Source organism: Rubellimicrobium aerolatum, from assembly GCF_017872975.1.
Taxonomy (GTDB): domain Bacteria; phylum Pseudomonadota; class Alphaproteobacteria; order Rhodobacterales; family Rhodobacteraceae; genus Rubellimicrobium; species Rubellimicrobium aerolatum.
Genome location: NZ_JAGGJP010000010.1, coordinates 1 through 54,108, shown reverse-complemented (window position 1 = coordinate 54,108; position 54,108 = coordinate 1). Strand labels below are relative to the sequence as shown.

General features: G+C 71.5%; 54 protein-coding genes (1 of these 54 only partly in view). 23 read left to right on the top strand and 31 right to left on the bottom strand.

The window, feature by feature from the left end:
* Positions 1 to 619, top strand: partial view of a dual-specificity RNA methyltransferase RlmN gene (rlmN, locus tag J2Z33_RS12055; protein ID WP_209841349.1) — the 3' portion only. It extends 566 nt beyond the left edge of the window; only the last 619 of its 1,185 coding nucleotides appear in the window; its start codon lies off the left edge, out of view; the stop codon is at positions 617 to 619.
* A 59-nt stretch (positions 620 to 678) separates the two neighbouring features.
* On the top strand, positions 679 to 1,428 hold the full coding sequence (locus tag J2Z33_RS12050; protein WP_209841347.1) for a hypothetical protein: 750 nt from the start codon (positions 679 to 681) through the stop codon (positions 1,426 to 1,428).
* Between the two features lie 52 nt (positions 1,429 to 1,480).
* On the opposite strand, the gene J2Z33_RS12045 is transcribed toward J2Z33_RS12050, so the two are convergent.
* From J2Z33_RS12045 to J2Z33_RS12015, 7 genes are all read right to left on the bottom strand, one after another.
* Positions 1,481 to 2,611, bottom strand: a complete 1,131-nt coding sequence (locus tag J2Z33_RS12045) for a Gfo/Idh/MocA family protein (protein ID WP_209841344.1) — start codon at positions 2,609 to 2,611, stop codon at positions 1,481 to 1,483.
* 11 nt (positions 2,612 to 2,622) lie between these two features.
* Complete coding sequence (locus J2Z33_RS12040) at positions 2,623 to 3,360, bottom strand: sugar phosphate isomerase/epimerase family protein (protein WP_209841342.1); 738 nt, start codon at positions 3,358 to 3,360, stop codon at positions 2,623 to 2,625.
* A complete protein-coding gene (locus J2Z33_RS12035; RefSeq protein WP_342454174.1) occupies positions 3,360 to 5,798 on the bottom strand; it encodes a beta-mannosidase in 2,439 nt (812 codons plus the stop codon). Before J2Z33_RS12035 ends, J2Z33_RS12040 begins: the two co-directional genes overlap by 1 nt.
* Complete coding sequence (locus J2Z33_RS12030; protein ID WP_209841338.1) at positions 5,795 to 6,883, bottom strand: ABC transporter ATP-binding protein; 1,089 nt, start codon at positions 6,881 to 6,883, stop codon at positions 5,795 to 5,797. The genes J2Z33_RS12035 and J2Z33_RS12030 overlap by 4 nt, the downstream gene beginning before the upstream one ends.
* A gap of 3 nt (positions 6,884 to 6,886) precedes the next feature.
* Positions 6,887 to 7,768: a carbohydrate ABC transporter permease gene (locus tag J2Z33_RS12025; protein WP_209841528.1), complete on the bottom strand. Its 882-nt coding sequence runs from the start codon at positions 7,766 to 7,768 to the stop codon at positions 6,887 to 6,889.
* Positions 7,769 to 7,835: 67 nt separating this feature from the next.
* Positions 7,836 to 8,771, bottom strand: a complete 936-nt coding sequence (locus J2Z33_RS12020; RefSeq protein ID WP_209841336.1) for a carbohydrate ABC transporter permease — start codon at positions 8,769 to 8,771, stop codon at positions 7,836 to 7,838.
* A gap of 71 nt (positions 8,772 to 8,842) precedes the next feature.
* Positions 8,843 to 10,084: an ABC transporter substrate-binding protein gene (locus tag J2Z33_RS12015; protein WP_342454173.1), complete on the bottom strand. Its 1,242-nt coding sequence runs from the start codon at positions 10,082 to 10,084 to the stop codon at positions 8,843 to 8,845.
* Between the two features lie 115 nt (positions 10,085 to 10,199).
* On the opposite strand from J2Z33_RS12015, the gene J2Z33_RS12010 reads away from it, so the two are divergent.
* From J2Z33_RS12010 to J2Z33_RS12000, 3 genes are read left to right on the top strand one after another with little or no spacing between them, the layout of a single operon-like run.
* Positions 10,200 to 11,222 carry a LacI family transcriptional regulator gene (locus tag J2Z33_RS12010; RefSeq protein WP_209841333.1) on the top strand — a complete coding sequence of 341 codons (1,023 nt, stop codon included), beginning with the start codon at positions 10,200 to 10,202 and terminating at the stop codon, positions 11,220 to 11,222.
* A 10-nt stretch (positions 11,223 to 11,232) separates the two neighbouring features.
* The gene (locus J2Z33_RS12005) at positions 11,233 to 12,288 is read left to right on the top strand and encodes a sugar phosphate isomerase/epimerase family protein (protein ID WP_209841331.1); all 1,056 of its coding nucleotides are present in this window, start codon (positions 11,233 to 11,235) and stop codon (positions 12,286 to 12,288) included.
* Positions 12,289 to 12,302: 14 nt separating this feature from the next.
* On the top strand, positions 12,303 to 13,430 hold the full coding sequence (locus J2Z33_RS12000; protein WP_245218808.1) for a Gfo/Idh/MocA family protein: 1,128 nt from the start codon (positions 12,303 to 12,305) through the stop codon (positions 13,428 to 13,430).
* A 166-nt stretch (positions 13,431 to 13,596) separates the two neighbouring features.
* On the opposite strand, the gene J2Z33_RS11995 is transcribed toward J2Z33_RS12000, so the two are convergent.
* The gene (locus J2Z33_RS11995) at positions 13,597 to 14,505 is read right to left on the bottom strand and encodes an LOG family protein (protein WP_209841328.1); all 909 of its coding nucleotides are present in this window, start codon (positions 14,503 to 14,505) and stop codon (positions 13,597 to 13,599) included.
* A 142-nt stretch (positions 14,506 to 14,647) separates the two neighbouring features.
* On the opposite strand from J2Z33_RS11995, the gene dapD reads away from it, so the two are divergent.
* Positions 14,648 to 15,475: a 2,3,4,5-tetrahydropyridine-2,6-dicarboxylate N-succinyltransferase gene (gene dapD, locus J2Z33_RS11990; protein ID WP_209841326.1), complete on the top strand. Its 828-nt coding sequence runs from the start codon at positions 14,648 to 14,650 to the stop codon at positions 15,473 to 15,475.
* Here dapD and J2Z33_RS11985 read toward each other — a convergent pair whose 3' ends face one another.
* From J2Z33_RS11985 to pyrC, 3 genes are all read right to left on the bottom strand, one after another.
* Positions 15,476 to 15,862: a response regulator gene (locus J2Z33_RS11985; RefSeq protein ID WP_209841322.1), complete on the bottom strand. Its 387-nt coding sequence runs from the start codon at positions 15,860 to 15,862 to the stop codon at positions 15,476 to 15,478.
* Between the two features lie 106 nt (positions 15,863 to 15,968).
* Positions 15,969 to 16,574, bottom strand: coding sequence for a glycerol-3-phosphate 1-O-acyltransferase PlsY (gene plsY / locus J2Z33_RS11980; RefSeq protein WP_209841319.1), 606 nt, complete (start codon positions 16,572 to 16,574; stop codon positions 15,969 to 15,971).
* Positions 16,575 to 17,867 carry a dihydroorotase gene (pyrC, locus tag J2Z33_RS11975; RefSeq protein ID WP_209841316.1) on the bottom strand — a complete coding sequence of 431 codons (1,293 nt, stop codon included), beginning with the start codon at positions 17,865 to 17,867 and terminating at the stop codon, positions 16,575 to 16,577.
* 118 nt (positions 17,868 to 17,985) lie between these two features.
* On the opposite strand from pyrC, the gene J2Z33_RS11970 reads away from it, so the two are divergent.
* Positions 17,986 to 18,207 carry a DUF3072 domain-containing protein gene (locus J2Z33_RS11970; protein WP_209841313.1) on the top strand — a complete coding sequence of 74 codons (222 nt, stop codon included), beginning with the start codon at positions 17,986 to 17,988 and terminating at the stop codon, positions 18,205 to 18,207.
* A 547-nt stretch (positions 18,208 to 18,754) separates the two neighbouring features.
* Here the strand turns inward: J2Z33_RS11970 and J2Z33_RS11965 are convergent.
* The 4 genes from J2Z33_RS11965 to serB form a co-directional block, all read right to left on the bottom strand.
* Positions 18,755 to 19,432, bottom strand: coding sequence for a hypothetical protein (locus J2Z33_RS11965; protein WP_209841311.1), 678 nt, complete (start codon positions 19,430 to 19,432; stop codon positions 18,755 to 18,757).
* A gap of 110 nt (positions 19,433 to 19,542) precedes the next feature.
* Positions 19,543 to 20,502 carry an aspartate carbamoyltransferase catalytic subunit gene (locus J2Z33_RS11960; RefSeq protein ID WP_209841308.1) on the bottom strand — a complete coding sequence of 320 codons (960 nt, stop codon included), beginning with the start codon at positions 20,500 to 20,502 and terminating at the stop codon, positions 19,543 to 19,545.
* A 32-nt stretch (positions 20,503 to 20,534) separates the two neighbouring features.
* Positions 20,535 to 21,311: a TSUP family transporter gene (locus tag J2Z33_RS11955; protein WP_209841305.1), complete on the bottom strand. Its 777-nt coding sequence runs from the start codon at positions 21,309 to 21,311 to the stop codon at positions 20,535 to 20,537.
* Entirely contained in the window at positions 21,308 to 22,177 is an 870-nt protein-coding gene (gene serB, locus J2Z33_RS11950; protein ID WP_209841302.1) for a phosphoserine phosphatase SerB, read from the bottom strand. The genes J2Z33_RS11955 and serB overlap by 4 nt, the downstream gene beginning before the upstream one ends.
* 156 nt (positions 22,178 to 22,333) lie before the next feature.
* Here serB and J2Z33_RS11945 point away from each other — a divergent pair, with 156 nt between their 5' ends.
* Both J2Z33_RS11945 and serA read left to right on the top strand, forming a co-directional pair.
* Positions 22,334 to 23,488: a phosphoserine transaminase gene (locus J2Z33_RS11945; RefSeq protein WP_209841298.1), complete on the top strand. Its 1,155-nt coding sequence runs from the start codon at positions 22,334 to 22,336 to the stop codon at positions 23,486 to 23,488.
* Positions 23,489 to 23,580: 92 nt separating this feature from the next.
* Positions 23,581 to 25,176 carry a phosphoglycerate dehydrogenase gene (serA, locus tag J2Z33_RS11940; RefSeq protein ID WP_209841295.1) on the top strand — a complete coding sequence of 532 codons (1,596 nt, stop codon included), beginning with the start codon at positions 23,581 to 23,583 and terminating at the stop codon, positions 25,174 to 25,176.
* Positions 25,177 to 25,247: 71 nt separating this feature from the next.
* Here the strand turns inward: serA and J2Z33_RS11935 are convergent, their stop codons facing one another.
* Genes J2Z33_RS11935 through J2Z33_RS18375 form a run of 4 tightly spaced genes read right to left on the bottom strand, consistent with a single transcriptional unit; the run spans position 25,248 to position 30,442 of the window.
* A complete protein-coding gene (locus tag J2Z33_RS11935; protein ID WP_209841292.1) occupies positions 25,248 to 26,273 on the bottom strand; it encodes a lipocalin-like domain-containing protein in 1,026 nt (341 codons plus the stop codon).
* Positions 26,263 to 28,650 (bottom strand): FtsX-like permease family protein, encoded by a 2,388-nt coding sequence (locus tag J2Z33_RS11930; RefSeq protein ID WP_209841289.1) that lies wholly within the window; start codon positions 28,648 to 28,650, stop codon positions 26,263 to 26,265. The genes J2Z33_RS11935 and J2Z33_RS11930 overlap by 11 nt, the downstream gene beginning before the upstream one ends.
* The gene (locus tag J2Z33_RS18380; RefSeq protein ID WP_245218807.1) at positions 28,647 to 29,312 is read right to left on the bottom strand and encodes an ABC transporter ATP-binding protein; all 666 of its coding nucleotides are present in this window, start codon (positions 29,310 to 29,312) and stop codon (positions 28,647 to 28,649) included. The genes J2Z33_RS11930 and J2Z33_RS18380 overlap by 4 nt, the downstream gene beginning before the upstream one ends.
* Positions 29,309 to 30,442 (bottom strand): MFS transporter, encoded by a 1,134-nt coding sequence (locus J2Z33_RS18375; RefSeq protein ID WP_245218806.1) that lies wholly within the window; start codon positions 30,440 to 30,442, stop codon positions 29,309 to 29,311. Before J2Z33_RS18375 ends, J2Z33_RS18380 begins: the two co-directional genes overlap by 4 nt.
* A gap of 164 nt (positions 30,443 to 30,606) precedes the next feature.
* On the opposite strand from J2Z33_RS18375, the gene J2Z33_RS11920 reads away from it, so the two are divergent.
* On the top strand, positions 30,607 to 30,864 hold the full coding sequence (locus tag J2Z33_RS11920; RefSeq protein ID WP_209841286.1) for a hypothetical protein: 258 nt from the start codon (positions 30,607 to 30,609) through the stop codon (positions 30,862 to 30,864).
* Between the two features lie 43 nt (positions 30,865 to 30,907).
* Here the strand turns inward: J2Z33_RS11920 and J2Z33_RS11915 are convergent, their stop codons facing one another.
* The 3 genes from J2Z33_RS11915 to kbl are packed head-to-tail and all read right to left on the bottom strand — an operon-like array spanning position 30,908 to position 33,467.
* Complete coding sequence (locus J2Z33_RS11915) at positions 30,908 to 31,258, bottom strand: hypothetical protein (protein ID WP_209841284.1); 351 nt, start codon at positions 31,256 to 31,258, stop codon at positions 30,908 to 30,910.
* Positions 31,255 to 32,280 carry an L-threonine 3-dehydrogenase gene (gene tdh / locus J2Z33_RS11910; protein ID WP_209841281.1) on the bottom strand — a complete coding sequence of 342 codons (1,026 nt, stop codon included), beginning with the start codon at positions 32,278 to 32,280 and terminating at the stop codon, positions 31,255 to 31,257. The genes J2Z33_RS11915 and tdh overlap by 4 nt, the downstream gene beginning before the upstream one ends.
* Positions 32,277 to 33,467 carry a glycine C-acetyltransferase gene (gene kbl / locus J2Z33_RS11905; protein WP_209841278.1) on the bottom strand — a complete coding sequence of 397 codons (1,191 nt, stop codon included), beginning with the start codon at positions 33,465 to 33,467 and terminating at the stop codon, positions 32,277 to 32,279. The genes tdh and kbl overlap by 4 nt, the downstream gene beginning before the upstream one ends.
* A gap of 217 nt (positions 33,468 to 33,684) precedes the next feature.
* On the opposite strand from kbl, the gene rpsO reads away from it, so the two are divergent.
* From rpsO to J2Z33_RS11865, 8 genes are all read left to right on the top strand, one after another.
* Entirely contained in the window at positions 33,685 to 33,954 is a 270-nt protein-coding gene (gene rpsO / locus J2Z33_RS11900; RefSeq protein ID WP_209841275.1) for a 30S ribosomal protein S15, read from the top strand.
* 181 nt (positions 33,955 to 34,135) lie between these two features.
* Complete coding sequence (pnp, locus tag J2Z33_RS11895; RefSeq protein WP_209841273.1) at positions 34,136 to 36,277, top strand: polyribonucleotide nucleotidyltransferase; 2,142 nt, start codon at positions 34,136 to 34,138, stop codon at positions 36,275 to 36,277.
* Between the two features lie 59 nt (positions 36,278 to 36,336).
* Complete coding sequence (locus J2Z33_RS11890) at positions 36,337 to 37,128, top strand: hypothetical protein (protein ID WP_209841270.1); 792 nt, start codon at positions 36,337 to 36,339, stop codon at positions 37,126 to 37,128.
* A 66-nt stretch (positions 37,129 to 37,194) separates the two neighbouring features.
* Positions 37,195 to 37,995: a hypothetical protein gene (locus tag J2Z33_RS11885; protein WP_209841267.1), complete on the top strand. Its 801-nt coding sequence runs from the start codon at positions 37,195 to 37,197 to the stop codon at positions 37,993 to 37,995.
* Positions 37,988 to 38,770, top strand: a complete 783-nt coding sequence (locus J2Z33_RS11880) for a hypothetical protein (protein WP_209841263.1) — start codon at positions 37,988 to 37,990, stop codon at positions 38,768 to 38,770. Before J2Z33_RS11885 ends, J2Z33_RS11880 begins: the two co-directional genes overlap by 8 nt.
* Positions 38,770 to 39,588 (top strand): glycosyltransferase family 2 protein, encoded by an 819-nt coding sequence (locus J2Z33_RS11875; RefSeq protein WP_209841261.1) that lies wholly within the window; start codon positions 38,770 to 38,772, stop codon positions 39,586 to 39,588. The genes J2Z33_RS11880 and J2Z33_RS11875 overlap by 1 nt, the downstream gene beginning before the upstream one ends.
* Before the next feature lie 84 nt (positions 39,589 to 39,672).
* A complete protein-coding gene (locus J2Z33_RS11870; RefSeq protein WP_209841258.1) occupies positions 39,673 to 40,332 on the top strand; it encodes a L,D-transpeptidase in 660 nt (219 codons plus the stop codon).
* Positions 40,333 to 40,448: 116 nt separating this feature from the next.
* Positions 40,449 to 41,003, top strand: coding sequence for a L,D-transpeptidase (locus J2Z33_RS11865; RefSeq protein ID WP_209841256.1), 555 nt, complete (start codon positions 40,449 to 40,451; stop codon positions 41,001 to 41,003).
* A gap of 34 nt (positions 41,004 to 41,037) precedes the next feature.
* Here J2Z33_RS11865 and J2Z33_RS11860 read toward each other — a convergent pair whose 3' ends face one another.
* On the bottom strand, positions 41,038 to 41,691 hold the full coding sequence (locus J2Z33_RS11860) for a peroxiredoxin (RefSeq protein WP_209841253.1): 654 nt from the start codon (positions 41,689 to 41,691) through the stop codon (positions 41,038 to 41,040).
* 105 nt (positions 41,692 to 41,796) lie between these two features.
* Between J2Z33_RS11860 and J2Z33_RS11855 the strand changes: the two genes are divergently transcribed.
* The 3 genes from J2Z33_RS11855 to J2Z33_RS11845 all read left to right on the top strand — a co-directional run bounded on the left by J2Z33_RS11855 (position 41,797) and on the right by J2Z33_RS11845 (position 44,867).
* Positions 41,797 to 43,224, top strand: coding sequence for an aldehyde dehydrogenase family protein (locus tag J2Z33_RS11855; RefSeq protein ID WP_209841250.1), 1,428 nt, complete (start codon positions 41,797 to 41,799; stop codon positions 43,222 to 43,224).
* Positions 43,225 to 43,350: 126 nt separating this feature from the next.
* Positions 43,351 to 44,283: a VOC family protein gene (locus J2Z33_RS11850; protein WP_209841247.1), complete on the top strand. Its 933-nt coding sequence runs from the start codon at positions 43,351 to 43,353 to the stop codon at positions 44,281 to 44,283.
* On the top strand, positions 44,280 to 44,867 hold the full coding sequence (locus J2Z33_RS11845; RefSeq protein ID WP_209841244.1) for an alpha/beta hydrolase: 588 nt from the start codon (positions 44,280 to 44,282) through the stop codon (positions 44,865 to 44,867). Before J2Z33_RS11850 ends, J2Z33_RS11845 begins: the two co-directional genes overlap by 4 nt.
* Here the strand turns inward: J2Z33_RS11845 and J2Z33_RS11840 are convergent.
* Genes J2Z33_RS11840 through J2Z33_RS11830 form a run of 3 tightly spaced genes read right to left on the bottom strand, consistent with a single transcriptional unit; the run spans position 44,864 to position 47,216 of the window.
* Positions 44,864 to 45,718, bottom strand: a complete 855-nt coding sequence (locus J2Z33_RS11840) for an SMP-30/gluconolactonase/LRE family protein (RefSeq protein ID WP_209841242.1) — start codon at positions 45,716 to 45,718, stop codon at positions 44,864 to 44,866. The two genes, J2Z33_RS11845 and J2Z33_RS11840, sit on opposite strands and share 4 nt — an antisense overlap.
* Positions 45,715 to 46,326, bottom strand: coding sequence for a 2-dehydro-3-deoxy-6-phosphogalactonate aldolase (locus tag J2Z33_RS11835; protein WP_209841239.1), 612 nt, complete (start codon positions 46,324 to 46,326; stop codon positions 45,715 to 45,717). Before J2Z33_RS11835 ends, J2Z33_RS11840 begins: the two co-directional genes overlap by 4 nt.
* Positions 46,323 to 47,216, bottom strand: coding sequence for a 2-dehydro-3-deoxygalactonokinase (locus J2Z33_RS11830; protein WP_209841236.1), 894 nt, complete (start codon positions 47,214 to 47,216; stop codon positions 46,323 to 46,325). Before J2Z33_RS11830 ends, J2Z33_RS11835 begins: the two co-directional genes overlap by 4 nt.
* A gap of 197 nt (positions 47,217 to 47,413) precedes the next feature.
* On the opposite strand from J2Z33_RS11830, the gene J2Z33_RS11825 reads away from it, so the two are divergent.
* Positions 47,414 to 48,658 carry an MFS transporter gene (locus J2Z33_RS11825; protein ID WP_209841233.1) on the top strand — a complete coding sequence of 415 codons (1,245 nt, stop codon included), beginning with the start codon at positions 47,414 to 47,416 and terminating at the stop codon, positions 48,656 to 48,658.
* On the opposite strand, the gene J2Z33_RS11820 is transcribed toward J2Z33_RS11825, so the two are convergent.
* From J2Z33_RS11820 to J2Z33_RS11800, 5 genes are all read right to left on the bottom strand, one after another.
* The gene (locus J2Z33_RS11820) at positions 48,655 to 49,572 is read right to left on the bottom strand and encodes an ornithine cyclodeaminase family protein (protein WP_209841231.1); all 918 of its coding nucleotides are present in this window, start codon (positions 49,570 to 49,572) and stop codon (positions 48,655 to 48,657) included. The two genes, J2Z33_RS11825 and J2Z33_RS11820, sit on opposite strands and share 4 nt — an antisense overlap.
* Complete coding sequence (locus J2Z33_RS11815) at positions 49,569 to 50,192, bottom strand: HAD family hydrolase (RefSeq protein ID WP_209841228.1); 624 nt, start codon at positions 50,190 to 50,192, stop codon at positions 49,569 to 49,571. Before J2Z33_RS11815 ends, J2Z33_RS11820 begins: the two co-directional genes overlap by 4 nt.
* A gap of 65 nt (positions 50,193 to 50,257) precedes the next feature.
* The gene (locus J2Z33_RS11810; RefSeq protein ID WP_209841225.1) at positions 50,258 to 50,701 is read right to left on the bottom strand and encodes a YaiI/YqxD family protein; all 444 of its coding nucleotides are present in this window, start codon (positions 50,699 to 50,701) and stop codon (positions 50,258 to 50,260) included.
* Positions 50,701 to 51,678 carry an iron exporter MbfA gene (gene mbfA, locus J2Z33_RS11805; RefSeq protein ID WP_209841222.1) on the bottom strand — a complete coding sequence of 326 codons (978 nt, stop codon included), beginning with the start codon at positions 51,676 to 51,678 and terminating at the stop codon, positions 50,701 to 50,703. The genes J2Z33_RS11810 and mbfA overlap by 1 nt, the downstream gene beginning before the upstream one ends.
* A gap of 38 nt (positions 51,679 to 51,716) precedes the next feature.
* On the bottom strand, positions 51,717 to 52,472 hold the full coding sequence (locus J2Z33_RS11800; RefSeq protein WP_209841218.1) for an NYN domain-containing protein: 756 nt from the start codon (positions 52,470 to 52,472) through the stop codon (positions 51,717 to 51,719).
* An 82-nt stretch (positions 52,473 to 52,554) separates the two neighbouring features.
* On the opposite strand from J2Z33_RS11800, the gene J2Z33_RS11795 reads away from it, so the two are divergent.
* A complete protein-coding gene (locus tag J2Z33_RS11795; protein WP_209841215.1) occupies positions 52,555 to 54,015 on the top strand; it encodes a peptide ligase PGM1-related protein in 1,461 nt (486 codons plus the stop codon).
* Positions 54,016 to 54,108: the final 93 nt, after the last annotated feature.

Genomic DNA, 54,108 nt, shown 5'->3' with positions numbered 1-54,108 from the left:
GCTGATGGGGATGGGCGAGCCGCTCTACAACTTCGAGGCGGTGCGGGACGCGATGCGGATCGCCATGGACCCGGAGGGGCTGTCGCTGTCGCGTCGGCGGATCACCCTGTCCACGAGCGGCGTGGTGCCGGAGATCGCGCGGACGGCGACCGAGATCGGCTGCAACCTCGCCGTGTCGTTCCATGCGACGACGGATGACGTGCGGGACGTGCTGGTGCCGATCAACAGGAAGTGGAACATCGCGGCGCTGCTGGACAGCCTGCGGGAGTATCCGAACCTGTCCAATTCGGAACGGATCACCTTTGAATACGTGATGCTGGACGGGGTGAACGATTCGGACGAGGACGCGCGGCGGCTGGTCCGGCTGATCGAGGGCATCCCGGCCAAGATCAACCTGATCCCCTTCAACGAATGGCCGGGGGCGCCCTACAAGCGCAGCAGCAACAACCGCATCCGGGCCTTCGCGGACATCATCTACAAGGCCGGGTATGCCTCGCCCATCCGCACGCCGCGCGGCGAGGACATCATGGCGGCCTGCGGGCAGCTCAAGTCCGCGACCGAGCGGGCGCGGAAGTCGCGGGCGCAGGTCGCGGCCGAGGCGGGCGTGCCGCGGGCCTGAGGGCTGGATCGGTGTCCCTCCCTGCGCTAGAAGCGCGGGATCACGGAGGGGGAGCCGCCATGCAGATCACGCTCAACAAGGTGCCGTTCGAGGTGGTGCCGGTGGACGGCGCCACCCAAGCCGCGCTGATGGCCGAGCCGGCGATCCGGCAGGCGGGGCTGCGGCCGGTCTGGGCCTGGAGCAAGGCCGAGGGCAAGGGGCGCTTCCTCGTCAACCCGCTGCCGGACGGGGCGCTGACGCTGCCCACCGGGGTCAGCGTCTACGTGCCCAAGGCCGGGGTGATGCCGCTCCAGCGCGCGGACGGGCCGACGACCAAGATGGGCGAGCGGTTCCTGGCGGCCGTGGGGGCCAAGAACTTCGGGCAGGTGATGCAGGCCGTGGCGCGCATCACCGGGGTGCCGAAGAAGACCCTGCCGCTGAAGGAGTTCGCCGAGTTGAACGACAAGGCGGATTACACGATCGTCATGCACACCGACTTCTCGGTGCTGGAACTGGCGAACGCGGCGCGGAACCTGTCGGCCTATGTGGTGCTGCCGGGTCTTGTCACCTTCCTGCACACGACGGCGGAGGTGGTGGAGGGCGCGCCCAGGCCCGGCGCGATCCGGCCGGGCTTCGTGATCCCGGCGGGGAACCAGGCGGCGCTGACCATGCGGCGGCTGGCCGTGGCGCGGCGGCTGACGGAGTTCCAAGCGGAGCTGGGCGGCAAGGCCGTCGCGGACCTGCCGCTGGACGACCCGCGCCGCTTTGCCATCGCCAAGCTGGGGATCGAGTGGAAGGTGCTCCAGACGAAGGCGGCCAAGGCGGCCTGAGCCGTTCGGTCCGCGTCGGCGGCCCGGCCTGATCGGCCGGGCCGTTCGCGTGTCAGGCCAGCAGCGCCCGCGCCTCCTCGGGCGACAGGGCGGCAGGGCGGTCGCAGGTGGTGGTCATGTCCACGAAGCGACGCTCCTCGCCCGAGCGGAGGATGCCGGTCATCACGTCCACCACGTGCACGGCGAGGTCGATGTCGCAGCGGTGCTTGCGCCCCTCCTCGATGGCCGTAACCATGTCGGCGAGGCCCGCGCCCCGGTAGTTGGCAAGGTGCCGCCCGTCGCCGGTGGTGAAGTTCGCCTGCCCGAAGGGGTGGTCGGTCTCGGGCAGCGCCTCGATGTCGCCCTCGCCGCCGATCTCCACGGTGCCGCCGAAGAAGTTGGGGTCGGGGACGAAGAGCGACGCCTCCTCGCCATACAGCTCCATGTTGGCGTGGCGGTTCTTCCAGACGTCCCAGGAGGCGCCGAGCGTCACCGTCGCGCCGTTGGCGAACTCAAGGACGGCGTGGATGTCGGTGGGGGTGGTGACCTGCAGCACCTCGCCATTGCGGGGGCCGTTGCCGATGGTGCGGGTCTTGAAGCCGGCCTTGGCCATGGCGGCCACCGTCCTCACCGGCCCGATGAGCTGGACGAGGTTGGTGATGTAGTAGGGTCCCATGTCGAGGACCGGCCCGCCGCCCGGCGCGAAGAAGAAGTCCGGGTTGGGGTGCCACATCTCCATGCCGTGGCCCATGACGTGCGCGGTGCCGCCGAGGATGCGGCCGGTGCGGCCGTCGTCGATCGCCGCGCGGGCCTGCTGGTGCGAGCCGCCGAGGAAGGTGTCGGGGGCCGAGCCGACGCGCAGGTTCTTGCTGGCCGCGAGGTCACGGAGGCGTTCGCCCTCGTCCAGCGACAGGACCAGCGGCTTTTCGGAGTAAGCGTGCTTGCCGGCTTCGAGGATCTGGCGGCTGACCTCGTAGTGCACCGCCGGGACCGTCAGGTTGACGATCACGTCGATGTCCGGGGCGGCGAGGAGCTCCTCGACCGTGTGGGCGCGGACGTTGAACTCGGCGGCGCGGGCGCGCGCGTTGTCCATGTTGATGTCCGCCACCGCCCGGAGGTCGAGCGCCTTGAAGGACGGGGCGAGTTGCAGGTAGGCGGCGGAGATGTTGCCGCAGCCGATGATGCCGACGCCGAGCTTTGCCATGTCGGGGCTCCTCACCAGGCCTGGACGGATTCGAGCGACCGGCGCGCGAAGCGGGCGTGGTCGGCGGGGTTGTCGTGCTCGATCACGAAGTGGTCGATGCCCTGGGCGTCGAGCTCGGCCTTGATGGCGGCCCAGTCCTGGGTGCCGTGGCCCACGTCGGCCCAGCCGTCCTCCTCGGCGTTCTGGCCCTCGGGGGCGAGGTCCTTGACGTGGACGGCGCGCACGCGGCCCGAGAAGCGGCGCAGCGTCTCCACGGGGTCGAGTCCGGCGCGCTTGACCCAGCCGAGGTCGAGTTCGAGGTCGAGCCCGGCGTCCACGATCAGGTCCATGGGCGTCGTGCCGCCGAGGTCGGCGAAGTCCCAGTCGTGGTTGTGCCAGCCGGTGACGAACCCTTCGTCGCGAATGGGGGCCAGCGCCGTGGCGAGGCGCTGCGCGAAGGACTTCCACGAGTCGAGGTCGGTGCCGCGCAGCTCGGGCGCGACCCAGGGGACGATGACCTTCTGGACGCCGAGGGCGCGGGCGACCTTCAGGGTGCGGGCGGGGTCGCCTTCCACCATGTCGAGGGCGAAGTGGCCGGAGGGCATGGACAGGCCGTTGCGGTCAAGCCCGGCCTTGAGGCCGGCGAGGTCGTCGTAAAGGCCGCCGTAGCCTTCGACGGCCTTGTATCCGGCCCCGGCCAGCATGGAGAGCGTGCCGTCGAGCGGCGGGAAGTTGCGGGAGCAGTAAAGCTGATAGGCGATGGTGGGCATCAGGTCCTCTGGTCGGGGCGGCGCATGGTGGCCGCATGGAGGTCGCGGAGCGCGAATCGCGGCGTGGCGCCGGGGTCGCGCGGGGTGAAGGTCAGGCGCGAAACGGCGCCGGGGCCGAGATGGACGGCGTTGCGGTCCCAGCGGCCGGGAACGTCGGCTTCGGCGGTGACGAAGAAGGCCATGGCCTGCGCGCTGATGGAAAGGGTCCAGCACTCGCCGTCCTGCGTGACCTCGTGCGAGAGGCCGGGGTCGGGCAGGTCGTAGGCCTTCCAGGGCAGCGGGTTGTGGATGTCGCCGGCGTGGGTGCCGTCCGAGCCCTCCCAGCCGAAGGTGAGCACCTCGTGGTCCCCCAGCGTGCCGGGCGGAATGAGGAGGAGGCGTTCGGCCGCCTCGCCGATGGTCGCCCGGCCCTGCCCGATCTCGCGCGCGGAGCCGTCGAGCGCGGTGGCGTAGGCGGTCACGCGCAGGTCCACGGGGTCGAGCCGGTCGTTGACGCCCAACAGGGCGATGCCCTCCGGGGTGGGGACGGCTGTGACGGTGACGGGGGCGAAGAAGCCCTTGGCCATGTGGTGCAGCACCTTCCAGCCGCCGCCGTAGTCGAGCGAGGACCAGGAGCAGACGGGCCAGGTGTCGTTGAGCTGCCAGTAGAGCGCGCCCTGGCAATGCGGCTTCTTGGCCCGCCAGTCGGTCACGGCGGCCTTGATGGCGAGTCCCTGCTGCACCTGGGTCAGCCAGACGAAGTCCTCGAACCGCTCGGGCCAGCGGAAGTAGCGGAACAGCGTCGAGGCGATGCGGGGGTTGCCGCCGGGGCCACCGTCGGGCGAGTTGTTCCGCTGGTGGGATTCGAGGACGGGCGAGGCGATGTTCCAGTCCTGGGGGTCGGCGAAGGTGCGGATCACCTCCATCGACGGATAGGACTGGAACCCGAACTCGGAGCAGAAGCGCGGGGCCACGTCGCGGTAGTGCTCGAACGGCTTGCCCTCGTGCCACACGCTCCAGAAGTGCATGTCGCCCGAGCCGTCCTCGTGCCAGGCGTCGCGGAAGTTGAGCGGGCCGGGACTGGGCGACGAGGGCCACCAGTTGGCCTGCGGGTCGGTCTGCTTCAGCGCCGTCTCGATGGTGCGGTTCAGGCGGTCGTAGCTGACGAGGTAGCGGTCGCGGTCGTTCAGCGATTCGGGGAACCACGTCAGCGCGCCGATCAGCTCGTTGTCGCCGCACCAGAGCGCGAGGCAGGCGTGGTGCTGGAGCCGGGCCACGTTGTCGCGCACCTCGGCGTCCACCTCGGCGAGGAAGTCGGGGGTGGACGGGTAGAGATTGCAGGCGAACATGAAGTCCTGCCAGACCATCAGGCCCAGCTCGTCGCAGGCGTCGTAGAAGGAGTCGGGCTCGTAGCGCCCGCCGCCCCACACGCGGATCATGTTCATGTGGGCGGCGACGGCGGATTCGAGGAGGTCGCGGGTGGCGGCCTCGGTGATCCGGCCCGCGAGGGCGTCGGCGGGAATCCAGTTCGCGCCCTTGGCGAAGACCACGCGCCCGTTGACACGGAAGCCGAAGGACAGGCCGGCGTCGTCCTTTTCCGTCACCAACTCGAGGGTGCGGAGGCCGATGCGGCGGCGGGCCACGTCGTCGCCCACCTGCGCCACGAGGTCGTGGAGCGTCTGCGGGCCGAGCCCGGCGGGCCACCAGAGGTCGGGGTTCGGGATCTCGAAGACGGCCGTGGCGCGGCCCTGGCGGACCGTGGCCTGCGCGCCCTGCCCCGCGATGGCGAAGGCCACGGGCTGGCCCTCGGCCCCCTCGGCGAAGGCGGTGACGGTCAGGGTCGCGTGGCCGGGGCGGTGCGCCTGCGTCGTGGCGAGGCGGGCGATGCGGGGCGCGTCCGCGCGCTCCAGCCGGATGCTGCCAGTGACGCCGAAGGGGCAAAGCGCGATGTTCCAGTCCCAGCCCCAGTCGCAGGCGACCTTGCGGAGCATGTTGCCATGCGGGATCGGGTTGTTCTGATGGATGTAGGGGACCGGGAAGGGCTGCGCCGCGGCGAGGCGCGCGGCCTCCCTGGTCGCGGAGCGGAAGGTGATGGCGATCTCGTTCTCGCCCGCCTTCGCGACGGAGCCGAGCGGGACGCGGTAGGTGCGGAACTGGTTGCGGGCGGAGAGCGCCGGCTCGCCGTTCACGCGCACCTCGGCCACGGTGTCGAGCCCGTCGAGCACCAGCGCGACGTCCGTGCGGTCGAGCATGAAGCTGCGCCGGATGGTCCAGTCGCGGTCGGCGATCCAGCGCAGGCCGTATTCGTTGCGCCCCCAGTAGGGGTCGGGGATCAGCCCGGCCTCGTGGAGCGCGGTGATGCCGTCGCCGGGGACGCGCATGAGGCAGGCGTGGTCGCCCGCCTCGTCGGTGAGCTGCCACGTCCCCGCGAGGTCGAGGACCGGGGTCGAAGATGTCACAGGCGTTCTTCCGTCTTGGCGTCGAAGAGCGAGGCCTTGGCGGGGTCGAGGCCGATGGGGATGCGGTCGCCGGGGGCGACGCGGGCCTGCCCGTCCATGCGGATGCGGAAGGGCTTGCCCGCCACCTGCGCCCAGACCAGCGTGTCGGACCCCATGGGCTCCACGAGGTCCACCACCACCTCGCCGTGGATGGGGGCGGCGGCGACCAGCGCGCCGGTCGCCACGTGCTCGGGCCGGATGCCGAGGATGGCGGGGCGGTCGGCGATCTGCGGCATGGCGAGCTTGTAGCCGTCCATGGAGATGGACAGGTCGCCCGAGCGGAAGGTGCCGCGCTCGTAATGGCCGTCGAGGAAGTTCATCGACGGGCTGCCGATGAAGTCGGCGACATACTTGTTCTGCGGGCGGTTGTAGATCTCGTCGGGGGTGCCGAGCTGGAGCACCTTGCCCGCGCGCATGATGGCGATGCGGTCCGCGAGCGTCATCGCCTCCACCTGATCGTGGGTCACGTAGATCATGGTGTTGTCGAGGTTCTGGTGGAGGCGCTTGATCTCCACCCGCAGGTCGGCGCGCAGCTTGGCGTCGAGGTTCGACAGCGGCTCGTCGAAGAGGAACACGTCCACGTCGCGCACCAGGGCGCGGCCGATGGCGACCCGCTGGCGCTGGCCGCCGGACAGGGCGGCGGGCTTGCGGTCGAGCAGCGACTCCATTTGCAGGATCCTGGCGGCCTTGGCGATGCGGGCGTCGATCTCGGCCTGGGGCATCCGGGCGTTCTTGAGGCCGAAGCTCAGGTTCCCGCGCACGGTCATCTGCGGGTAGAGCGCGTAGGACTGGAACACCATGCCGATGCCACGCTCGGAGGGCTCCAGCCACGTCACGTTGCGGCCCTTGATGAAGATCTGGCCGTCGGTCGGTTCGAGCAGCCCGGCGATGCAGTTCAGCAGCGTGGACTTGCCGCAGCCGGAGGAGCCGAGGAGGACCAGGAACTCGCCCTCGTGGATGTCGAGATTGAGGGCTTCGAGCACGGTCACCGCGCCGAAGGTGAGCGTGAGGTCGCGGATGCGGACCGAGTGGTTGGGGACGAGCATGGATCAGCCTTTCACGGCGCCCGCGGCGATGCCGCGCACGAAGAGCTTGCCGGACGCGAAGTAGACGATGAGCGGGACGAGGCCGGTGAGCAGCGTCGCGGCCATGTTGACGTTGTATTCCTTCACGCCCTGCACGGAGGCGACGATGTTGTTGAGCTGCACCGTCATCGGGTAGTTCTCCGGCACGGTGAACACGACGCCGAACAGGAAGTCGTTCCAGATGCCGGTGATCTGGATGATCATGGACACGACGAAGATCGGCAGCGACATCGGCATCATGATCTGGAAGAAGATCCGCCAGAAGCCCGCCCCGTCCACGCGCGCGGCCTTGAACAGCTCCTCGGGCATGGCGGCGAAGTAGTTGCGGAACAGCAGCACGTTGATCGGCATCCCGAAGATCGTGTGCACCAGCACGAGGCCCGACAGGGAGCCGTAGAGGCCCAGTTCCCGCAGCAGGATGACGATCGGGTAGAGCATCACCTGATAGGGGATGAAGGCGCCGATCAGCAGGATGGCGAAGAAGGCCTCGCTTCCCTTGAAGCGCCAGCGGGCCAGCGCGTAGCCCGAGACGGAGGCCACGGCGATGGAGACCACCACCGAGGGGACCGTGATCCGCACCGAGTTCCAGAACCCACGGCTCAGGCCGTCGCAGTTGAGGCCGGTGCAGGCCTCGGCCCAGGCCTTGACCCAGGGCTGGAAGGTCACTTCCATCGGCGGCGCGAAGATGTTGCCCACCCGGATTTCCGGCATCCCCTTGAGCGAGGTCATCACCATCACCCAGAGGGGCAGCAGGTAGTAGACCGAGACCAGCAGCAGGATGCCGTAAAGCATGATGTTGCCGCGGGACAGGGCGCGGCGGGGGCGGCGGCCGCGCGGGCCAGCCATGTCGCCCACCGCGCCGGTGCGTCCGTGCACGGGGTCGAGGGCGGCGAGGGTGTTCAGGCTTGCGGGATCAGCCACGCTTCTTGCCTCCGAACTCGAGGTAGGCCCAGGGGATCAGGATGATCGCGACCGACAGCAGCATCATGGTCGAGGCGGCGAAGCCCTGGCCGAGGTTCTGCGCGCCGAACATCGCGTCCATCACGTATTTCGCGGGCACCTCGGAGGCGCCGCCGGGGCCGCCGCCGGTCTGGGCGACCACGAGGTCGTAGACCTTGACGATGCTGGAGGCGATCAGCACCAGCGAGGTGACGAAGACCGGCCGCATCATCGGGATGATGACATGGGTGTAGGTCTTCCAGGTCGGGATGCCGTCCACCTTGGCGGCCTTCCAGATCTCCTCGTCCACGCCGCGCAGGCCGGCGAGCATGATGCACATGATGAGGCCGGTGCCCTGCCAGAGCGCGGCGATCAGGATGCCGTAGATCACGATGTCGGCGTCGTAGAGCGGATCGAAGGTGAAGCCGGTCCAGCCGAGCGAGCGGACGACGGCCTGGATGCCGAGCTCGGGGTTGAGGATCCACTGCCAGACGAGGCCCGTCACGATGAAGGACAGCGCGAAGGGGTAGAGGATGATCGTGCGGAACACGTCCTCGCCCCGCACCTTGCGGTCGAGCAGCGCCGCGAGGACGAAGCCGATCAGCAGCGTGAAGACCATCGACAGGAGGCCAAAGACGGCGAGGTTGCCGATGGACACATACCATTTGGGCGTGGACCAGAGCCGCTCGTACTGGTCGAGGCCCGCCCAGTCGAGCCGGGGCAGGAGCCGGGAGCTGGTGAAGGAATGGACCACCGTCCAGAGCGTGCAGCCGACGAAGATCACCGTCGCGACCAGGATCATCGGCAGCGCGGCGATCTTGGAGCTGAGGTTGCGGAAGAGCCGGATGGGGCGGCGCGCCGGGGCGGCCCCTGGTCCGGCGAGGGCGGACGTGTCGTGCGTCGCGGCCATGGGCGGTTCTCCTCCCTGCCATGGGGGCCGGGGCGCGCGGGTCGGGCGCGCGCCCCGGCGGGGTGCCGTCGTCAGTCGGCGCTGGCGATGATGTCGGCGAAGCGCTGCTGCGCGTCGGCGGCCGACATATCGGAGGACGCCCAGAACTCGGTCATCAGGTCGTTGACCTGCTGCGCCGTGTCCGGCGACAGGAGTTGCTCGGTCGCCGGAATGATGTTGCCGGACGCCAGGATGTCGAGCCCCTTGCGGGTGCAGTCGTTGACCGCTTCGAGGTTCACGTCGCCGCGCACCGGCAGCGAGCCCTTGGCGGCGTTGAACGAGACCTGCACCTCGGGCGAGATCATGAGTTGCGCGAGCTCCTTCTGGGCCGCGGTGACCTCGGGGTCGTCCTGGGCCGGGAAGTAGAAGGCGTCGCCGCCGGTGCTGATGACGTCGCTCATGCCGAGGCCGGGGAGGCAGCTGTAATCCGTGCCCGCGACCTCGCCGGCCAGCGCGAACTCGCCCTGCGCCCAGTCGCCCATGATCTGCCCGCCCGCCGCGTCGGTGATGACGAGGTTGGTGGCCTGGTTCCAGTCCTGCACGTTCGAGCCGCGCGTGAACTCGCGCGCTTGGGCGGCGGACTCGAAGACCTGGGTGAACTCGGGGCCCATGACGGCCTCGGAGTCCTTGTCGCGGAAGACCTTGAGCCAGGCGTCGGTCCCGGCGATGGCGGTCGCCATCACCTGGAAGGCGCCGGCGGACTGCCAGGGCTGCCCGCCGAGCGCGAGCGGGATCTTGCCGGCGGCCTGGAGCTCGTCGGCCGAGTCCATGAACTCCTGCCAGTTGGTCGGGACCGGCAGGCCCGCGTCCTCATAGGCCTTGTTCGACAGCCACATCCATTGCCAGGAGTGGATGTTCACGGGGACGCAGTAGATCCGCCCCTCGTAGGTGCAGGCGTCCAGAAGGTCCGGCGGATTGACGAGATCCTTCCAGCCATTGGCCTCGGCCACGTCGGTCAGGTCGAGCATCAGGCCGGCTTCGATCAGCTCCTCGGCCTGGCGGCCATGGTTGAACTGGAAGGCGTCCATCGGGTCGCCGCCCAGGATGCGCGAGATCATGATCGGGCGGGCGGTGTCGCCGCCCCCGGCGATGGCGCCGTCCACCCAGGTGTGGGTGCCGGTCGCGTTCAGCGCCTCGGCGAACTTGGCGACGGCTGCGGCCTCGCCCCCGGAGGTCCACCAGTGGGTGACCTCAAGCTCGACGGCGGCGGCCGAGGTGGCGGCCATGGCGGCGCAGAGGGCGGAGGCCCCCATCAGTCTGGCAGTCAGTCTCACGATTTTTTCCTCCCGTAAGGAAATCGTCTCGTTTCCTATAACGATTTAGGAGTATGACTATCCCGACGCGGCTGACAAGCGGGATTCGCGCGGCGCGTCCGGGGAGGACGAAAACTTGACCGAGTTGGGTGGGACGGGCCGCCCCCCGTTGGGGGAGAAGCCGACGCTCAAGACCATCGCGCGGGCGACGGGGCTGGCCGTGGCCACGGTGTCGCGCGCGCTGGCCGACGCGCCGGACCTGCGGGCCGACACCAAGGCGCTGGTGCGGCGGGTGGCCGAGGAGATGGGCTACGTGCCCAACCGCGCCGGGCTGCGGCTGCGGACCGGGCGCACGCAGGTCATCGCGCTGGTCATGTCGGCCGAGCACGACATGATGAACAACACGGCGCGGCTCATCTCCTCTCTCGCGGGGGCGCTGCGGGGCACGTCGTTCCACCTCAACGTCAGCTACTACTTCCCCGGAGAGGACCCGATGAAGCCGATCCGGCACATCGTGGAGATGGGCCTCGCCGACGGGGTGATCTTCAACCAGACCCGGCCCGAGGACCACCGTGTGGCGTGGCTGATGGAGCGGCATTTCCCCTTCGCCACCCATGGGCGGACCCAATGGTCCGAGAGCCACGCCTGGGCGGACTTCGACAACCAGGCCTTCGGGGCCATCGCCGTGCGGCGGCTCGCCCGGGCCGGGCGGCGGCGGGTCGCCGTGGTGGCCCCGCCTCTCGATCAGAACTACGCGCAGAACATCGTGGCGGGCGTCATCCGCGCGGGCGCGGAGACGGGCGTCGAGGTGCGGATCGTCTCGGAGGCATCGAGCGACAGCCCCACGGCCTCGATTCGCGAGGCGGTCGCGCAGGCCCTGTCCCTGGGCATCGACGGGCTGGTGGTCTGCTCGACCAACGCGGCCATGGCCGGCGTCGCCGCGATCGAGGACCGGGGTATGCGGCTCGGGGAGGGCATCGACCTCGTGGCCAAGGAGGCGATCCCCTTCCTTTCCCTGTTCCGGCGCGAGATCATCGCGATTCGGGAGGACGTGGGACGGGCGGGCGACGTGCTGGCCCGCGCCGCCATCCGCGCGATTCGGGAACCCGGAGCGGCCCCGCTCCAGGACCTCGAGGTGCCCCAGGACGACGACCAGTGAAAGGACCGACATGACCAGCCAGATCAAGGGACCGGCGATCTTCCTCGCGCAGTTCGCGGGGGACGCGGCGCCGTTCAACTCGCTGAAAGACATCGCCGGATGGGCTGCGGGACTGGGCTACCGGGGCGTGCAGATCCCGACCTTCGACGCCCGGCTCTTCGACCTCGACCGCGCGGCGGAAAGCCAGGACTACTGCGACGAGGTGAAGGGCACCTGCGCCGAGGCGGGCGTGGAGATCACCGAGCTGTCCACGCACCTGCAAAGCCAGCTCGTGGCGGTGAACCCGGCCTATGACCTGGCCTTCGACGCCTTCGCGCCCGCGCGGCTGCACCGGAACCCGCAGGGGCGGCAGGACTGGGCCGTCGATCAGGTGAAGAAGGGCGCGGTCGCCTCGCGCCGGCTGGGCCTTGATCGTCACGTAGGCTTCTCGGGGTCGCTGGCCTTCCCGTTCCTGTATCCCTGGCCGCAACGGCCCGAGGGGCTGATCGAGGATGCCTTCGCGGAACTCGGGCGGCGCTGGCGGCCGATCCTCGACGTTTATGCCGAGAACGGCGTGTCCTACGGCTACGAGATCCATCCGGGCGAGGACGTCTTCGACGGCGCGACCTTCGAGATGTTCCTCGACGCGGTCGGCGGGCACGTGGCGGCGACGATCAACTACGATCCGTCGCACTTCCTGCTCCAGCAGCTCGACTACCTCGCCTTCATCGACATCTACCACGAGCGGATCAGCTCGTTCCACGTCAAGGACGCCGAGTTCAACCCGGACGGGCGGCAGGGCGTGTATTCGGGCTACCAGCCCTGGGTGAAGCGCGCGGGCCGGTTCCGGTCCCTGGGCGACGGGCAGGTGGACTTCGGGGCGATCTTCTCCAGGCTCACGCAATACGGCTTCGACGGCTGGGCGGTGCTGGAATGGGAATGCGCGCTGAAGTCGCCCGAGCAGGGGGCGGCCGAGGGGGCGCCGTTCATCGCAGGCCACCTGATCGACCGGGCGGCGAAGGCCTTCGACGACTTCGCGGGCGCGGAGCGGAACGAGGCGGCGATCAAGGCGATGCTGGGACTTTGAGGGAGGGACGAACCATGGCGCAACGACGCCTGAGACTGGGCATGGTGGGCGGGGGCCGGGGGGCCTTCATCGGGGCGGTGCATCGGATCGCGAGCCGCATCGACGACCGCTGGGAGCTGGTGGCGGGGGCGCTGTCCTCGGACGCCGAGAGGGCGCGGGCCTCGGCCGGGGATCTCGGCATCGCGCCGGACCGGGCCTACAGCGACTTCCGCGAGATGGCGCGAGCCGAGGCGGGCCGCGCGGATGGCATCGACGCGGTGTCCATCGTGACGCCGAACCACATGCACGCGGACCCCGCCATCGCCTTCCTGGAGGCCGGCATCCACGTCATCTGCGACAAGCCGCTCGCCGCCACGCCCGAGCAGGCGGAGCGGATCGCACAGGCCGTGGCGGCGTCCAAGGCGCGCTTCGTGCTCACGCACAACTACACGGGCTATCCGCTGATCCGGCAGGCCCGCGAGATGGTCGAGCGCGGGGACCTGGGCGAGATCCGGCTGGTGCAGGCGGAGTACGCGCAGGACTGGCTGACCGAGAGCGTCGAGACCGGGGGCGACAACAAGCAGGCGGCGTGGCGGACGAACCCGGAAATGGCGGGCGCGGGCGCGCTGGGCGACATCGGGACCCACGCCTTCAACCTGCTGAGCTTCGTGTCGGGGCTGAAGGTCGAGGCGCTGCTGGCCGACCTGCAAAGCTTCGGAGCGGGGCGGCAGGTGGACGACAACGGCCATGTGCTGCTGCGATTCGACGGCGGCGCGCGCGGGATGCTCTGGGCGTCGCAGGTCGCGCCGGGCAACGAGAACGGGCTGCGGCTGCGGATCTACGGCACCAAGGCCGGGATCGAATGGCATCAGGAGAACCCGAACGTGCTGACCTACGCGCCGCTGGGCGAGCCGAAGCGGATCGTCACGCGGGGCGGGGCGGGGCTCGGGACCGGCGGCAATCGCTGGACGCGCATCCCGCCGGGGCACCCGGAGGGCTATCTGGAAGGCTTCGCGACCATCTACACGGACGCGGCGGACCTGATCCTGGGGAGCGGCGACGGGGCGCTGCTGCCCGGCATCGATTCGGGGCTGGACGGGATGTGGTTCATCGGGGCCTGCCAGCGGTCGTCGCGGGCGGGCGGGGAGTGGGTCGGGCGGTAGCTCCGGCCCCAAAGGTCGTGGGGGCTCCGCCCCCGTCTCCTTCGGAGACACCCCCGGGATATTTGGAGCCAAAGAAGGGCCGCAGCCTCCGTCCGGCTTTCTTTGACTTCAAGTATCCCGGGGGGTGAGGCCGTCAGGCCGAGGGGGGCAGAGCCCCCCTGCCCCGTCAGCCGTTGGCGACGCGGCCGGGGATGTGCTCGCGCTTGTGGGTGCGGCCGGGCCAGGTGCGCATCGCCTCCAGCGCCTCCTCGGCCGTTTCCACGGTGCGGAACAGGTCCAGGTCCTCGGGCGAGATCGTGCCGGCCTCGGCCAGGGCGGGCCAGTCGATGATCCGCTCCCAGTAGTCGCGGCCGAAGAGCAGGAAGGGCACCTGCGCCATGCGGCCGGTCTGGATCAGGGTCAGAGCCTCGAACATCTCGTCCAGCGTGCCGAAGCCGCCGGGGAAGACGCAGACGGCCTCGGCGCGCATCAGGAAGTGCATCTTCCGCAGCGCGAAGTAGTGGAAGTTGAAGCACAGCTCGGGCGTGACGTAGGGGTTCGGGGCCTGCTCGTGCGGGAGCACGATATTGAGGCCGATGCTGCGGCCCCCCGCCTCGGCCGCGCCGCGGTTGCCGGCCTCCATCACGCCGGGGCCGCCGCCCGTCACGATCACGCCGCGCCGGCCCCGGCTCTCGACCAGCGACGACTCGGTGGCGAGATAGGCGAAGCGGCGCGCCTCCTCGTAGTAGCGGGAGAGCTGGGCGAGGAGCGGCGTGCGGGCGGTCTGCGCGCGGGCGGGCTCGGGGATGCGGGCGCCGCCGAAGAGGACGATCGTCGTCTCGATCCCGGCCTCGTCCAGCATGAGCTGGGGCTTGAGGAGTTCGAGCTGGAGGCGGACGGGGCGCAGCTCCTCGCGCAGCAGGAAGTCGTCGTCGGCGAAGGCGAGGCGGTAGGAGGCGGAGCGGGTCTGCGCCGTGTCGGGGATCTGCGACGCCGTCTCGCGATCCTCGGTGCTGTCGCGCAGGGGGGTGCGGAGCGCGGGCTCGGCGGAGTGGGGCTCGGGGGGACGGGGGTCGGGCAGGCTGTCGTCGGTCATCGCGAAAGGGTCCTTGGGTGATCGGAGGGATGTGGCACGGATCGGCGGAAAACCAAACCCGCCGTGGCCGGAACCGTCGTGGATTGCGTGGGCCGGACCGGGGACCTATGAGGCCCGAAGGCCCAAACCGGAGGATCGATCCATGTCCCACGCCGCCCTCGAAGCCGCCATCGACGCCGCCTGGGAGGATCGCGCGGCGCTGACGCCCGACACGAAGGGCGAGGCGCGGGACGCCGTGGAGGCGGTGCTGGAGGCGCTCGACGGCGGGTCGCTGCGGGTGGCGGAGCGGCAGGCGGACGGCAGGTGGACCGTCAACCAGTGGGCCAAGAAGGCCGTGCTGCTGGGGTTCCGGCTGAGCGACATGGGGCCGATGGAGGGCGGGCCGCAGGGGTCCGTCTGGTGGGACAAGGTGGACACCAAGTTCAAGGGCTGGGACGCCGCGCGCTGGCGCGAGGCGGGGTTCCGGGCGGTGCCGGGGGCGATCGTGCGGCGGTCGGCCTTCGTGGGCCGCGGCGCGGTGCTGATGCCGTCCTTCGTGAACCTGGGCGCCCATGTGGGCGAGAACACCATGGTCGATACCTGGGCCACGGTCGGGTCCTGCGCGCAGATCGGGGCGAACGTGCACCTGTCGGGCGGGGTCGGCATCGGCGGCGTGCTGGAGCCGATGCAGGCGGGGCCGACGATCATCGAGGACAACTGCTTCGTCGGCGCGCGGTCCGAGGTGGTGGAGGGCTGCATCGTGCGCGAGGGGTCCGTCCTCGGCATGGGCGTGTTCATCGGCCGAAGCACCAAGATCCTCGACCGCGCCACGGGCGAGGTGAGCTATGGCGAGGTGCCGCCCTATTCGGTGGTCGTCGCCGGGTCGATGCCCTCGGCGGGCGGCGTGCACCTCTATTGCGCGGTGATCGTCAAGCGGGTGGACGCAGGCACGCGCGCCAAGACCGGTATCAACGAGCTGCTGCGGGACTGATCAGGCGAGGACCTGGGCCATGACCTGGCTCAGGTCGCGTTCCTGGAAGGGCTTCTGGAGGAACGGCTGGCCCGAGAAGCCGGCGGGCAGGCCGCTGACGCCGTAGCCCGTCGCGAAGGCGAAGGGGATGCCGCGCCGGCGCAGCTCCTCGGCGACGGCGGTGGTCGTCTCTCCGGCGAGGTTCACGTCGAGGAGGGCGGCGTCCACGTCCTCGGTCCCGAGCAGGTCCATGGCGCGGGCGACGCGGGCGGCGGGGCCGACGACGGTCGCGCCCATGTCGGTCAGGATGTCCTCGATCAGCATGGCGATGATCATCTCGTCCTCGACCACGAGGATGCGCTTGCCGGCGACTCCCTCGTCCGCCCCGGCGGGTTCCGCATCCGTCATGTGCCGTCCTCCGTGCTGTCGTTCGTGGCGCGTCGCGTGGCGCGCGGCCGTCCCGGTCCCTGTCGGGCGCGAAGGTAGTCCATTCGGCGGCGGCTCCAAGGGTGCCTTACCTGCGGCCGATGCGCGGCTCGGTCCCCGCGAGGAGGCGGGCGATGTTGGCGCGGTGGCGGATGAGGATGAGGAGCGCGAGGCCGAGGGCGAGGGCCGCGACCTCGGGGCGGCCCAGGAGGACGGCCCAGAGAGGGGCGAGGACGGCCGCGACGAGGGCGGCGAGCGAGGAGATGCGGAGGCCGGCGGCGGTGGCGAGCCAGGTGAGGCAGGCGGCGACGCCGACGGGCCAGGCGGCGGCGAGGAGGACGCCGAGGAAGGTGGCGACGCCCTTGCCGCCCTTGAACCCGAGCCAGACCGGGAAGCAGTGGCCGAGGAAGGCGGTGAACCCGGCGAGGAGCGCGACGTCGGGGCCGGCGAGCGCGCGGGCGAGGAGGACGGCCGCCGCGCCCTTGCCGCCGTCGAGGAGGAGCGTGGCGGCGGCGGCGGTCTTGCTGCCGGTGCGGAGGACGTTGGTCGCGCCGATGTTGCCCGAGCCGATGGCGCGCACGTCGCCGAGGCCCAGCGCGCGGGTCAGGAGGAGGCCGAAGGGCACGGAGCCGAGGAGGTAGCCGAGCAGCGCCCAGAGGAGCAGGAGGCCGGCGGGGGTCGTGATCTCGGGCATTCAGCGGTCCTCGGGGACGGGCCAGACGCGGCGGCCGGCGACCCAGGTGCCGCGCACGCGGCCCTGGAGGCGGGCGCCGTCGAAGGGGGTGTTCTTGGACTTGGAGCGGAGCGTCCAGCGGTCGAGCACGAAGGGCGCGTTCATGTCGAAGAGCACGAGGTCGGCGGGCGCGCCCTTGGCCAGCCGCCCGGTGGGGAGGCCGAGGCGGCGGGAGGGGTTCAGGGACAGGGCGCGGAACAGGGCGGGAAGCGTGAGGCGGCCCGCGTGGACGAGGCGGAGCGAGGCGGGGAGCAGGAGTTCGAGGCCGACCGCGCCGGGGGCGGCGGCCTCGAAGGGGAGGCGCTTGGATTCCTCGTCCTGGGGGGTGTGCTGGGAGCCGAGGCAGTCGATGAGCCCGGAGGCGAGGGCCTCGACGGCGGCCTCGCGGTCCTCCTCCTGGCGGAGAGGGGGGACCAGCTTGAAGAAGGTGCGATAGTCGCCCACGTCGAAGTCGTTGAGCGTCAGGTGGTGGACGGACACGCCCGCCGTCACGTCGAGGCCGCTGGCCTTGGCGCGTTCCAGCGCGGGGAGCGCGGCGGCGGTGGTGATCTGGTCGAGGTGGAGGCGCGCGCCGGTCATCCGGGCGAGCGTCAGGTCGCGGTCGAGGCCGAGACGCTCGGCCATGGGCGAGACGGCGGGGAGGCCGCGCAGGGAGGCGAACTTGCCCGACGTCATCACCGCGCCGCGCGACAGGCCGGGGTCCTGCGGGTGGGTGACGACGAGGGCGTCGAGGCTGCGGGCGTAGGTCAGGGCGCGGGACAGGGCGCGGGTGTCCTCGGTCACGCGGTCGCCGTCGGTGAAGGCGACGGCGCCGGCGTCGCGGAGGAAGCCGATCTCGGTCATCTCGCGCCCCTCGCGGCCCTTGGTCAGGGCCGCCATGGGGAGGACGCGGACGGGGGAGTCCTGCGCGGCGCGGCGGGCGACGAATTCGAGGATCTCGGGCGTGTCGATGGCCGGATGCGTGTCGGGGCGGGTGACCATGGTGGTGACGCCCCCGGCGGCGGCGGCGAGGCCGGCGGAGCGGAAGGATTCCTTGTGACGCTCGCCCGGCTCGCTCACCTTGACGCCCCAATCGACGATTCCGGGGGCGAGGTGGCGGCGGTCGGCGTCGAGGACGGCGGCGAAGCGGTCGAGCGATTCGGGCGCGGCGGGAAGGATGTCGAGGATCGCGCCGTCCTTGAGGACGAGGGCGCCGGGGCGCTCGGTCCCGGCCTCGGGGTCGATGAGGACGGCGTTGTGGATCAGCGTGGTCATGCCGGTCGCCCCTGCTGGCTGCGGCCGACCCTTAACGCCCCCGTGAGGGGGGCGGCAAGGGCGGGAACCCCGGAGGGAGCTGGAACATTCAGTGAACAGCAATCGGAGAGGACACGACATGACCGACGCCAACGCCAAGCAGCACCCCGAAGGGAACGCCGAGAAGGACCCGAAGGACTGGGTGACGGGCGACGAGCCGATGACGGGGGCGCAGGCCTCCTATCTGCGGACGCTGTGCGAGGAGACGGGGGAGGCGTTCGACGAGGGGCTGAGCAAGGCCGCCGCGTCCGAGCGGATCGACGCGCTGAAGGAACGGTCGCCCCGGCTGAAGGAGGGGTGAGTCCAGAGAGGCCGCCGGCGCGCGTGTGCCCTTCGCGCGCCGGCGGGTCTGGGGCCGTGGTGCCGGATTGACTGCCCGGCCCACGGGAGGCGCGTGCACGACGCGCCGGCGGCTGGGGCCTTGCGGTTGCCCAGGGGGCGACGGGGGGAGCGGTCCCGTCGCGCTGTCAAACAGACCGACCGGGGGCGAGGGGGCCTCCGGCGCGGGGGGAGGCCGCGTGGGCGGGCCTCAAGGGGAGCGTTGGGGGAGAGACTCCGGGCCACGCTCGCGGGGAGAATGGCACGGGCGGGGTTAACGATCTCTGACAGCAACGGGCGTTGCGTGTTGCGTGGCATTTTAGGGACTGGCCGCGCGGTGGGTCGTCCGGGGACCAGGCGCCTTTGGAAGGCTCGTGGCGAATCCCTTGGGAAGGGATCTGGCTCGCACGGGAGCCGAACCGGCCTGCGGAGCGCGGGCGGAGGCGGGGCTGGCGTATTTGGGCCAAGTTGAGAGGCCGGGCGCGAGAGCGTGGCCGCGCGGGGTTGCGGACCGGACGGGGCGGCGGCGCTCAGTCGGCTAGGAAGCAGTAGAGGCGGCCGGTGCCGGCGGTGCTGATGAGGTTGTCCTGGCTGCACCCGCGCGAGGGATGGGCGGCGTTCCAGGGGGTGATGCCGGGTTCGAGGCCGCGGCGGTCGTGGTGGCCGAGCATGGCGCTGCCCTGCCCCTCGGCGTTCGCCGTCCAGTTGGAGCAGGTCATGTCCTCGCCCTCGGGGAAGGCGGTGCCGTCGGCCTGGCTGCCGGTGAGGATGTCGTGCTCCACCAGGTAGGTCCGCTCCTCGCGCGGGAGAGGGACGCCGGAGTCGTCCACGGGGACGAAGGGCACGGGGGCGCCGGTCTCGTCGAGGGCGGTCTCGTGGGTGATGTTCACGTCGGGGCCGTGGAGCGCGTCCGCGTCCTGCGCGATGAGGTCGCCCCGGACGTTGTGCCAGGGGCCGGTGCCGATGCGGTCGCGCGCGTTCTCGGCGTCGGCCCCCTGGGTGGACAGGTAGGCCCGCCAGTCGGTCCCCGCGAGGCCCGCCGCCTGGGCGAGCGCGGCGCAGTGGGCGTCGGCGCCCGCGAGGCCGCCGAGGTTGGCGCCGTCGCCGAGGCCACGGCTGGTGACGAAGAAGGACGGCGGGGCGTCCTGCGCGAGGGCGGGGGCGGCGAGGAGAAGGGCGGCGAGGCTGGTCCGGACGAGCGGGGTCATGGCGATCCTCCCTGATGATCGTCACGACCTAGCGTTGCGGGGCCGTCGGTCCTGTGCGCGAACGGCGGGCGCGGCCTGCGTGGGGGAACGCTGCCGCGCGCGGCCGGGGGTCAGCCCTCGCCCAGCGCCGCCCTCCCGCGCGCGGCGCGGAGGTTCTGGGCGAGGAGGTCCATCGCCGCCATGCGGACGGCGACGCCCATCTCCACCTGGGTCTGGATGACGGAGCGGTTGATGTCGTCGGCGAGGGTGCCGTCGATCTCAACCCCTCGGTTCATCGGGCCGGGGTGCATCACGATGGCGTCGGGGGCCGCATGGGCGAGCTTGGCGGCGTCGAGGCCGTAGCGGTGGAAGTATTCGCGTTCGGAGGGGACGAAGCCGCCGTCCATCCGCTCGCGCTGGAGGCGGAGCATCATCACCACGTCCACGCCGCGCAGGCCCTCCTCCATGTCGGTGAAGACCTCGCAGCCGAAGGCGTCGATGCCGGGGGGGAGGAGGGTCGGGGGCGCGACGAGGCGGACGCGGTTCTCCATCTTGTGCAGGAGCAGGATGTTGGAGCGGGCGACGCGGCTGTGGGCGATGTCGCCGCAGATGGCGATGGACAGGCGGTGGAGCCGCCCCTTGGCGCGGCGGATGGTGAGGGCGTCGAGGAGGGCCTGGGTCGGGTGCTCGTGACGGCCGTCGCCGGCGTTGAGGACGGCGCATTGGACCTTCTGCGCGAGGAGGTCCACGGCCCCGGACATCGGGTGGCGGACCACGAGGAGGTCGGGGCGCATGGCGTTGAGGGTCAGCGCCGTGTCGATCAGCGTTTCGCCCTTCTTCACCGAGGAGGCGGCCACGCCCATGTTCATCACCGAGGCGCCGAGCCGCTTGCCCGCCAGTTCGAAGGAGGACTGGGTGCGGGTCGAGGGCTCGAAGAACATGTTCACTTGCGTGAGCCCGGCGAGGGCGTCGCCGGCGGGGAGGCCCTTGCGGTTCCTCTCGGCGTAGGCGTCGGCGAGGTCGAGGAGGGTCGTGATCTCGACGGGGTGCAGGGGCTCGATGCCGAGGAGGTGGGGCTGGCGGAAGGGCATGGGGGGACCTCCTGTGTCGCGAGGGGTTTACGTCAGCCGGACCACGCCTGCCAGAGGAGGCGGAGGGCGAGCGCCACCGAGGTGACGACGAGAAGCGGGCGGATCACCCGCGCGCCGACGCGGACGGCGAGGCGGGAGCCGACCTGCGCCCCGGCGAACTGGGCCGCGCCCATGGAAAGGCCCACGAGCCACCAGGGGGAGGCGACCAGGGCGAACACGGCCATGGAGCCGATGTTGGAGGCGAAGTTGAGGAGCTTGGTGTGGGCGGTGGCGCGCAGCAGGCCCATGCCGCGCAGGGTGACGAAGGCCATCATGTAGAACGACCCGGTGCCGGGGCCGAGGACGCCGTCGTAGAAGGCGAGGCCGGGGACGGCGGTGGCGTTGAAGGCGGGCGCGCGGAGGCGTTCGTGGCGGTCGTCGTCGCCCAGGCCCTTCTTGAGGGCGAAGTAGAGGGCGACGGCGATGAGGAGGACGGGGAGGGCGGCGCGGATCGTGTCGGCGGGGAGGCGGGAGGCGAGGAGGGCGCCCGCGCCCCCCGCGACGAGGGCGAGGAGCGCCGGGAGGGTTTGCGTGCGGGGCTCCACCAGGCCGGCGCGGGCGTAGTGGAGCGCGGCGGAGGCGGTGCCGAACATCCCCTGGACCTTGTTGGTGGCGAGCGCCGTGACCGGGGGGGCCCCGGCGAGGAGGATCGCGGGAAGGGCGAGGAGGCCGCCGCCGCCCGCGATGGAGTCGATGGCCCCGGCGAGGAAGGCGGCGAGGGTGAGGAGGAGCAGGACCTCGGGCGGGACGGGGAGGGACAGGAGGGTCATGCGGCGAAGTCGTCCCGCGCGTAGCCTTGTAGGTAGAGGAGGGCCGTGAGGTCGCCGTGGTTGACGCGGAGGCGGCATTCCTGCTGGACGGCGGGTTTCGCGTGGAGGGCGACGCCCGCGCCCGCGAGGCGGAGCATCCCGAGGTCGTTCGCGCCGTCGCCCACCGCGAGCACGTCCTGGGGGGCGAGGCCGAGGCGGGCGGTGATCTCCTGGAGGGCCTGGACCTTGGCCTCGCGGCCGAGGATGGGCTCGGCGACATGGCCGGTCAGGTGGCCGTTCTCCGACAGGAGCGTGTTGGCGCGGGCTTCGTCGAAGCCGAGGGTCCGGGCGACCTTGTGGGCGAAGCTGAGGAAGCCGCCGGAGACGAGGACGGCGTGGGCGCCGTGGGCCTTCATGGTCGCGAGGAGCGCGGGGCCGCCGGGCATGAGCGTGATGCGGTCGCGGAGCACGTCGTCGATGACGGACTCGGGGAGGCCGCGCAGGAGGGCCACGCGCTCGCGCAGGGCGGATTCGAAGTCGATCTCGCCGTTCATGGCGCGGGCGGTGATGGCGGCGACGTGGGGGCCGACCCCGGCGACGGCGGCGAGTTCGTCGATGCACTCCTGCCGGATCATGGTGGAGTCCATGTCGGCGAGGAGCATCCGCTTGGCGCGCGGTCCGGCGGGCTGGAGGAGGAGGTCGGTCCCCTGCCCTTGCAGCGCCTCCCACGTCTCCCAGAGGTCGGCGGGCTCGGCCTCGACCTCGAACTCGGCGGCCTCGCCGGGGGCGAGCCAGCGGAGGGGGCCGCCCTGCCAGCGGGCGCGAAGGGAGTCGGCTGTGTCGGGGGACAGGCCGCCCGGCGCGGCGATCAGGGTGACGACCTGCATGTGAAGTTTCCGATCGTAGTCGCGGCCCCCGGCGCGGAGGCGCGTTCGCGGCGGATTAGCGGCATTTCGCGGCTTGCGGAAGATCGGGGCGGTTCATAGACCCACGGGCGGGACACCCCTCCCCAACGAGGGGCCATATACCTGGAAGGGTAGCACATGACGCTGCACGAGCCGCAGGCCAAGCCTGCGAACCCGCGATTCTCCTCGGGCCCCTGCGCGAAACCCCCCACATGGTCGCTGGATGCGCTGGCCGGCGCGAGCCTGGGCCGGTCGCATCGCGCGGCCGAGGGGAAGGCGCGGCTGAAGCGGGCCATCGACCTGACGCGCGAGGTGCTGGAGGTGCCGGACACCCATCGCATCGGGATCGTCCCGGCGTCCGATACCGGCGCGGTCGAGATGGCGATGTGGACGATGCTGGGCGAGCGGCCCGTCGAGATGGTCGCCTGGGAGTCGTTCGGCGAAGGCTGGGTCACGGATGCGGTGAAGCAACTCCGGCTCGATGCGCGGGTGCATCGGGCGGACTATGGGCGCATCGTGGACATGGCGTCCTTGGACTATGACAGGGACGTGGTGTTCACCTGGAACGGCACGACCTCGGGCGTGCGGGTGCCGTCGGGGGACGTGATTCCGGCGGGGCGCAAGGGGCTGACGATCTGCGACGCGACCTCGGCGGCCTTTGCCCAGGCGCTGCCGTGGGACCGGCTCGATGTGACGACGTTCTCGTGGCAGAAGGTCATGGGCGGTGAGGCGGCGCACGGGGTGATCGTGCTGGGGCCGCGCGCGGTGGAGCGGCTGGAGAGCTACGTTCCCGACCGGCCCTTGCCGAAGATCTTCCGGCTCACGAGCAAGGGGAAGCTGATCGAGGGGATCTTTGCGGGCGAGACGATCAACACGCCGTCGATGCTCTGCGTCGAGGATTGGATCGTGGCCCTGGAGTGGGGGAAGTCGGTCGGGGGCCTTGCGGGGCTGATCGCGCGGGCGGAGGCCAACGCGAAGGCCGTGTGGGACTTCTGCGACGGCCGCGACTGGATCGCGAACCTTGCCGAGGAGCCGGCCACGCGGTCGAACACGTCCGTGTGCCTGAAGTTCACCGATCCGCGCATCACGGACGGGGCCGGGTTCGCCAAGGCGGTCGCCAAGCGGCTGGAGCAGGCGGGCGCGGCGCTGGACGTGGGGGCGTATCGCGACGCGCCGCCGGGGTTGCGGGTCTGGTGCGGGGCGACGGTCGAGCTGGCGGACGTGCAGGCGATGCTGCCGTGGCTCGACTGGGCGTTCCATGCCGAGATCGCGAAGGTCGCGCAGGCGGCGTGACGTGGTGGCGGGCTGACGCCCGCCCTCCCCCAACATCATAGGGCGGGGTTCACCCCGCCATCATCCGAACATCAATGAATGGAGCGTGGCCCATGGCCCCCCGCGTGCTCATCTCGGACGAACTCTCGACCGCCGCCGTGCAGATCTTCAAGGATCGCGGGTTGGAGGTGGACTACCAGCCCAAGCTCGGCAAGGACAAGGACGCGCTGCTGGCCGTCATCGGGCAGTATGACGGCCTCGCCATCCGGTCGGCCACCAAGGCGACGGAGAAGCTGATCGCCGCCGCCGCGAACCTGAAGGTCATCGGGCGGGCGGGGATCGGCGTGGACAACGTCGATATTCCGGCGGCGTCGAAGAAGGGCATCATCGTGATGAACACGCCCTTCGGGAACAGCATCACCACGGCCGAGCACGCCATCGCCCTGATGCTGGCGGTGGCGCGGCAGATCCCGGAGGCGAACGCCTCCACCCATGCGGGGAAGTGGGAGAAGTCGCGCTTCATGGGGGTGGAGCTGACCGGCAAGACCCTGGGCGTGATCGGCGCGGGGAACATCGGCGGGATCGTCTGCGACCGGGCGCGGGGGCTGAAGATGAAGGTCGTGGCCTATGACCCCTTCCTCGGCGAGGAGAAGGCCGCGCAGATGGGCGTGGAGAAGGTGGAGCTGGACGCGCTGCTGGCGCGGGCGGACTTCATCACGCTCCATGTGCCGCTGACGGACCAGACGCGCAACATCCTGGGGCGCGAGGCCATCGCCAAGCTGAAGCCGGGCGTGCGGATCGTCAACTGCGCGCGGGGCGGGCTAGTGGACGAGGCGGCGCTGGCGGAGGCGCTGAGGAGCGGCCACGTGGCGGGCGCGGCCTTCGACGTGTTCGCGGTGGAGCCGGCGACGGAGAGCCCGCTGTTCGGGCTGCCGAATGTCGTGGTGACGCCGCATCTGGGGGCGAGCACGACCGAGGCGCAGGAAAACGTCGCGTTGCAGGTGGCCGAGCAGATGTCGGACTACCTGCTGACGGGGGCGGTGACGAACGCGCTCAACATGCCCTCCGTCACGGCCGAGGAGGCCAAGGTGATGGGGCCGTGGATCCGGCTGGCCGGGCATCTGGGCAACTTCGTGGGCCAGATGACGGACGAGCCGATCAAGGCGATCAACGTGCTGTACGACGGGATCACGGCGGGGATGAACCACGCCGCCCTGAACTGCGCGGTGATCGCGGGCATCCTGCGGCGGGCGAACCCGGACGTGAACCTGGTGAGCGCGCCGGTCATAGCGCGGGAGCGGGGCATCCATGTCAGCACCACCCGGCAGGACCAGTCGGGGATGTTCGAGGGCTACATCAAGGTCACGGTCGTCACGGACGCGCGGGAGCGGTCGGTGGCGGGGACCGTGTTCTCGGACGGGAAGCCGCGGTTCATCCAGATCAAGGGCATCACGGTGGACGCCGAGATCGGGGCGAACATGGTCTACACGACCAACGAGGACGTGCCGGGGATCATCGGCGCGCTGGGCCGGACCATGGGCGAGAACGGGGTGAACATCGCGAACTTCACCCTGGGGCGGTCGCATCGGGGGGGCGAGGCCATCGCCATCCTGTATGTCGATGACCCGGTGCCGGAAGGGGTGCTGGACCAGCTTCGCCGGACGGGGATGTTCCAGCAGGTGAAGGCGCTGGCGTTCGACATGGCGTGAGCTGGGGATGCCGCCGGGAGGGCTGTCTGCCCTCCCGGACCCACCCGAGGATATTTGGAGCCAAAGAAGGGCTAGTAGCCGGTCATTTCGAGGTAGCCTGTGCCCTCGTGGGAGCCGGTGACGGTGACGGGGCCTTCCCAGTAGGGGACGGAGGTCTCCATCCACGCCTGAGGATTCAGGGCCGTCACGGTCGCGTCGAGGGCGCGGTCGGGAAGCTGGACGCGCCATTCGGTGGGGATCTCGCGGTCAGCGACGGTCGTCGTGTCGCCGGGGGTGGCGGTGAAGGCTCCCGTCGGGAAGGGCGTGGGGGTGCCGTCGGGGGCGATCCACGTGGCGGCGGTGAAGGGGGCTCCCTCGTCGGCGCGGAGGCGGAAGGCCATGAGCTTCTCGCCGCTCGCGAAGGACAGGGAGAACCAGTCCCAGCCGGTCTGGCGGTCGGCGAGGGGCTGGGAGGACCACTCGCGGTCGAGCCAGGCGTTGCCGGTCACGGGGATGTCGCCATCGGGGAGGTGGAGGGTGCCGGTGACGGCGAAGAAGGGCTGGGAGTAGTAGTGGCTGGCCTGGCCGTCCTCGGATTTCACGGAATAGCCTTGGTCGCCTTGGAGGACGATGGGGCCCTGGGCGGTCAGGGTCATGTCGTAGCCCCAGTCGGGGCCTTGGGCGGATAGGGTTGCCGTTTCGAGGTTGTCGCCCATGAGCCGCCATTCGTCGATCCAGGCCTCGAAGGGGTCGGCGGTGACGCCGGCCTGGCCGGGGCCGCCGCGCGCGAGGCGCTCGGCGACGTGGTGGGCGTCGGGGGTGGTGACGGCGGCGTGGGCCATCCAGACCTGGGACGTGGGGGCGCTGTCGGGGGCGAGGGCGGAGCGGAACAGCGTCCATTGCAGGCCGTAGGGGGTGCCGTCCGGGCCGGTGAGGTTGGCGGTGACATACCACCATTCGATGCGGAAGGCGGGGTGCGCGCCGTGGTCCTGGGGGAAGGTGAAGGCGGTGCCGGGTTGGGGGAGGGCGTAGCCTTCGATGGAGGTGCCGAGATTGGCGAAGCCTTGGGCTTGGGCGGGGAATGGCGCCAAAGCGAGGAACAGGGCCTTAGCGTTCATCCGAGAACACCTTGAGGAGGAGCGAGGGGGGGACTCGGGCGAGGCGGATCGCGGGCCAGAGGGCGGCCAGCGCCGCCGCGAGGAGGGCGAGGGCGAGGAGGCGGAGCCAGTCCAGGGGGAACAGGAACATCGGCAGGCGCCAGCCGAAGGCCTCGACGTTGACCACCGCCAGGAGGACCCAGGCGAGGGCGAGGCCCAGGGGGAGCGCGGCGAGGGCGGTGAGGGCGGACAGGCCGACGGCGCGCAGCAGTTCGAGGCGGCCGAGGGTGGCGCGGCGGGTGCCCAAGGCCCAGACGGGGGCGAGCTGGGGGAGGCGGATGGAGGCCAGCGTCAGGAGGGACATGAGGAGCGCGAAGCCGGCGACCGCGAGCGTCAGGACGTTGAGGGCGGCGGTGACGGCGAAGGTGCGCTCGAAGATGCCCAAGCTGATCGCCTTGAGGTTGGACTGGTTGACCACGCGGGCGGGGTCGAGGCCGAGGTCGGTGGTCAGGCTCTCGGCGAGGGCGGGGACATCGGCGGGGGGGAGGCGGAGGCCGAAGGAGAGGGGGACGACCTCGGGGAAGGCATCGCGGAACAGGGGTTCGGTCAGGATCGCCTGCCCCACGGCGTTGCCGTAGTCGCCGTAGATGCCGAGGATCGGGAGGGTCAGGGCGTCGGTGACGGCGAGGGGGTCGCCGACCGCGAGGCCCGCGCGGCGGGCGAGCTGTTCGTTGACGAGGACCCCCTGCCCCGCCGCCAGTTGGTCCCAGGGATCGGGGGCGGCGGAGAGGAAGCGCCAGTTCTCGCGATACGTGGGATCGTCGCGGAGGATCTGCACCTCGGCGGGGAGGCCGGCGAGGGGGCGGTCCACGGAGGCGATGGGGAGGGCGCGGACGGTTCCGGGAAGGGCGGCGAGGAGGGCCTCGGCCTGCGCGGGGGTGGAGACGCCGACGTAGAGCTCGGGCGCGAGGCGCTGGTCGAGGAAGCCGGTGAAGGTCTGGCGGAAGCTGCTGACCATCGTGGAGACGCCGACGTTGGCGGCCATGGCGAGGAGGAGCGCCATGAGGGCGAGGGAGAGGCCGGGGAGTTCCGACCGGGCGTCGGCCCAGATCCATTGCGGGAGGGGGTTGCGGGCAAGGTGCTGGCCGAGCGCGAGGACTCGGTCGAGGAGGAGCGGCAGGAGGAGCGCGCCGCCGATCATCAGGGTGCCGAGCGTCGCGAAGCCGCCGACGAGGCCGCCGCCCCAGAGGCCGAGGGCGAGGGACAGCAGCAGGAGCGCCGCCCCGACGAGGCCCTGGGTGCGGGCGCGGCGGGCGGCCCAGCGCGCGCCGGCGCGGCGGGTGCCCCCGGCGAGGAGCGGCGTGGTGGCGAGGCGGCGCAGCGCGCTGGCGGCGGCGACCGCCGTGCCGGCGAGCGCGATGGCGAGGCCGGAGAGCGCCCAAAGTGGGCGGAAGGTGAGCGTGCCCGCGACCTCGGCCCCGTAGAGGCCGCGCAGGGTGCCGGCCACGTCGGGCAGCAGCGCGGCGGCGATGAGGTAGCCGAGGAGGAGGCCGAGCGCGCCGGCGAGGAGGGCGAGGAGCGCGAGTTCGAGGGCCATGAGCGCGATGAGCGCGCGGAGCGGCATCCCGAGGGCGCGAAGGGTGCGGACGGTGGGGCGGCGCTGCTCGAAGGCGAGGCCGACGGCGCCGTGGACGATGAACAGGCCGACGGCGAAGGACAGGAGGCCGAAGGCGGTGATGTTGAGGTGGAAGGAGTCGGTGAGGGCCGCCGGGTCAGTGGACTGGTCGGGTGGTTGCAGGCGGAGGGTGGGGGCGACCTGCGCGAGCGGGGTCTGGCGGCGGGGCTGGTCGGGGGCGAGGAGCAGGCTGGTGAAGCCGTCCAGCCCGAGGAGGCGCTGGGCGGTGGTGATGTCGGTCAGCACCGTGCCGGGGGCGGCGTCCGGGGACGGGATCGGGGTCGCGCCGGTGTCGGGGAGGGCGGCGAGGGTATCCTCGCGCCCGAGGAGCGCGCCTTGGGGGGCGAGGAAGGCCTGGAGGTCGGCGGTGTCGGCCTCCTCGATGGGGCCGGTCTGGACGGGGGTGGTGAGGGGGTCGATGCCGAGGAGGCGGGCGGGGCCGAGGCGGCCCTCGACGAGGGGGCTCGCCAGCCAGCCGGCGCGGCGCAGGGCGACCCAGGTGGCTTCGGGGATCGTCGCGCCCTCGGGGGGGAGGAGGCGGGTGAGGCGGCCCTCGCCCAGCGTGTCGGCGGCCTGGGCGTAGGAGGCGCGGGCCTCGGTGTTGATGGCCTGGACGCCGGACCAGAGAGCGGTGGCGAGGGCGAGGCCGGCGAGGAGCGTGAAGAGCTGGAGCGGGTGGCGGCGCCAGTGGGACAGGAGGGCGTGGAGGCCGGCGCGGGTCATGGCGCGACGCGGCCAAGGCGGAGGTGGACGCGGGCGTCCATGCGTTCGGCCACGCGCTCGGAGTGGGTGACGCAGAGGAGGGCGGCCCCGGTCTCGGCCACCAGGGCGAGCATGAGGGCGAGGACGGCCTCGGAGGAGGATTCGTCGAGGTTGCCCGTGGGCTCGTCGGCCAGCACCAGGCGCGGGCGGGCGGCGAGGGTGCGGGCGATGGCGACGCGCTGCTGCTGGCCGCCCGACAGCTCCTCGGGGTACTTGCGGAGCTGGGGGGCGAGGCCGAGGCGGTCGGCGAGGTGGGCCTCCCAGGAAGGATCGGACGCGCCCTTGAGGCGGGCCTGGAAGGCGATGTTGGCGGCCACGTCGAGGGACGGGACGAGGTTGAACTGCTGGAAGACCACGCCCACGGATTCGCGGCGCAGACGGGCGCGGCCCCGGTCGTCGAGGGACGTGACCTCGGTGCCGTCGAGGAGGATGGAGCCGGAGTCAGGGCGGTCGAGGCCGCCGATGAGGTGGAGGAGCGTGCTTTTTCCGCTGCCGGATTCGCCGGTGAGCGCGAGGGTGCGGCCCGAGGCGAGGTCGAGCGAGGCCCCGCGCAGGACGGGGATGGGGCCGTCGGGGCCCGGGAAGGCCTTGTGGATGTCGCGGACGGCGAGGAGCGCGGTCAACGCGGATGGAGGCGGCGGGCGCGCGGCAGGACCAGGGCCACCACCGCCGTCAGCAGGGTTCCGAAGACGCTCAGGATCCAGAACAGGCCCTCCTCGCCGACCGAGCCGAGGATAGGGCGGAGCGCGACGGGGCCAAGGGTGCCGGCGAGGAGGCCGGAGGCGAGGATCGCCGCGCCCATGCGGGGGTCGGGGCCGAGGAGGCGGGTGGCCCAGACGAAGAAGGCCGGGAAGCAGACCGCCGCGAAGGCCCCCGACAGGACGAAGCCCCAGGCGGGGGACAGGATCGCCAGCGCCGCGCCGGCGGTCGCGCCGGCGACGCCGCCGAGGAACATCAGGTCCGGGGGCAGGCGGTGGCTGACGGCGGCCAGGGCCATGCGGCCCGCGACGAAGGCCAGGAAGAAGGCGGAGACGAGGCGGGCGGTGGAGGTTTCCGAGAAGCCGAGGTCCACGAGGGCGGAGGCCCCGAGGCCGATCAGCGCCGATTCGATCACCACCGCGCCGAAGAGGAGGAGGAGGAGCAGGAGGCGCGGGGAGAGGGGCGGCAGGCCGGGGGCGGCGGTGCGGAAGGGCTCGGGTCCCGAGAGGGCGAGGGCGAGGGCCGACAGGGCGGCGACGGTCCAGAACACGGCCTGGGGCGCGCCGCCCATCGCGAGGAACAGCAGGGGGGACAGGATCGCGCCGAGGCCGAAGATGGCGTTGACCAGCGACACCATGCCGGGGCCGCGCGGGCCGAAGTCGGTCAGGAAGCGGCGGTTGACGGCGGCGGCGAGGATGCCGAAGCCCAGGCCCGCGACCAGCGCGCCGGTCAGCAGGAGGCCCCAGGTCGCGCCGAGGGCGAGGCCCGTGGCCCCGAGCGTCACCGCCACCAGCGCCGGGCGCATGGCGAGGCCAGGAAGGCCGAGGACGCCCGCCGCGACGGCGAGGGCGGCCCCGGCGTTGTAGGTGGCGATGAGGGTGCCGCCCTGCCCTGGGGCGAGGCCGAAGGCCTGCGACCAGACGGGGAGCGCCACGCCGAACAGCGCGGGGAGCATCCCGAGAAGGAAGAAGGACAGCGCCCCGGAGGCGAACAGGCGCGAGGCGAAGCCGGCGGGGGCGGCCCCGTCGGACGGGACGTTGCAGGCGGAGGTCACGGCGCGGGAGTCCTTGGGGGGAGGAGGTCGCGGGAGAGGTTCTGGGGTCTTTGCGGGGGAAGGTCCAGAGGGGCGGGGTCTTCGGGGGGCGCTTTCGTTGGAACGGCGTCGGAGGCCTGGGCGTTCCGTTCGGGCATTCCGACAGCATCCGAGGAGGACAGGGCATGGTCGGTTCCAACAAGTCCGACACGCGGCAGGGGACGCTTCCCGGCCGGCAGACCGAGCCGCCGAACGCCGGGCCGGAGTTCCCGGCGGAGCATGATCTCAAGCGGGCGAAGGACCTGCCCGAGAGCGTGCGGGAGCGCATCCGGGAGGTGGACGTGACGGAGGACGCGCGAGGGCTGCGGGAGACCGGGGACCTGCGCGGGCCGAGGGGGGACGATCAGGAGGCGCGGACGCGGGGGACGCATCAGGGGGAGTGATGGGGGCTCCGAGGGTGGCGCGGGCGTGACGTCAGGCGTCCGGTCATGGGTGGGCCGCGCAGGGTGGACCCCCGCCCTGCGAAGGGTGCGGCAGGCTCGCGAACCAGTCGGCGTAGGGGGTCGTCCGCGCCATGCGGCGGTTGAGGTCGGGGGCGCCGTCGGTCCACCAGACCGGGCCGCGCTCGCCCAAGGCGCGCTTGGCGGCGTCCACGCGGGCGCGGGCGTCGCGGAGGGCCTGCGCGTCGCCCTTCGCGTCGCGGACGGCTCGGCGGGCGGACATGAGGTCGCGGACGAGGGCTTCGCGCGTGGCCGGGTCGAGCGACGGGTCGGACATCCGCCAGAGGCGGCCGCGCACCACGAAGTAGCGGCCGTCGGGAGTGACGGGATGCCTCACGTCCAGTCGAGGACGACCTTGCCGGAGCGGCCGGAGCGCATGGTCTCGAAGGCCTCGCGGTAGTCGGCGACCTTGAAGCGGTGGGTGATGACGGGGCGCACGTCGAGGCCGTTCTCCAGCATGGCGATCATCTTGTACCAGGTCTCGAAGATCTCGCGGCCGTAGACGCCCTTGATGGTCAGGGCCTTGAGGACGATGCGGCTCCAGTCCACGGGGCTCTTGCCGGGCGGGATGCCAAGGAGGGCGATGCGGCCGCCCATGACGAGGGATTCAACCATCTGGTCGAGGGCGGCCTGGGAGCCGGACATCTCCAGCCCCACGTCGAAGCCCTGCACCATGTGGAGGCGGGCCATCACGTCGCGGAGGTCCTCCTGCGCGACGTTGACGGGGGTCACGTCGGCGACCTTGGCGGCGAGGTCGAGGCGAAGGGGGTTCACGTCGGTCACGACGACGTTCCGCGCGCCCACGTGGCGGGCGACGGCGGCGGCCATGATGCCGATGGGGCCGGCGCCGGTCACGAGGACATCCTCTCCGATCAGGTCGAAGGACAGCGCGGTGTGGACGGCGTTGCCGAGGGGGTCGAGGATGCTGCCGATCTCGTCGTCGATGCTGTCGGGGAGGGGGACGGCGTTGAAGGCGGGGAGGCGCAGGTAGTCGGCGAAGGCGCCGGGCTCGTTGACGCCGATGCCGCGCGTCTCGGGGTCGAGGTGGAAACGGCCGGAGCGGGACTGGCGGGAGGTCTTGCCGATGAGGTGGCCTTCGCCGGAGACGCGCTGGCCGAGGCGGAGGTCCGTCACGTCGCGGCCGAGCTCCACGATCTCCCCGGCGAACTCGTGGCCGGTGATCAGCGGGGTGGGGACGGTGCGGGCGGCCCAGTCGTCCCAGGCCCAGATGTGGATGTCGGTGCCGCAGATGCCGGTCTTGCGGACGCGGATCAGCACGTCGTCGGGACCGATCCTCGGGCGGGGCTCGTCGCGCAGGGTCAGGCCCTCGCCGGGGGACTCCTTGACCAGGGCCTTCATGGGATCACTCCGGTTTCGCGGCCCGCCCGCGCGAAGGCGTCGAGCGCGCGGTCGAGGTCGGTGGGGGTCAGGGCGGCGGTCATCTGGGTGCGGATGCGGGCGCGGCCCTGCGGGACCACGGGGTAGAAGAAGCCGGTGGCGAGGACGCCGTGCGACAGGAGCCGCCGGGCCATCTCCTGCGCGAGGCGGGCGTCGTGGAGCATGACGGGGATGATGGGGTGGGTGCCGGGGAGGAGGTCGAAGCCGAGGGCCTGGAGGCCGTCTCGCCACCTGCGGGCGTTGGCGTCGAGCCGGGCGCGGAGGGCGTCGCCCTCGGGGCCCTCCACGAGGTCGAGGGCAGTCAGCGTCGCGCCGGTGATCGCGGGGGGGAGGGCGTTGGAGAACAGGTAGGGGCGCGCGCGCTGGCGCAGGAGGTCGATGACGGGGCCGGGACCGGCGACGAAGCCGCCGAGCGCGCCGCCCAGGGCCTTGCCGAAGGTGCCGGTCACGATGTCGGCCTGGATGCCGGCGCGGGACGGGGTGCCCCGGCCCCCCTGCCCCACGAAGCCCGTCGCGTGGCAGTCGTCCACCATGAGGAGCGCGCCATGGCGGTCGGCGAGCGCGCGCATCGTCGCGAGGTCGGCGAAGTGGCCGTCCATGGAGAAGACGCCGTCGGTGGCGATCAGGACGTGGCGCGCGCCGCCCTCGCGCGCGGCGCGGAGCTGGCGGTCGAGGTCGTCCATGTCGCCGTTGGCGAAGCGGTAGCGGCGGGCCTTGGAGAGGCGGATGCCGTCGATGATGCTGGCGTGGTTGAGGGCGTCGGAGACCACGGCGTCGGCGTCGGTGAGCAGCGGCTCGAACAGCGCGCCGTTGGCGTCGAAGGCGGCGGCGAAGAGGATGGCGTCGTCGTGGCCGAGGTAGCTCGCGACGCGGGACTCCAGCGCCTTGTGGAGGTCCTGCGTGCCGCAGATGAAGCGGACGGAGGCGAGGCCGAAGCCGCGATCCTCCATCGCCTGCGCGGCGGCGGCCCTGAGCGCGGGATGGTTCGCGAGGCCGAGGTAGTTGTTGGAGCAGAGGTTCAGGACCTCGCGGCCCTCGACGAGGACACGGGCGCCCTGCGGCGAGGCGATCACCGGCTCGGACTTCCAGAGCCCCTCGGCGCGGATGGCGTCGAGGCGGGATCGGATCTCGTCCAGGAACTCGGTCATGCGGGGGCCTCCTTGCGGGGCATCATCTAGGGTCGCGGCGGGGCGGACCAAGGGCGCGAGGTGCCTTGGGCCGCGACGCCGCAGGGGCGAGACGGGCCTTCCCATCGGGGGCGTTTGACCCTATGTGCCCCCAATCCCCGGACGCCGTCCGGGGACGGGCCTTGCTGGACGACATCCCGGCTTGCGCCGTCACACGAACCCTACAGGAGAACATCCGATGTCGATCACCGCCGAAGACAAGGCCCGCATCCTCACCGACTTCGCCACCAAGCCCGGCGACACCGGCTCGCCCGAGGTGCAGGTCGCGATCCTGAGCTCGCGCATCGCCACGCTGACCGAGCACTTCAAGGTGCACAAGAAGGACAACCACGGCCGTCGTGGCCTTCTCATGATGGTGGCGCAGCGCCGCAAGCTGCTCGACTACGTGAAGAAGAAGGACGAGGCCCGGTATCAGTCGCTGATCGAGCGCCTGGGCCTGCGCCGCTAAGTGTTTCCGGGCCGCGCCCCCTGACCGGGGCGCGGTTCTTCTTTCAGGGGCGCCGGCCGGGCTCGACCGGCGCTTGGGCTAGACAGAGCCAGGGGCAATGCGGCCCCTCCGAAAACCCGCCCCCTCGGACGGAAGAATGAACGGGGGCAAGAGGCGCGAAGGCGCGCCGGAAGGACATCCGATGTTCAACGAAGTCAAGAAATCGATCCAGTGGGGCGGCGAGACGCTGACGCTGGAAACGGGCAAGGTCGCCCGCCAGGCGGATGGCAGCGTCATCGCCACGCTGGGCGAGACCAGCGTGATGGCGAACGTCACCTTCGCCAAGGAGGCGAAGCCGGGCCAGGACTTCTTCCCCCTGACCGTGCATTACCAGGAAAAATTCTACGCCGCCGGCAAGATTCCGGGCGGCTACTTCAAGCGCGAGGCGCGCCCGTCGGAGAAGGAGACGCTGACCTCGCGGCTCATCGACCGGCCGATCCGCCCGCTGTTCGTCGAGGGCTTCCGCAACGAGGTGCTCGTGATGTGCACCGTGCTGAGCCATGACCTGCACAACGAGCCGGACGTGGTGGCGATGATCGCGGCGTCCGCCGCGCTGACGCTGTCGGGCGCGCCCTTCCGGGGGCCCATCGCCGCCGCGCGCGTGGGCTTCGTCAACGGCGAATACGTGCTGAACCCGTCGGTGGACGACCTCCAGAACCTGCGGTCGAACCCCGAGCAGCGGCTCGACCTCGTGGTCGCGGGGACCCAGGACGCCGTGATGATGGTGGAGTCCGAGGCCTACGAGCTGTCGGAGGAGGAGATGCTGGGCGCGGTGGTGTTCGCCCACCAGCAGATCCAGCCGGTGATCGACCTCATCATCGACCTCGCCGAGGAGGCCGCCAAGGAACCCTTCGACTTCCACCCGGTCGATGACTCGGCGATCCGCGCCCGCGTCCGTGCGCTGGGCGAGGACGCGATGCGGAAGGCCTTTGGCAACCGCGTCAAGCAGGACCGCGTGGCCGCCATCGAGGCCGCCGTCGAGACCATCAAGGCGGGCCTGACCGAGGCCGAGCTGGCCGATCCGTCGCTGAAGGGCGCGATCAAGGCGCTGGAGTCGGACGTGCTGCGCGGCGACATCGTGCGCGGCGGCAAGCGGATCGACGGGCGGGCGCTGGACGTGGTGCGGCCCATCGTGTCGGAAACGGGCCTGCTGCCCCGGACCCACGGCTCGGCGCTGTTCACGCGCGGCGAGACGCAGGCGCTGGTCGTGACGACGCTGGGCACCGGCGACGACGAGCAGTTCGTCGATGCGCTGCACGGCAACTCCAAGCAGAACTTCCTGCTGCACTACAACTTCCCCCCGTATTCGGTGGGCGAGGTCGGGCGCGTGGGCTCGCCGGGCCGTCGCGAGATCGGCCACGGCAAGCTCGCGTGGCGGGCGTTGCAGGCGGTGCTGCCGGCGGCGACGGACTTCCCCTACACGATCCGCGTCGTGTCGGAGATCACCGAGTCGAACGGGTCGTCGTCCATGGCGTCGGTCTGCGGCGGGTCGCTGTCGATGATGGACGCGGGCGTGCCTCTCAAGGCGCCGGTCGCCGGCGTGGCGATGGGCCTCGTGCTGGAAGATGATGGCCAGTGGGCCGTGCTGACCGACATCCTGGGCGACGAGGACCACCTCGGCGACATGGACTTCAAGGTCGCGGGCACCGAGGCCGGGATCACGTCCCTGCAGATGGACATCAAGGTCGCGGGCATCACGCCCGAGATCATGGGCAAGGCGCTGGAGCAGGCCAAGGCCGGCCGGCTCCACATCCTGGCCGAGATGAACAAGGCGCTGTCCGCGCCGCAGGGCTTCTCGGAATACGCGCCGCGCATCGAGACGATGACCATCCCGACCGACAAGATTCGGGAAGTGATCGGCTCGGGCGGGAAAGTCATCCGCGAGATCGTGGAAGTGTCCGGCGCCAAGGTGGACATCAGCGACGACGGCACGATCAAGATCGCGTCGGCGAACGGCGAGGCCATCAAGAAGGCCTACGACATGATCTGGTCGATCGTGGCGGAGCCTGAGGTGAACGGCGTCTACAAGGGCACGGTCGTCAAGATCGTGGACTTCGGGGCCTTCGTGAACTTCTTCGGCAAGCGCGACGGCCTCGTGCACGTGTCGCAGATCGCCGCGAGCCGGCTGAACCATCCGTCGGACGCCCTCAAGGAAGGCCAGGAGGTCTGGGTGAAGCTGCTGGGCTTCGACGATCGCGGCAAGGTGCGCCTGTCCATGAAGGTCGTGGACCAGGAGACCGGCAAGGAAATGGCCAAGGAAGACGCCTCGGCCGACCAGGCCTGAGGACGGAACGGACGGCCCGGGGAGCGCTCCCCGGGCCTTCTTCTTGCCGGGACCACGGAATGACCACGCTCGCGACCTTCTGGGCCGGACGGCTCGGCCCCATCGAGATGGCGAGCCTCGCCTCCTTTGCGCGGCAGGGGCAGACGATCGTCATCTACAGCTACGGGCGGCTGCCGGACGTGCCGGCGGGCTTCGAGAACCGCGACGCGGCCGAGGTGCTGCCCGCGCGGGAGGTGGCGACCTACCGCAAGGAGGGGAGCCCGTCGCTCCATTCCAACTTCTTCCGCTATGCGCTGATGCGGGAAACGGATCACGTCTGGGTGGACCTGGACGTGATCGCGCTGCGGCCCTTCGAGTTCACGGAGGACCGCGTCTACGCCTACGAGAACCCCGAGCGGGTCAACTGCGCCGTGCTGCGGCTGCCCAAGGACTCGCCCACGCTGGCGGCGCTGCTGGCCTTCGGGCCAGGTCAACGCGGCGTCGCCCCGCACATCACCGGCCTACGGCGGGCCAGGCAGTGGATCAAGACCTTCGGGCGCGGCGTGCGGATCGAGGACTGGCCCTGGGGCAGCACCGGCCCCCGGGCGCTGACCACCTACCTGCGGACGTTCGACGAGATCCGCTTCGCCATGCCGCGCACAACCTTCTATCCCGTGCGCGCCGGGCGGTTCGAGCGGTTCCTGACGCCCGGCGACCTGGCCGACGACAGCTTTCCGAAGGAGACCTATGGCGTCCACCTGGCTGCGAGCGTGATCCAGCGCCGCCTGCGGGAGACGGGCGGGCCGATCCCCGAGGGGTCGTTCCTGTGGCGGCAGATCGAGAGGGCGCGGGCCGAGGGCTTCGCGGCGTGACGGCTTTCCCTTTCGCGGCCGGCCCCTTAAGGTCCGGCCGTTTCCGTCGCGGATGAGCCCCTGCCCATGACCCTTCCCTCCCTCGCCTCGTTCTGGCACGGCGGCCCCCTTGCCGCGATCGAGATGGCGAGCCTGCATTCCTTCGTGGCGCTGGGCCATCCCGTGACGGTCTACAGCCACGCGCCCATCGCGAACCTGCCCGGCGCGGTCGAATGGCGCGACGCCGACGAGATCCTGCCCACCGACAAGGTGGCCGTCCATCGCAAGCACGGCAGCTCGGCGCTGCATTCGAATTTCTTCCGCTACGCGATGTTCCGCAAGACGGAGCACCTGTGGGTGGATCTCGACATCGTGGCCCTCCGGCCCCTGGCCTTCGAGGGCGGGCACGTCTTCGGCTACGAGACGCCGGCCTCGGTGAACGGCGCGGTGCTGCGGCTGCCCAAGGATTCGCCGGCGCTGGAGCTGCTGTCGCGGCTGGGGCCCCACACGCGGGGCGTGGCGCCCCACATCAAGGGGCTGCGGCGGCTGAAATACTGGGTGCGGACCTTCGGGCGCGGCTATCCCATCGACGAATGGGTCTGGGGCAGCGCCGGGCCGCGCGCCCTGACCACCTACCTGACCCAGACCGGAGAGATCCGCCACGCCCGCCCGGTGGAGGCCTTCTATCCCATCGGCGTGAACGAGCATCAGAGGCTTCTGGAGCCGGGCCTGACGCCCGAAAGCTTCGGCCCCGAAACCTACGCGGTCCACCTTTGGGCCAGCCGGCTCCGCAAGACGCTGGCCGAGCGGCACGGCGGCGCGATCCCGCCCGACAGCTTCACCGGCCGGGTGGTGGAGCGGGCGCGGAAGGACGGCTTCGATGCCTGACGGAGGGCCCGTCAATGTCCTGTGCATGAAGTGGGGGCGGCTCTACGGGCCGGAGTATGTGAACGCCCTGCGGCGCGGGGTGGCGCGGCATCTGGCGCGGCCGCATCGGTTCGTGTGCTTCACGGACGACGCGACCGGCCTCGATGCGGAGGTGGAGGCGATGCCGCTGCCCGAGCTGGGGCTGCCGGAGGGACATGGCGACACGCGGTGGCGGAAGCTCGGGCTGTTCCGGCGCGACCTGGGGGGGCTTTCGGGGACGGCGCTGTTCCTCGACCTCGATCTGGTGGTCGTGGGGGGCCTGGATGCCTTCTTCGACCTGCCCGGCGCGTTCCGCATCATCCGCGACGACGACCTGTTCCGGCCGAAGCCCCTGCGGCGGCTGCGGCCGGGGCGGGACCGCTTCCTGCACGCGGTCGGCAACTCGTCGGTGTTCCGCTACGGGATCGGGGCGCATCCGTATGTGCTCGACGACTACCTCGCCGACCCGGAAGGGGCGGTGCGGCGATTCGAGATCTCCCAGCAGTTCCAGAGCGACCGGCTGGCGGCGCATGGGAATCTGGACTACTGGCCGCGCGGCTGGTGCGTGAGCTTCAAGAACGGGTGCGTGCCGCGGGGGGTCGCGAGCTATCTGCGCGATCCGGTGTGCCCGGAGGGCGCGCGGATCGTGGTCTTTGCCGGGAGCCCGAAGATGTCCGAGGTGCTGGCGGGCGGCGGGCATCGGTGGCACCGGCGCATCGGCCGGGTGGATTGGCTGCGCGCGGCCTGGGAGGGCTGATGCTGCAGGCGTGGAAGCACCGCTGGCGCAGCGCCCGCGCGCGGGCCGACATCGCCGCGCGCCTGCGCGAGCCGCCGGAGACGCGGGCGCATGGGCTGCCGTCGCCGCTGGTGGTGTCGCTCACGAGCTTTCCCCGGCGGTTCGGGACGCTCGCGCCGACGATGGGGGCGCTGCTGACGCAGACGGTGCGGCCCGACGCGGTGATCCTGTGGCTGGGCGAGGGGCAGGCGCGGGAACTGCCGGGGGAGGTGCTGGCGCTGCGGGCGCGGGGGCTGACCGTGGCCGAGACGCGGGACCTGCGGTCCTTCACCAAGATCGTGCCGACTCTGGTCGCGCATCCCGAGGCGCACGTGGTCACGGCGGATGACGACGTGTTCTATGGGCGCGACTGGCTGGAGGGGCTGGTCGCGGCGGCGCGGCCCGGCGAGGTCGCGGCCCATCGCGCGCATCGCGTGGGCGTGGCGGACGGCCGCCCCCTGCCCTACGCCGACTGGGACCGGAACCTGCGCGCGCCCGAGCGGGGGCCGCTGGTCTTTCCGACGGGCGTGATGGGGGTGATCTACCCGCCGGGAAGCCTGCACGAGGACGCGACGCGGGCGGAGCTGTTCGGGGAGCTGGCCCCCACGGCGGACGACGTGTGGCTGTGGTGGATGCACCGGATGGCGGGGGCCACGGCCCGCAAGGTCGGGGGCCGCGCGCGGGTGCTGGAATGGCCGGACAGCCAGGCGGTGAACCTGCGGGCGGGCAACACGGCGGGGGCGGGGAACGACCGCGCCGTGGCCGCGATGGTCGCGCGCTACGGGCTGCCGCTCGGGTGAACGGCGTTGTGCGCCGGGATGGGACGGGTAGAACGGGGGAAAGGCCAAGTTCCCCGTGATTCGCCCGACCGAGGTGCCCGATCCATGCTGACCCGCCGCCGTTTCCTTGCCGCCTCGGGGCTGGCCCTCGCCGCCGGGGGGGGCGCCGCGCAGGAGCTGCTTCCCGTCAGCGTCTCGCCTGTCGAGGATCCGGGCCCGCTCCGGCTCGACATCGGGCCGGAGGCGGTCCAGGCCTCGCTGTCGCTGCCGCCGGACATGGAGGGCGACCACGCCATCCCCGAGCGGTTCCGCGCCCGCGTGGTGCAGGTGGCGCCGGGGCTGGTGCCGAACGACATCCATATCGTGCCGCAGAGCTACAACCTGTATTTCATCCTGCCGGGCGACTACGCCATCCGCTACGGCGTCGCGGTGGGGCAGCAGGGCCTCGGCTGGCACGGGCAGGCCGAGATCGGCCGCAAGGTGGAGTGGCCGTCGTGGCGGCCCACAGACGAGATGATCGAGCGGCACCCGGAGCGCTACTCGAAATACGCCGAGGGGATGCCCGGCGGCCCGGACAATCCTCTGGGCGCGCGGGCGCTCTACTTCTTCCAGGGCGAGCGGGACACGCAGATCCGCGTCCACGGCACCACTGACCCGACCTCGATCGGGCACCAGGCGTCGAACGGCTGCTTCCGGATGTACAACAGCCACGTGATCGACCTTTACAACCGCGTGCCGCTGGGCGCGCGGGCCTTCGCCTACTGAGGGTCGCGATTCCGCCACGGTTCTCGGAAAAGATGCGAGCCGCCGGGGCGACCCGGCGGCCTTCGCCGTGTGCCGTGGTAGGCTCCGGGGCGAGCAGAACAAGAGGGACAGGCCCCATGACGACTCGCAGACGCTTCCTCGCCGCGACGGCGGCGAGCCTTCTGGCCGCGCCCGCGCTGGCGGGCGAGGTCGTGCGGATCCCGCGCGACTGGCTGCCGACCGACGTGGAGATCGAGCCGGGCACGCCCGTAGGCCAGATCAGCGTCGATGTGGCGGACACCTGGCTCTACCTGACGGTCGCGGACGGGGTGGCGCGGCGCTACAAGATCGCGGTGGGGGCGCCGGGACGCAACTTCCAGGGCGTGGCCTATGTCGCCCGCAAGGCCGAGTGGCCGGCCTGGAAGCCCACGCCCGAGATGATCGCCATCGAGCCGCACGTCTATGGCAAGTTCCACGCCGGCCTGCCCGGCGGGCATCCGATGAACCCGCTGGGGGCGCGGGCGCTCTACCTGTATCAGGACGGGCGCGACACCTTCTTCCGCATCCACGGCACGCCGCAGCCCTGGACCATGGGGCAGGCCTTCTCCTCGGGCTGCCCGCGCATGATCAACGATCATATCGTCGATCTGTATGAGCGGGTGCCGGTGGGGACCTGGGTGATCTCGGCCTGAGGCCGGTGGGGGGCCCGGCGGCCCCCCGTCCCCGTCAGGCGCGGAGCTTGGCCTTGCGGAGATAGGGCAGGACCGTCTCGAAGCTGCCGAAGCGGGCGGTCGCATCCTCGTTGGACACGGCGACCGGGATGATGACGGCATCGCCGGGCTGCCAGTCGGCGGGGGTCGCCACGCCGTTCCGGGTGGAGGCCTGGAGCGCGTCGAGGGCGCGCAGGATCTCGGTGAAGTTGCGGCCCACGGTCATCGGGTAGGTCATCGAGAGCTTGAGCTTCTTGTCCGGCCCGACGATGAACACCGACCGCACGGTGGCGGTGTCGTTGGGCGTGCGGCCGTCGGGCAGGTAGGCCTCGGCGGGGAGCATGTCGAAGGCCTTGGAGATGCTCAGGTCCTTGTCGGCGGCGATGGGGAAGGTGGGTTCCGCGTTGCCGGCGAGGAGGATGTCGCTTTTCCAGCGGACGTGATCCTCGACGCCATCGACGGAGACGCCCAGCACCTTGACGCCGCGCTTCCTCCATTCCTCGTCGAGCCGGGCGACGGCCCCGAACTCGGTGGTGCAGACGGGGGTGAAGTCCTTGGGGTGGCTGAAGATCACCGCCCAGGAATCGCCCACCCAGTCGTGGAGGTGGATGGGGCCCTGATCGGTTTCGACCGTCAGGTTCGGGATGGTGTCGTTGATGCGCAGGCCCATGTCGTGGCTCCCCAAGGTCAGGACGCGGCCCGGACTTGGCCGGGCGCGGGTCGGGCCAATATAGTCGTGAGGCGTGAAGCGCGCCACGGGGGCCGGGAGAATAGAATGATCGAAAAGCGGCGGTTCTACATGAACGGCTCTTGGATCGGGTCGCTGGATGGGCGGGATCATGTCGTCATCGACCCCTCGACCGAGGAGGAGGCGGTGGCGATCACGCTGGCCGGGCCGCGGGACGTGGATGCGGCCGTAGCCGCCGCGAAGGCCGCCCTGCCCGGATGGGCCGTGGCCGACCCGCGCGAGCGGCGGGCGCTGGTGGAGCGGGTGCTGGAGCAATACCGGCGGCGCGAGCGGGATCTCGCGGAGGCGATCTCCCTGGAGATGGGGGCACCCATCGACTTCGCATTGGCCGAGCAGGCGCCGAGCTTCTCGTGGCACGCGGAGAACTTCCTGACAGCCTTCGACGGGATCGAGTGGTTGCGTCCGTTGGGCACCGCGAAGGGGAGCATGATCGCGCTGGAGCCGGTGGGCGTCGTGGGCTTGATCACGCCGTGGAACTGGCCGGCGAACCAGATCGCGCTGAAGGTGGTGCCGGCGCTGCTGGCGGGCTGCGCGATGGTGCTGAAGCCGTCGGAGCAGGCGCCGCTGTCGGCCTGCGTGGTGGCCGAGATGCTGCACGACGCGGGCTGCCCGCCGGGGGTGTTCAACCTGATCCAAGGGGACGGGGCCGGGGCGGGGACGCGGCTGTCGTCGCACCCGGAGGTGGAGATGATCTCGTTCACCGGGTCCACGCGGGCGGGGCGGGCGATCACGGTGGCGGCGGCGGACACGTTCAAGCGCGTGACGCTGGAGCTGGGCGGCAAGGGCGCGAACCTCGTCTTCGCGGATGCGGACGAGAGGGCGGTCGAGCGCGGCGTGCGGCACGTCATGGAGAACAGCGGCCAGAGCTGCAACGCGCCGACGCGGATGCTGGTGGAGCGGCCGATCTATGAGCGGGCGGTCGAGACGGCGCGCGCCGTGGCCGAGGCGACGAAGGTCGCTCCGGCGGACGAGGCGGGCGACCACATCGGCCCCGTGGTGAACGCCCGGCAGTGGGAGCACGTGCAGGGGCTGATCCAGAAGGGCATCGAGGAGGGCGCGCGGCTGGTCGCGGGCGGCCCGGGGCGGCCCGAGCACCTGAACCGGGGGTTCTTCGTGCGGCCAACGGTCTTCGCCGACGTGCGGCCCGGGATGGCCGTGGAGAGGACGGAGATCTTCGGCCCCGTGCTGTCGATGATGCCCTTCGACACCGAGGAGGAGGCGCTGCGGATCGCCAACGACACCGACTACGGGCTGACGAACTATGTCCAGACCGCCGACGAGGGGCGGCGGCACCGGCTGGCGCAGGGGCTGAAGTCGGGGATGGTGGAGATGAACGGCAAGTTGCGTGGGCGCGGCGCGCCGTTCGGGGGGACCAAGGCGAGCGGTCGGGCGCGCGAGGGGGGCCTCTGGGGAATCGAGGAGTTCCTGGAGGTGAAGTCGATTTCCGGCTGGTGAGGCGCGGCGGCGCACAGGGTCGGCGCGCGGGGCCTGCGGTCCCGCACAGACTCCGTTCGGTGGCGGGGAATTGGGTCCCCTGCCCCGCTGCGCCTATCTGTCCGCCATCAGATCGCGGAGGATGCGATGACGGACAGGATCAACGGGCTGCACCACGTCACCATGATGGCGTCGAGCGCGCGGGCCAACAACGCCTTCTACACGCAAGCGCTGGGCCTGCGGCGGGTGAAGACCACGGTGAACTTCGACGCGCCGGACGTGTATCACTTGTATTTCGGCGACGAGCTGGGGCGCCCCGGCACGGTGATGACCTCGTTCCCCTTCCCCCGCGCGGCGCGCGGGCGCCGTGGCGCGGGCGAGGCCACGACCACCGCCTTCGCCGTGCCGGAGGGAAGCCTGGACACCTGGGCGGCGCGGCTGGCCCTGCTGGGGCCGACCCGGCGCGAGACGTTCCTTGGCGAGGAGCGGCTGCTGGCCGAGGGGCCGGACGGCGAGGGGCTGGCGCTGGTCGAGGTGGCGGGCGACGCGCGGACGCCCTGGACCGGCGGCGGCGTCGGGGCCGACATGGGCATCCGGGGCTTCCACTCGGTCACGCTCACCCTGCGGGACGCGCGGGCCACGGCCGACCTCCTGCGACTGATGGGCTACGCGGAGGCGGGCCGCGAAGGGTCGGTGACGCGGATGCGCCTGCCGCGCGGCAATGGCGCGGAGATCGTGGACCTGCGCGAGGACGCCTCGGCCCCGCCCGCACGGCAGAGCGCGGGGTCGGTGCATCACGTCGCCTTCTCGGTCGCCGATAAGGCGGCGCAGGCCGAGGTCCGGCGCGAGCTGGCCGAGGCGGGGGTCCAGGCGACGCCCTCCATCGACCGGGATTACTTCTGGGCGATCTACTTCCGCACGCCGGGCGGGGTGCTGTTCGAGGTGGCGACGGACGAGCCGGGCTTCACGCGGGACGAGGAGGCGGGGGCGCTGGGGACGGCGCTGAAGCTGCCCCGCCAGCACGCCCACCTGCGTGAGGCGCTGGCGCGGCAGTTGGAGCCGCTGGAGGGGCTGGCGTGATCGCGGCGCGGACCGCAGGGGCGGCGGGAGCGTCTCTCCTCCTGACGTTCCACGGCACCGGCGGGCACGAGCGGCAGCTTCATGAGGCGGGCGAGCGGCTGATGCCGGGGGCACATGTCGTCTCGCCGCGCGGCGAGGTGAGCGAGGGCGGCGCGCTTCGCTTCTTCCGGCGAACCGGCGAGGGGGTCTACGACATGGAGGACCTCGGCCGCCGGACGGAGGCGATGGCCGGGTTCGTGGCGGAGGAGGTCGCGCGGACGGGGGCGACGCGGGTCGCGGGCCTGGGCTACTCCAACGGCGCGAACATCCTGGCCTCGGTGCTGATGGCGCGGCCCGATCTGTTCACGGATGCGGTGCTGCTGCATCCGCTGATCCCCTTCGCGCCGCCCGACGCGCAGGGGCTGGCGGGGCGGCGCGTGCTCATCACCGCCGGGCAGCGCGACCCGATCTGCCCCGCGCCGCTGACGCAGCGGCTGGCGGACTGGCTGGAGGCGCAGGGCGCGCGGGTCACGCTCCACTGGCACGGCGGCGGGCACGAGATCGCGCCGTCGGAGTGGGAAGCGGCGCGGGGCTTCCTCGGCTAGAGGATCACCCGAGGCTCGGGGAGGCCGCGCAACCCGGTCTCGACCGCGAAGGTGCGGCCCGTCTCGGGCATCTGGGCGAGCCTCGCCTGCGGGATGCCTGCGGCGGCGGAGGTGACGAACAGCGTGGACAGCCCCTCGCCGCCGAAGGCGGGACAGGTGCTCTGGGTGGCGGGGACCGCGAACTCGCCCACCGGGCGACCGTCGCGGCCGTAGCCCGCGACCTTGCCCGAGCCCCAGAAGGCGATCCAGACGGTGCCGTCGGCGTCGAAAACCGCGCCGTCGGGGTGGAGGTCGGTGCCCTTGAAGTCGAGGAACACCGCGCGCTCGCCGGTGGGTGCGCCGTCCTTGTCCGAGAGCGGCTGGCGCCAGACGGTCTGGAGGTCGGTGTCGGCGTAGACGGCGTGGGTGCCCTCGGGGTCGAAGCAGATGGCGTTGGGGATCGTCACCTCGGGCACGAGGCGGCGCATCTCTCCCCGGTAATAGCGCCAGATCGCGCCCGCCTTCTTCTCGGTCCGCAGGCCCATGGTGCTGATCCAGAACCCGCCCCAGGGATCGGCGCGGCCGTCGTTGGAGCGGACGGCGGGGTTGGCCTCGTCGAGGCCGGCGACCGTCTCGCCGCGTCCTGTGGTCAGGTCGAAGCGGAGGAGCGCGCCCTTCTGCGCCAGCAGGATCGTGTCGCGGTCGATCCAGCCAGCGGCGGAGGAGAGCTCGGTCAGGCGGTGGCGCTGGCCGTTCACGAACAGCGTCCGGCCGAGGATGTCGAACCACAGGAGCTCCGCCCGCTCGGGGTGCCAGAGCGGGCCTTCGCCAAGGAGGCAGATGGTCTGGTCGTGGACCCGTGCGGTTGTCATGCGGCCTCCCTCGCGGCGTCAAAGGCCGCGACGATGTTCTGTGCCCTTTGGCGCACCTCCTCGACCGAGAGGCCGGGCGCGTAGAGCGCCGTGCCGATCCCGAAGCCGTCGGCGCTGGCCCTGATCCAGGCAGCGAAGTTGTCGGCGCTGGCCCCGCCGACGCCGTAGACCAGCGTCCCCTTGGGCAGCACCGCGCGGATCGCCTTGAGCCCCTCGGGGCCGAGCAGGCTGCCGGGGAAGATCTTGAGGCCCGTCGCCCCGGCCTTGAGCGCGGCGAAGCACTCGGTCGGCGTCATCACGCCGGGCCAGCTTTCCATGCCGGCGGCGACAGTGGCGCGGATCACGTCGGGGTCGCAGTTGGGCGAGACGACGATCTGCCCCCCGACCTCTTTGACATAACTCACGTCCTCAGTCGTGAGAACGGTGCCAGCGCCGATCCTGGCGCGGTCGCCCAAGGCGCGGACCATGCTCCCGATGGAAACGAAGGGGTCGGGGGAGTTCAGCGGCACCTCGATGGTGGTGATGCCGGACTCCACCAGCGCCTCGGCGACGGGGACGGCCTCGGGCGGGGCGATGCCGCGCAGGATGGCGATGATGGGGCGGGTCATTGGCTGCGTCTCCAGGCTTCGGTGAGGCCGGCGAGCGTGGCCTCGGTGGCGTCGGCCTCCTCGGGCGCGACACCCTGGGAGGTGAGGGCCGCGCGCCAGGGAGTCATGAGGTCACCCGCGCCGAGGAGGGCGACGCGCGCGCCCAGCCACCAGCCCCGCGCCCCGGCGAGGTCGGTGCCGATGAGCAGGCCCGAGAGGCGGGCGCGGGCCTTGGCGGGCGTGAGACCGCTCAGGAGCGACTCGGCGCGCAGCGCGAACAGGCGGTTCATCAGCGCCTCGGGCCGGGCGAGGCCCTCGGCCACCCCCGCCAGGAAGGCGTCGTCGTCCCAGGCGTCAGTGGCGACGCTGTGGCGCAGGACGGTGTGACCCGACAGCGCGGCGAAGGCCTCGCCGGTGAGCGAGGTGCGGAAGGCCACCACCTCTCCGGCGCTGACACTGATCCATTTGGGATGCGTGCCGGGGAGGAGGAGCACGCCGTCCCAGCCGGGGTTCCGGGCGAGGAAGCCCGCGACCTTGGTCTCCTCGCCGCGCATGACGTCGGCGGGGTCGGACTGCGCGAGGCCGGGGATGATGCCGAAGGACAGGCCCGGAGTCGTGGTGGGCGCCAGGGTCAGCCCGACAGGGAGCGGGTGGCCCGGCACGGAAGCGTAGGGCGCCTCGACCCAGCCCTGCCGCGCGCCGACCATGCCGCAGGCGACGACGCGGATCGGCCCATCCATCCAGCCGCCAATCAGGTCCAGCAGCGCGGGCTCGTAGTCGGGGGGCGAGAGCTTGCCCATGCCCTTGTCCGAGGTGGCCTCGGCCAGCGCCTCGCCGCCTGCGGTCATGGCCCAGGCGCGGACGTTCGAGGTGCCCCAATCCACCGCGATCCAATCGGGCGTCCTGTCCATCGCGCCTTGGCCTTTCTTTGGCTCCAAATATCCCGCGGGGGTTCGGGGGCGCGAAGCCCCCGGTCCGCCCTCCGCGTCGGGCGCACACTGTGGGCGAGGGGAGCGGAAAGGCAAGACCCCGACCATCAGCCGACGTGATGCCGGGCGTCACCGCGCCTGCGGTTGACAGCGACCCGCTCCGGTAGCAGGGAAACCGGATGACCCAGCGTTCACCGATCCTGACCCCCGTCCTCCTCGCCGGCAGCCTCGTGGTTCTGGTGGGCTTCGCGATCCGTGCCTCGTTCGGGGTGTTCCAGCTTCCCATCGCCGAGGAGTTCGGCTGGCCGCGGGCCGAGTTCAGCCTCGCCATCGCCATCCAGAACCTCGCCTGGGGATTCGGCCAGCCGCTCTTCGGCGCGGTGGCCGAGAAGATCGGGGATCGCAAGGCGGTGATCCTGGGGGCGATCTGCTATGCGCTGGGCCTCGTGCTGTCAGCGGGGGCGACGCTGCCGATCCAGCACCAGCTTTACGAGGTGCTGGTGGGGCTCGGGATCGCCGGGACAGGATTCGGCGTGGTGCTCGCGGTGGTGGGGCGGGCGTCGAGCGCCGAGAACCGTTCGATGTCGCTGGCCATCGTCACGGCGGCGGGCTCGGCCGGGCAGGTGCTCGGGCCGCCGCTGGCCGAGGGGCTGCTGGCCGTCATGCCGTGGCAGGGGGTGTTCCTCGCCTTCGCGGCGCTGATCCTGGCGGTGCTGGCGGTGCTGCCCTGGATGCGCTCCCCTGCCCCGGCCTCGAAGGCCGAGTTGCAGGTAAGCATGGGCGCGGCGGTGCTGGGGGCCTTGCGCGACCCGTCCTTCGCGCTGATCTTCCTGGGCTTCTTCTCCTGCGGCTATCAGCTCGCCTTCGTCACCGCCCATTTCCCGGCCTTCATCGCCGAGGTCTGCGGGCCGATCCTGCCGGGCGGCGTGCTGCATTCGATGGGGATCACGACGACCAGCGCGCTGGGCGCGGTGGCGATCTCGGTCATCGGGATCGGCAACATCGCCGGCACGCTGGCGGCAGGCTGGCTCGGCAAGCGGTATACGAAGAAATACCTGCTGGCCGGGGTCTACACGGGGCGGACGCTGGTGGCGGCGTGGTTCATCCTGACGCCGATGACGCCGACGACCGTGCTGGCGTTCTCGGCAGTGATGGGGTCGCTGTGGCTCGCCACGGTGCCGCTGACCTCGGGGCTGGTCGCGCATCTATATGGGCTGCGCTACATGGGGACGCTGTATGGCATCGTGTTCCTGAGCCATCAGCTTGGGGCCTTCATGGGCGTCTGGCTAGGCGGGCGGCTGTATGACGCCTTCGGCAGCTACGACGCCGTGTGGTGGATCGGCGTCGGCGTGGGGGCCTTCAGCGCGGTGGTCCACCTGCCGATCCGCGAGGTCGCGCGGCCGGTGGCGGCGGTTCCGGCCTAGGCCCGCGCGGCCCGCCACGCCTCCAGGATGTGGCGGCTCACCATCAGGTCGAGATGCGCGCCGCCGCCGTTCTTGAACAGCGTAATCTCGTCCGGCGCTTTGCGTCGCATCCGGTCCATCTCGTAGAAGTCGGCGACTATGGCCTCTGGCCCCAAGACGCTGGCGGCGGTGGGGAGGGATATCTCCCCCGTCTCGCCGACGGTCTTGCGGGAGTCGCAGAAGATGCGGGCGCGGCGGAGCGCGGCGTCGTCGGCCTCGCGCATGTCGGGGCGGTAGGCGCCGATCAGGTCGAGATGCTGGCCGGGGCGCAGCCAGTCGCCCCGGATCAGCGGCGCGGTGGACATGGTGGCGGAGGTCACGATGTCGGCCGCGCGCACCGCCTCCGCGAGGTCGGGGGCGACCGTCACGCCCGGACGAGCGGCGGCGAGGCGCTCGGCCCCGGCGGGGGTGCGGTTCCAGACGGCGACGCGAGCCTCGGGGAAGCCCGCGCGGTAGGCGTCGATCAGCGTCCCCGCTACCGTGCCCGCGCCGACGATCAGGATGGAACCTGCATCGGACCGTGCGAGGCGGAGCGCGCCGAGTAGCGAGTCGGCGGCGGTCTTCCATTTGGTGACGAGGTGGAAATCGATGACGGCCTCCAGCGTACCGTCCTCGTCGGAGAGGAGGTTGACGACGCCGTTGATCGTCGGCTTGCCCTGCGCGGCATTGCCGGGGAACACCGTCGCGGGCTTAACGGCGAGGCCCAGCCCGTCGATCCAAGCCGTGCGGTTGAGGAGCGTGTCGGGGCCGCGCCGCAGGATCACGTCCTCGATCCGGGGCCGTCCCAGCCGGTGCCCGGCCTCTATGGCGCGGGCGACGGACAGCCAGTCGAGGACGGCCTCACCGTCCGCGAAGCCGATGACGTCGAAGCTCATGCGGCCTCCAAGGCGGTCAGCAGCCCTTCGTCCACCAAGCGGTCGGCGAAGGCGTCGGAGCCGTCGAACAGGTGGGTGCGCCAGCCGCGCGCGGCGGCGGTCGCGATGTTGTCGGCGCGATCGTCGGTGAACAGGAGCGCATCCCCGGACAGGCCGCTCTCCCGCTCCAGCGTCTCATAGATCGCCGGGGCGGGCTTGGCCTGCCGCAGGTGGCCCGAGACGAAGGCGCGGTCGAACTCCGCGAGGAAGGGGTAATGGCGTAGCGCCTCGGCGAAGGTCTCCACGCCGAAGTTGCTGAGGGCGAGGACGGGGACGCCCTTGGACCGGAGCGCCCGGAGGAGCCGGACGGAGCGGGGGATCTCGGGGCTCGCCATCTCGATCCAGCGGTGGTGCCAGTGGGAGATTTCCGACGCCCATTCGGGATGCTCGCGCGCCAGCGCCGACACCTCGTCCTCCCAGGCCGAGCCGAGATCCACGCGGTCGTTCATGGCGTGGACCGCCACCACCTCGAAGAAGGCGCGGCGGCGCGGCTCGCCCAGTTCGCGGTCGTAGAACCGCTCGGGGTTCCATTCGATCAGGACGTTGCCGATGTCGAAGACGACGGCCTCGGGCCTTGTCATGCGTGTTCCTCCTGGTCCGCCGGGCGCATAGAGCCCCGGCCCGGGAGGGAGCGCAATCCCCGGCCTCAGCGCCCCCGCAGCGCGCGGTCGAGCGCGTCGAGGAAGCGCGAGCGGTCGGCCTGGGAGAAGGCCCTTCCGCCGCCCTGCCGGAACGGGTCGGCCGCGCGCAGGTCGGCGGCGAGGTCGCGGGCGGCCAGCGCCGGGCCGATGTTGCGGGCGGTCAGCGCCTCGCCGTTGGGCTTGACCACCTGCCCGCCCCCTTCGACCACCCGGGCGGCGAGGGGAAGGTCCGTCGTCACCGCCACGTCGCCGGGCTGGACCCGTTCGGCGATCCACTGGTCGGCCACGTCCGGGCCTTCGGGCACCACGACGACCTCGGCCCCCGGAAAGGCCGAGGGGCGGATGCCGCCGTTCGAGACCATGACCACCTTCGCCCCGTGGCGGAGGCCGACGCGCAGCGCCTCGGCCTTGACCGGGCAGGCGTCGGCGTCGATGAACAGCGTCGGCATCACCCGGCCCCGATCAGCGCGCCGGCCGCGAAGACCAGCGCGCCGCCCAGCACCACCTGGAAGGTCGCGCGCAGGAAGGGTGTCTGCATGTAACGGTTCTGGATCCAGACGATGGCCCAGAGCTCGACGAAGACCACGAGGATGGCGATGGTCGTCGCCGTCCAGAAGTCGGGGATCAGGTAGGGCAGCGCGTGGCCCATCCCGCCCAGCGTCGTCATCACGCCGGTGGAGAGCCCCCGCTTCCACGCCGAGCCGCGTCCCGAGATCACGCCGTCGTCGGACGCGACCTCGGTGAAGCCCATGGAGATGCCCGCGCCGATGGAGGCGGCGGCCCCCACGAGGAAGGTCGTCCAGGGGTCGCGCGTGGCGAAGGCGGTGGCGAAGATCGGCGCGAGGGTGGACACCGAGCCGTCCATGAGACCGGCGAGCCCCGGCTGCACCCAGGTCAGCACGAAGCGGCGATGCGCGCCCTCGTCCTCGGACTCGCGGGCCTGCTGCGTCAGGTGCTCCTCGGCCAGGGCGTCGGCGCGCTGGACGTGCCCCGCCTCGGCGGCGGCGAGGCTGCCCAGGAGGTCACGGGTGCGCGCGTCCGTGACTCGCCGGGCCGCGGCGGCGTAGAAGCTGCCCGCCGACTCCTCCATCCGGTGCACGATGGCGCGGATGCGGTCCAGCCCGAGGTCGGGGTCGAGCCATACCGGCTCGCGCGCGTAGGAGCCCGCGACGTGCTCGCGCCGGATCAGCGGAATCACCTCGCCGAAGCGGGCGCGATGGAGCTCGATCAGGCGGCGGCGGTGGCCGTCCTCCTCGGCCGCCATGCCGTCGAAGACCGCCGCCGAGGCGGGGTAGTCGTCCCGCAGGCGCTCCGCGAAGCTGCGGTAGATGCGGGCGTCGTCCTCCTCGTTGGAGATGGCGAGGGCGAGGACCTCCTGCTCGGACAGGTCGCGGAAGTGACGGCGGGACGAGAAGCGGCTCAGCATGGAGGCTATCTTAGAAGCGTTCTAAGATCAGGCAAGCCTCAGTCGATGCGTCGGATGAGGAGCTGGTTGGCCGCGCCGCGCTTCGTCTCGAAGATCTTGAGGTCCTGCACGAGGTCCGAGAGCTTCTTGCGTCCATAGGTGCGGGTGTCGAAGTCCGGGTTCGCCGCCGTGATGAACTGACCGAGGGGCCCGAGGGCGAACCACTCCTCCTCCTGGTCGATGGCGTCCATGGCGCGCAGGATGATGTCGCGCGCCTCGGTCAGTGGTGCTTTGGGCCGCGCGGAAGGGGGGGCTTCGGGCTTCTCCTCGGGAACCGGCTTCTCGCCGGGAGGCGTAGGCTTGGGGCTGACGGGGCCGCCTAGGTTCTCGATGAAGATGAAGCGCTTGCAGACACGGCGGAAGGCTTCGGGCGTCTTCTGCTGGCCTATGCCGTAGACATCGAGCCCCTGCTCGCGGATGCGGGAGGCGAGCCGCGTGAAGTCGCTGTCGGACGACACCAGCACGAAGGCGTCGAAGCGGCCCGTGTGCATCAGGTCCATCGCGTCGATGACAAGGCTGATGTCCGAGGAGTTCTTGCCCACCGTGTAGGCGGGGGAGTGAAGCGGCACGAGTCCGTGCTCGGACTGGACCTTGTTCCAGCCGGACATCTGCTGCGAGGAGAAGTCGCCGTAGCAGCGGCGCACGCTGGCCTCGCCGATGGCGGCGATCTCCTCGAAGATGGCGCCGGCGTAGCGGGGCGAGGTGTTGTCGGCGTCGATGAGGACGGCGAGCAGCGGGCGGTCGTGGTCGGGCATGGGCGCCTCCTGAAGTCGCGGGCACAGTGCCCCAGGCGGGCGGCGGGGGGAACCCTCGCCGGGAGCGGAGCCCACGCTAGCCTTGCAGGGAAACCCGGAAGCGGAGGAGCGGTTGCAGGGCTTCGACAGGTTGCAGGCGTCGCTGAACCGCGCGGTGGCGCTGAACCGCCCCGGCCAGACCTGGCCGCACGTCGTCGTGGTGCTGCCGTCGCTGTCGCTGGGAGAGGCGGTGCTGGCCCATTACGGCCCGCGCCTGCCGGCGCTGGAACACCGCTACCTCGCGGCGTTCTTTCTGCTCCACCGCATCCCGAACGCCGAGATGATCTTCGTCGGCACCCTCGCCCCCGCGCCCGAGGTGCTGGACTACTGCGCCTCCCTCCTGCCCGAAGGGAGCGACGCGCGGGCGCGGTTCCACTGCGTCGCCTTGGGCGATACCTCCCTGCGCGGCGTGGCCGAGAAGCTGCTCGACCGACCCGACCTGATCGCCACCATCCGCGACCGGATCGGCGGACGGCCCGCCTTCCTGGAGCCCTGGAACGTCACCGAAGCCGAGGCGCGACTGGCGCTGGAGCTGGGCGTGCCAGTGAACGGCTCGGCTCCGGCGCTCTGGCCGCTGGGATTCAAGGGAGCCGGGCGGCGGCTCCTGCGCGAGGCCGGGGTGCCGCTGCCCGCCGGGCGGGAGGGACTGATCGGCGTGGAGGACACGCTCGACGCCATTCGGGCGCTGCGGGCCGAGGACCCGGCCCTCGTCCGCGTGATCGTCAAGCACGACGACAGCGCGGCGGGAGACGGGAACCGGGTCGTGGACCTGTCGGACGATCCCGATGAGGCGGCGCTACGCGACCGGCTCGGCGCTTTCGGCCCCGCCTACTGGGAGGAGATGGCCAAGGGCGGCGTGGTCGAGGAGATGGTCGCAGGCGACCGCTTCACGTCTCCCTCAGTGCAGGTGGACATCCTTCCCGACGGCACGGTCGAGGTGCTTGCGACGCACGAGCAGGTGCTGGGCGGCGAGGACGGGCAGGTCTATGTGGGCTGCCGCTTCCCGGCCGAGCCGGCCTACGCGCCCGAGTTGGCAGATCACGGCCGCCGCGTGGGTGAGGCGCTGGCGAAGGCGGGAGCCCTGGGACGCTTCGCGCTCGACTTCGCGGCGGTCGGGACCCGGGGCGCTTGGCGGGTCGTGGCGCTGGAGATCAACCTGCGGAAGGGCGGGACGACGCATCCCTACGCGTGCCTGCGAAACCTCGCGCCGGGCCGCTACGACGCCGAGGCGGGGGTCTGGCGGGCCGATTCGGGGGGCGTCCGCGCCTATGTCGCGAACGACAACCTTGTGGACCCGGCTTGGGTCGGCCGCCCGCCGTCCGAGGTCATCGGACGGGTGCGCGCGGCCGGGCTCCAGTTCGACCCGGCGCAGGGGACGGGGGTCGTGCTGCTCATGCTGTCGGGCCTGTCCATCGACGGCCGCTTCGCCGCCGTGGCGATCGGGCGCGACGGAACCGAGGCGCAGGCGCTGATGGACGCCCTGCCCCCGGCCCTTGGGGCTTAATACACCACGACGCTGCGTATGCTTTCGCCTCGTTTCATCAGTTCGAATCCGTCGTTGATCCTGTCCAGCGGCAGGGTGTGGGTGATCATGGGG

Excerpts from the sequence above, each read along its gene's own strand:
- J2Z33_RS11955 (WP_209841305.1), bottom strand. The coding sequence starts at position 21,311 with ATGACCCTCCTGTCCCTCCCCGTCCCGCCCGAGGTCCTGCTCCTCCTC.
- J2Z33_RS12025 (WP_209841528.1), bottom strand. The coding sequence starts at position 7,768 with ATGGCTGGCCCGCGCGGCCGCCGCCCCCGCCGCGCCCTGTCCCGCGGC.
- J2Z33_RS11985 (WP_209841322.1), bottom strand. The coding sequence starts at position 15,862 with ATGACGGATGCGGAACCCGCCGGGGCGGACGAGGGAGTCGCCGGCAAG.
- kbl (WP_209841278.1), bottom strand. The coding sequence starts at position 33,467 with ATGACCGAGTTCCTGGACGAGATCCGATCCCGCCTCGACGCCATCCGC.
- J2Z33_RS11850 (WP_209841247.1), top strand. The coding sequence starts at position 43,351 with ATGACGGACAGGATCAACGGGCTGCACCACGTCACCATGATGGCGTCG.
- J2Z33_RS12050 (WP_209841347.1), top strand. The coding sequence starts at position 679 with ATGCAGATCACGCTCAACAAGGTGCCGTTCGAGGTGGTGCCGGTGGAC.
- J2Z33_RS11935 (WP_209841292.1), bottom strand. The coding sequence starts at position 26,273 with ATGAACGCTAAGGCCCTGTTCCTCGCTTTGGCGCCATTCCCCGCCCAA.
- J2Z33_RS11995 (WP_209841328.1), bottom strand. The coding sequence starts at position 14,505 with ATGACCGACGACAGCCTGCCCGACCCCCGTCCCCCCGAGCCCCACTCC.
- tdh (WP_209841281.1), bottom strand. The coding sequence starts at position 32,280 with ATGAAGGCCCTGGTCAAGGAGTCCCCCGGCGAGGGCCTGACCCTGCGC.
- J2Z33_RS11960 (WP_209841308.1), bottom strand. The coding sequence starts at position 20,502 with ATGCCCTTCCGCCAGCCCCACCTCCTCGGCATCGAGCCCCTGCACCCC.
- rpsO (WP_209841275.1), top strand. The coding sequence starts at position 33,685 with ATGTCGATCACCGCCGAAGACAAGGCCCGCATCCTCACCGACTTCGCC.
- J2Z33_RS11815 (WP_209841228.1), bottom strand. The coding sequence starts at position 50,192 with ATGACAAGGCCCGAGGCCGTCGTCTTCGACATCGGCAACGTCCTGATC.
- J2Z33_RS11970 (WP_209841313.1), top strand. The coding sequence starts at position 17,986 with ATGACCGACGCCAACGCCAAGCAGCACCCCGAAGGGAACGCCGAGAAG.
- serA (WP_209841295.1), top strand. The coding sequence starts at position 23,581 with ATGGCCCCCCGCGTGCTCATCTCGGACGAACTCTCGACCGCCGCCGTG.
- J2Z33_RS11865 (WP_209841256.1), top strand. The coding sequence starts at position 40,449 with ATGACGACTCGCAGACGCTTCCTCGCCGCGACGGCGGCGAGCCTTCTG.
- J2Z33_RS12045 (WP_209841344.1), bottom strand. The coding sequence starts at position 2,611 with ATGGCAAAGCTCGGCGTCGGCATCATCGGCTGCGGCAACATCTCCGCC.
- serB (WP_209841302.1), bottom strand. The coding sequence starts at position 22,177 with ATGCAGGTCGTCACCCTGATCGCCGCGCCGGGCGGCCTGTCCCCCGAC.
- dapD (WP_209841326.1), top strand. The coding sequence starts at position 14,648 with ATGTCCCACGCCGCCCTCGAAGCCGCCATCGACGCCGCCTGGGAGGAT.
- J2Z33_RS12020 (WP_209841336.1), bottom strand. The coding sequence starts at position 8,771 with ATGGCCGCGACGCACGACACGTCCGCCCTCGCCGGACCAGGGGCCGCC.
- J2Z33_RS11965 (WP_209841311.1), bottom strand. The coding sequence starts at position 19,432 with ATGACCCCGCTCGTCCGGACCAGCCTCGCCGCCCTTCTCCTCGCCGCC.
- J2Z33_RS11835 (WP_209841239.1), bottom strand. The coding sequence starts at position 46,326 with ATGACCCGCCCCATCATCGCCATCCTGCGCGGCATCGCCCCGCCCGAG.
- J2Z33_RS11920 (WP_209841286.1), top strand. The coding sequence starts at position 30,607 with ATGGTCGGTTCCAACAAGTCCGACACGCGGCAGGGGACGCTTCCCGGC.
- J2Z33_RS11885 (WP_209841267.1), top strand. The coding sequence starts at position 37,195 with ATGACCCTTCCCTCCCTCGCCTCGTTCTGGCACGGCGGCCCCCTTGCC.
- J2Z33_RS12030 (WP_209841338.1), bottom strand. The coding sequence starts at position 6,883 with ATGCTCGTCCCCAACCACTCGGTCCGCATCCGCGACCTCACGCTCACC.
- J2Z33_RS12040 (WP_209841342.1), bottom strand. The coding sequence starts at position 3,360 with ATGCCCACCATCGCCTATCAGCTTTACTGCTCCCGCAACTTCCCGCCG.
- J2Z33_RS11890 (WP_209841270.1), top strand. The coding sequence starts at position 36,337 with ATGACCACGCTCGCGACCTTCTGGGCCGGACGGCTCGGCCCCATCGAG.
- J2Z33_RS11875 (WP_209841261.1), top strand. The coding sequence starts at position 38,770 with ATGCTGCAGGCGTGGAAGCACCGCTGGCGCAGCGCCCGCGCGCGGGCC.
- J2Z33_RS11855 (WP_209841250.1), top strand. The coding sequence starts at position 41,797 with ATGATCGAAAAGCGGCGGTTCTACATGAACGGCTCTTGGATCGGGTCG.
- J2Z33_RS11840 (WP_209841242.1), bottom strand. The coding sequence starts at position 45,718 with ATGACAACCGCACGGGTCCACGACCAGACCATCTGCCTCCTTGGCGAA.
- J2Z33_RS11880 (WP_209841263.1), top strand. The coding sequence starts at position 37,988 with ATGCCTGACGGAGGGCCCGTCAATGTCCTGTGCATGAAGTGGGGGCGG.
- J2Z33_RS11800 (WP_209841218.1), bottom strand. The coding sequence starts at position 52,472 with ATGCCCGACCACGACCGCCCGCTGCTCGCCGTCCTCATCGACGCCGAC.
- J2Z33_RS11860 (WP_209841253.1), bottom strand. The coding sequence starts at position 41,691 with ATGGGCCTGCGCATCAACGACACCATCCCGAACCTGACGGTCGAAACC.
- J2Z33_RS11820 (WP_209841231.1), bottom strand. The coding sequence starts at position 49,572 with ATGAGCTTCGACGTCATCGGCTTCGCGGACGGTGAGGCCGTCCTCGAC.
- J2Z33_RS11945 (WP_209841298.1), top strand. The coding sequence starts at position 22,334 with ATGACGCTGCACGAGCCGCAGGCCAAGCCTGCGAACCCGCGATTCTCC.
- mbfA (WP_209841222.1), bottom strand. The coding sequence starts at position 51,678 with ATGCTGAGCCGCTTCTCGTCCCGCCGTCACTTCCGCGACCTGTCCGAG.
- J2Z33_RS11870 (WP_209841258.1), top strand. The coding sequence starts at position 39,673 with ATGCTGACCCGCCGCCGTTTCCTTGCCGCCTCGGGGCTGGCCCTCGCC.
- J2Z33_RS12005 (WP_209841331.1), top strand. The coding sequence starts at position 11,233 with ATGACCAGCCAGATCAAGGGACCGGCGATCTTCCTCGCGCAGTTCGCG.
- pyrC (WP_209841316.1), bottom strand. The coding sequence starts at position 17,867 with ATGACCACGCTGATCCACAACGCCGTCCTCATCGACCCCGAGGCCGGG.
- J2Z33_RS11930 (WP_209841289.1), bottom strand. The coding sequence starts at position 28,650 with ATGACCCGCGCCGGCCTCCACGCCCTCCTGTCCCACTGGCGCCGCCAC.
- plsY (WP_209841319.1), bottom strand. The coding sequence starts at position 16,574 with ATGCCCGAGATCACGACCCCCGCCGGCCTCCTGCTCCTCTGGGCGCTG.
- J2Z33_RS12000 (WP_245218808.1), top strand. The coding sequence starts at position 12,303 with ATGGCGCAACGACGCCTGAGACTGGGCATGGTGGGCGGGGGCCGGGGG.
- J2Z33_RS11825 (WP_209841233.1), top strand. The coding sequence starts at position 47,414 with ATGACCCAGCGTTCACCGATCCTGACCCCCGTCCTCCTCGCCGGCAGC.
- J2Z33_RS11830 (WP_209841236.1), bottom strand. The coding sequence starts at position 47,216 with ATGGACAGGACGCCCGATTGGATCGCGGTGGATTGGGGCACCTCGAAC.
- J2Z33_RS11810 (WP_209841225.1), bottom strand. The coding sequence starts at position 50,701 with ATGCCGACGCTGTTCATCGACGCCGACGCCTGCCCGGTCAAGGCCGAG.
- pnp (WP_209841273.1), top strand. The coding sequence starts at position 34,136 with ATGTTCAACGAAGTCAAGAAATCGATCCAGTGGGGCGGCGAGACGCTG.